The organism is Frateuria sp. Soil773, assembly GCF_001428405.1.
Lineage (GTDB): Bacteria > Pseudomonadota > Gammaproteobacteria > Xanthomonadales > Rhodanobacteraceae > LMSL01.
The window spans coordinates 1-44,948 of record NZ_LMSL01000004.1; the positions used below are offsets into that span (position 1 = coordinate 1).

The 44,948-nt window shown below is 70.5% G+C and carries 42 protein-coding genes; 19 read left to right on the forward strand and 23 right to left on the reverse strand.

Translation table 11 applies throughout. From position 1 onward, the window contains the following. Nucleotides 1-196 (forward strand): hypothetical protein (locus ASG87_RS20765; protein WP_235499554.1); only part of this gene is annotated, 196 nt, incomplete at its 5' end. A 40-nt stretch (nucleotides 197-236) separates the two neighbouring features. On the opposite strand, the gene tyrS is transcribed toward ASG87_RS20765, so the two are convergent. Continuing rightward, nucleotides 237-1,448: a tyrosine--tRNA ligase gene (gene tyrS / locus ASG87_RS02785; protein ID WP_056000516.1), complete on the reverse strand. Its 1,212-nt coding sequence runs from the start codon at nucleotides 1,446-1,448 to the stop codon at nucleotides 237-239. A 185-nt stretch (nucleotides 1,449-1,633) separates the two neighbouring features. Between tyrS and ASG87_RS02790 the strand changes: the two genes are divergently transcribed. Together ASG87_RS02790 and ASG87_RS02795 are read left to right on the forward strand one after the other, a co-directional pair. After that, nucleotides 1,634-3,076 carry a M23 family metallopeptidase gene (locus ASG87_RS02790; protein WP_056000519.1) on the forward strand — a complete coding sequence of 481 codons (1,443 nt, stop codon included), beginning with the start codon at nucleotides 1,634-1,636 and terminating at the stop codon, nucleotides 3,074-3,076. A 10-nt stretch (nucleotides 3,077-3,086) separates the two neighbouring features. Beyond that, nucleotides 3,087-4,217: an anhydro-N-acetylmuramic acid kinase gene (locus ASG87_RS02795; RefSeq protein WP_056000521.1), complete on the forward strand. Its 1,131-nt coding sequence runs from the start codon at nucleotides 3,087-3,089 to the stop codon at nucleotides 4,215-4,217. Between the two features lie 3 nt (nucleotides 4,218-4,220). On the opposite strand, the gene ASG87_RS02800 is transcribed toward ASG87_RS02795, so the two are convergent. The 3 genes from ASG87_RS02800 to ASG87_RS02810 form a co-directional block, all read right to left on the reverse strand. Next, nucleotides 4,221-4,502, reverse strand: coding sequence for a hypothetical protein (locus ASG87_RS02800; protein WP_056000524.1), 282 nt, complete (start codon nucleotides 4,500-4,502; stop codon nucleotides 4,221-4,223). 153 nt (nucleotides 4,503-4,655) lie between these two features. Next, entirely contained in the window at nucleotides 4,656-5,894 is a 1,239-nt protein-coding gene (locus tag ASG87_RS02805) for an MFS transporter (RefSeq protein WP_056000774.1), read from the reverse strand. 67 nt (nucleotides 5,895-5,961) lie between these two features. Further along, the gene (locus ASG87_RS02810) at nucleotides 5,962-6,732 is read right to left on the reverse strand and encodes an exodeoxyribonuclease III (RefSeq protein ID WP_056000527.1); all 771 of its coding nucleotides are present in this window, start codon (nucleotides 6,730-6,732) and stop codon (nucleotides 5,962-5,964) included. Nucleotides 6,733-6,780: 48 nt separating this feature from the next. Between ASG87_RS02810 and ASG87_RS02815 the strand changes: the two genes are divergently transcribed. The 3 genes from ASG87_RS02815 (at nucleotide 6,781) to ASG87_RS02825 (ending at nucleotide 8,712) form a co-directional block, all read left to right on the forward strand. Next, on the forward strand, nucleotides 6,781-7,275 hold the full coding sequence (locus ASG87_RS02815) for a GNAT family N-acetyltransferase (protein ID WP_056000531.1): 495 nt from the start codon (nucleotides 6,781-6,783) through the stop codon (nucleotides 7,273-7,275). An 11-nt stretch (nucleotides 7,276-7,286) separates the two neighbouring features. Next, complete coding sequence (gene pyrE, locus ASG87_RS02820) at nucleotides 7,287-7,928, forward strand: orotate phosphoribosyltransferase (protein WP_056000534.1); 642 nt, start codon at nucleotides 7,287-7,289, stop codon at nucleotides 7,926-7,928. Nucleotides 7,929-8,070: 142 nt separating this feature from the next. Further along, the gene (locus tag ASG87_RS02825; protein ID WP_056000537.1) at nucleotides 8,071-8,712 is read left to right on the forward strand and encodes a DUF4124 domain-containing protein; all 642 of its coding nucleotides are present in this window, start codon (nucleotides 8,071-8,073) and stop codon (nucleotides 8,710-8,712) included. A gap of 291 nt (nucleotides 8,713-9,003) precedes the next feature. Here the strand turns inward: ASG87_RS02825 and ASG87_RS02830 are convergent, their stop codons facing one another. The 3 genes from ASG87_RS02830 to coaBC all read right to left on the reverse strand — a co-directional run bounded on the left by ASG87_RS02830 (nucleotide 9,004) and on the right by coaBC (nucleotide 13,060). Next, nucleotides 9,004-11,328, reverse strand: a complete 2,325-nt coding sequence (locus tag ASG87_RS02830; RefSeq protein ID WP_056000540.1) for a phosphomannomutase/phosphoglucomutase — start codon at nucleotides 11,326-11,328, stop codon at nucleotides 9,004-9,006. 62 nt (nucleotides 11,329-11,390) lie between these two features. Next, nucleotides 11,391-11,858: a dUTP diphosphatase gene (gene dut, locus ASG87_RS02835; protein ID WP_056000542.1), complete on the reverse strand. Its 468-nt coding sequence runs from the start codon at nucleotides 11,856-11,858 to the stop codon at nucleotides 11,391-11,393. Continuing rightward, complete coding sequence (gene coaBC / locus ASG87_RS02840; protein ID WP_056000545.1) at nucleotides 11,855-13,060, reverse strand: bifunctional phosphopantothenoylcysteine decarboxylase/phosphopantothenate--cysteine ligase CoaBC; 1,206 nt, start codon at nucleotides 13,058-13,060, stop codon at nucleotides 11,855-11,857. Before coaBC ends, dut begins: the two co-directional genes overlap by 4 nt. Nucleotides 13,061-13,157: 97 nt before the next feature. Between coaBC and radC the strand changes: the two genes are divergently transcribed. The 3 genes from radC (at nucleotide 13,158) to ASG87_RS02855 (ending at nucleotide 16,770) form a co-directional block, all read left to right on the forward strand. Beyond that, nucleotides 13,158-13,829, forward strand: a complete 672-nt coding sequence (gene radC / locus ASG87_RS02845) for a DNA repair protein RadC (protein ID WP_056000777.1) — start codon at nucleotides 13,158-13,160, stop codon at nucleotides 13,827-13,829. Nucleotides 13,830-14,350: 521 nt separating this feature from the next. After that, a complete protein-coding gene (gene argS / locus ASG87_RS02850) occupies nucleotides 14,351-16,063 on the forward strand; it encodes an arginine--tRNA ligase (RefSeq protein ID WP_056000548.1) in 1,713 nt (570 codons plus the stop codon). Further along, nucleotides 16,063-16,770: an SPOR domain-containing protein gene (locus tag ASG87_RS02855; protein ID WP_056000550.1), complete on the forward strand. Its 708-nt coding sequence runs from the start codon at nucleotides 16,063-16,065 to the stop codon at nucleotides 16,768-16,770. Before argS ends, ASG87_RS02855 begins: the two co-directional genes overlap by 1 nt. A gap of 292 nt (nucleotides 16,771-17,062) precedes the next feature. Here ASG87_RS02855 and ASG87_RS02860 read toward each other — a convergent pair whose 3' ends face one another. The 4 genes from ASG87_RS02860 to speA form a co-directional block, all read right to left on the reverse strand. After that, the gene (locus ASG87_RS02860) at nucleotides 17,063-17,926 is read right to left on the reverse strand and encodes an NAD(P)-dependent oxidoreductase (protein WP_056000553.1); all 864 of its coding nucleotides are present in this window, start codon (nucleotides 17,924-17,926) and stop codon (nucleotides 17,063-17,065) included. Nucleotides 17,927-17,982: 56 nt separating this feature from the next. Further along, entirely contained in the window at nucleotides 17,983-19,158 is a 1,176-nt protein-coding gene (locus ASG87_RS02865; RefSeq protein WP_056000556.1) for a patatin-like phospholipase family protein, read from the reverse strand. Nucleotides 19,159-19,161: 3 nt separating this feature from the next. After that, nucleotides 19,162-19,947, reverse strand: coding sequence for a 3-hydroxybutyrate dehydrogenase (locus tag ASG87_RS02870; protein ID WP_056000559.1), 786 nt, complete (start codon nucleotides 19,945-19,947; stop codon nucleotides 19,162-19,164). 175 nt (nucleotides 19,948-20,122) lie between these two features. Then, nucleotides 20,123-22,012, reverse strand: coding sequence for an arginine decarboxylase (speA, locus tag ASG87_RS02875; RefSeq protein ID WP_056000562.1), 1,890 nt, complete (start codon nucleotides 22,010-22,012; stop codon nucleotides 20,123-20,125). Between the two features lie 275 nt (nucleotides 22,013-22,287). Here speA and speE point away from each other — a divergent pair, with 275 nt between their 5' ends. After that, complete coding sequence (gene speE / locus ASG87_RS02880; protein WP_056000565.1) at nucleotides 22,288-23,142, forward strand: polyamine aminopropyltransferase; 855 nt, start codon at nucleotides 22,288-22,290, stop codon at nucleotides 23,140-23,142. Between the two features lie 46 nt (nucleotides 23,143-23,188). Here the strand turns inward: speE and ASG87_RS02885 are convergent, their stop codons facing one another. Then, the gene (locus ASG87_RS02885) at nucleotides 23,189-23,383 is read right to left on the reverse strand and encodes a hypothetical protein (protein WP_056000568.1); all 195 of its coding nucleotides are present in this window, start codon (nucleotides 23,381-23,383) and stop codon (nucleotides 23,189-23,191) included. 159 nt (nucleotides 23,384-23,542) lie between these two features. Here ASG87_RS02885 and ASG87_RS02890 point away from each other — a divergent pair, with 159 nt between their 5' ends. The 5 genes from ASG87_RS02890 to ASG87_RS02910 all read left to right on the forward strand — a co-directional run bounded on the left by ASG87_RS02890 (nucleotide 23,543) and on the right by ASG87_RS02910 (nucleotide 28,288). Next, nucleotides 23,543-24,556 (forward strand): hypothetical protein, encoded by a 1,014-nt coding sequence (locus ASG87_RS02890; RefSeq protein WP_056000571.1) that lies wholly within the window; start codon nucleotides 23,543-23,545, stop codon nucleotides 24,554-24,556. A gap of 97 nt (nucleotides 24,557-24,653) precedes the next feature. Next, complete coding sequence (locus ASG87_RS02895; RefSeq protein ID WP_056000574.1) at nucleotides 24,654-25,286, forward strand: ParA family protein; 633 nt, start codon at nucleotides 24,654-24,656, stop codon at nucleotides 25,284-25,286. Between the two features lie 56 nt (nucleotides 25,287-25,342). Then, nucleotides 25,343-25,816: a histidine phosphatase family protein gene (locus tag ASG87_RS20405; RefSeq protein WP_056000577.1), complete on the forward strand. Its 474-nt coding sequence runs from the start codon at nucleotides 25,343-25,345 to the stop codon at nucleotides 25,814-25,816. Further along, nucleotides 25,813-26,382: a YceI family protein gene (locus ASG87_RS20410; RefSeq protein ID WP_056000578.1), complete on the forward strand. Its 570-nt coding sequence runs from the start codon at nucleotides 25,813-25,815 to the stop codon at nucleotides 26,380-26,382. The genes ASG87_RS20405 and ASG87_RS20410 overlap by 4 nt, the downstream gene beginning before the upstream one ends. A 22-nt stretch (nucleotides 26,383-26,404) precedes the next feature. Beyond that, complete coding sequence (locus ASG87_RS02910; protein WP_056000780.1) at nucleotides 26,405-28,288, forward strand: phospholipase D family protein; 1,884 nt, start codon at nucleotides 26,405-26,407, stop codon at nucleotides 28,286-28,288. Nucleotides 28,289-28,705: 417 nt separating this feature from the next. Here ASG87_RS02910 and ASG87_RS02915 read toward each other — a convergent pair whose 3' ends face one another. Both ASG87_RS02915 and ASG87_RS02920 read right to left on the reverse strand, forming a co-directional pair. Beyond that, nucleotides 28,706-29,248: an energy transducer TonB gene (locus ASG87_RS02915; RefSeq protein ID WP_056000580.1), complete on the reverse strand. Its 543-nt coding sequence runs from the start codon at nucleotides 29,246-29,248 to the stop codon at nucleotides 28,706-28,708. Nucleotides 29,249-29,299: 51 nt separating this feature from the next. Beyond that, nucleotides 29,300-30,583: an acetyl-CoA C-acetyltransferase gene (locus ASG87_RS02920; protein ID WP_056000582.1), complete on the reverse strand. Its 1,284-nt coding sequence runs from the start codon at nucleotides 30,581-30,583 to the stop codon at nucleotides 29,300-29,302. 117 nt (nucleotides 30,584-30,700) lie between these two features. On the opposite strand from ASG87_RS02920, the gene ASG87_RS02925 reads away from it, so the two are divergent. After that, entirely contained in the window at nucleotides 30,701-31,840 is a 1,140-nt protein-coding gene (locus tag ASG87_RS02925) for a hypothetical protein (RefSeq protein WP_056000586.1), read from the forward strand. A gap of 130 nt (nucleotides 31,841-31,970) precedes the next feature. Here ASG87_RS02925 and ASG87_RS02930 read toward each other — a convergent pair whose 3' ends face one another. From ASG87_RS02930 to ASG87_RS02950, 5 genes are all read right to left on the reverse strand, one after another. Further along, nucleotides 31,971-32,429 (reverse strand): GNAT family N-acetyltransferase, encoded by a 459-nt coding sequence (locus ASG87_RS02930; protein ID WP_056000783.1) that lies wholly within the window; start codon nucleotides 32,427-32,429, stop codon nucleotides 31,971-31,973. Between the two features lie 11 nt (nucleotides 32,430-32,440). Continuing rightward, nucleotides 32,441-33,838 carry a nitrogen regulation protein NR(I) gene (gene ntrC / locus ASG87_RS02935; RefSeq protein WP_056000589.1) on the reverse strand — a complete coding sequence of 466 codons (1,398 nt, stop codon included), beginning with the start codon at nucleotides 33,836-33,838 and terminating at the stop codon, nucleotides 32,441-32,443. Continuing rightward, complete coding sequence (locus ASG87_RS02940; RefSeq protein WP_056000592.1) at nucleotides 33,831-34,844, reverse strand: ATP-binding protein; 1,014 nt, start codon at nucleotides 34,842-34,844, stop codon at nucleotides 33,831-33,833. The genes ntrC and ASG87_RS02940 overlap by 8 nt, the downstream gene beginning before the upstream one ends. Nucleotides 34,845-35,048: 204 nt before the next feature. After that, nucleotides 35,049-35,882, reverse strand: coding sequence for an MBL fold metallo-hydrolase (locus tag ASG87_RS02945; RefSeq protein WP_056000595.1), 834 nt, complete (start codon nucleotides 35,880-35,882; stop codon nucleotides 35,049-35,051). Beyond that, on the reverse strand, nucleotides 35,879-36,703 hold the full coding sequence (locus ASG87_RS02950; protein ID WP_056000598.1) for an MBL fold metallo-hydrolase: 825 nt from the start codon (nucleotides 36,701-36,703) through the stop codon (nucleotides 35,879-35,881). The genes ASG87_RS02945 and ASG87_RS02950 overlap by 4 nt, the downstream gene beginning before the upstream one ends. 137 nt (nucleotides 36,704-36,840) lie before the next feature. Between ASG87_RS02950 and gcvA the strand changes: the two genes are divergently transcribed. Together gcvA and ASG87_RS02960 are read left to right on the forward strand one after the other, a co-directional pair. Continuing rightward, on the forward strand, nucleotides 36,841-37,785 hold the full coding sequence (gcvA, locus tag ASG87_RS02955; protein WP_056000601.1) for a transcriptional regulator GcvA: 945 nt from the start codon (nucleotides 36,841-36,843) through the stop codon (nucleotides 37,783-37,785). 382 nt (nucleotides 37,786-38,167) lie between these two features. Next, nucleotides 38,168-38,461, forward strand: coding sequence for a hypothetical protein (locus ASG87_RS02960; protein WP_056000603.1), 294 nt, complete (start codon nucleotides 38,168-38,170; stop codon nucleotides 38,459-38,461). Here ASG87_RS02960 and ASG87_RS02965 read toward each other — a convergent pair. The 4 genes from ASG87_RS02965 to ASG87_RS02980 are packed head-to-tail and all read right to left on the reverse strand — an operon-like array spanning nucleotide 38,454 to nucleotide 40,700. Continuing rightward, nucleotides 38,454-39,005: a GNAT family N-acetyltransferase gene (locus tag ASG87_RS02965; RefSeq protein ID WP_056000606.1), complete on the reverse strand. Its 552-nt coding sequence runs from the start codon at nucleotides 39,003-39,005 to the stop codon at nucleotides 38,454-38,456. The genes ASG87_RS02960 and ASG87_RS02965 overlap by 8 nt on opposite strands. After that, nucleotides 39,005-39,538, reverse strand: a complete 534-nt coding sequence (locus tag ASG87_RS02970; protein WP_056000608.1) for a tail fiber protein — start codon at nucleotides 39,536-39,538, stop codon at nucleotides 39,005-39,007. Before ASG87_RS02970 ends, ASG87_RS02965 begins: the two co-directional genes overlap by 1 nt. A gap of 51 nt (nucleotides 39,539-39,589) precedes the next feature. Continuing rightward, complete coding sequence (locus ASG87_RS02975) at nucleotides 39,590-40,120, reverse strand: tail fiber protein (protein WP_056000609.1); 531 nt, start codon at nucleotides 40,118-40,120, stop codon at nucleotides 39,590-39,592. Between the two features lie 46 nt (nucleotides 40,121-40,166). Further along, a complete protein-coding gene (locus tag ASG87_RS02980) occupies nucleotides 40,167-40,700 on the reverse strand; it encodes a tail fiber protein (RefSeq protein ID WP_056000612.1) in 534 nt (177 codons plus the stop codon). 465 nt (nucleotides 40,701-41,165) lie between these two features. On the opposite strand from ASG87_RS02980, the gene ASG87_RS02985 reads away from it, so the two are divergent. Continuing rightward, the coding region (locus ASG87_RS02985) for a putative Ig domain-containing protein (RefSeq protein WP_200948976.1) at nucleotides 41,166-44,948 on the forward strand (3,783 nt) is incomplete at its 3' end.

Here is a 44,948-nt window from a genome sequence, read left to right on the forward strand (position 1 = left end):
AAGACCTTTCGTCCCGGGTGAGCCGCCCATTCTACATCCATCTTTCGGTCCGTCAACACCTGCAAGCAATCTTTTTTTGCTGCCGATGTTGCCGTGCGAAGAAGCTGCAGCGGCGGGGCGGCGAATACTAGGTAGGGACCCGTACTTTGGCAAGCGTTTTCGCGAAAATTTTTCGCTGTTTCGCGCAAGCCATTGACCGCACAGGCATCGCCTTCGCCGAGCCTGAGCGCAACGACTCAGGCCGCCGTCAGGCGCACGCGTGCGAAGTTGCGCTTGCCCACCTGCAGCACGCCTTCGAAGCCGGCGTGGAACACGCGCTGCGCGTCCTCGATCACCTGCGCGTCGAGTTTCACCGCGCGCTCTTTCAGCTTGCGGTTCGCCTCCGAGTTGCTGGCGGTGAGCCCGGCCGCGGTGAGCAGCGCGGCCAGCCGCAGGCCATCGGCCGGCACCGGGATGTCTTCCAGCGGCAGCAGCGAGGTATCGCCTTCGCCGCGCACCACCGCATGCCAGCCCGCGATCGCCTGCTCGGCGGCGGCCGCATCGTGGAAGCGCGTGGCGAGTTCGCGCGCGAGGCGCAGCTTGGCGTCGCGCGGATTGAGCGCGCCGCCGGCGACCTCGCGCTTCATCGCGGCCAGCTCATCCAGCGACACCTCGAAGCTGAGCAGCTCGAACCAGCGCCACATCAGCTCGTCGCCGATCTTCATCGTCTTGGTGACGATGTCGATCGCCGGCTCGTTGATGCCGATGTAGTTGCCCAGCGACTTGGACATCTTGTTGACGCCGTCCAGGCCCTCGAGCAGCGGCATGGTGAGCACGATCTGCGGCGGCTGGCCGTGATGCTCCTGCAGCGCGCGCCCCATCAGCAGGTTGAACTTCTGGTCGGTGCCGCCGAGCTCGACGTCGCACTTCAACGCCACCGAGTCGTAGCCCTGCACCAGCGGATAGAGGAATTCGTGGATCGCGATCGGCTGCTGCGCGGCGTAGCGCTTGGCGAAGTCGTCGCGCTCGAGCATGCGCGCCACGGTGTGCTGCGCGGCGAGGCGGATCATGTCGGCGGCGCCCATCTTGCCGAACCACTCGGAGTTGAAGCGCAGTTCGGTCTTCTCGCGGTCGAGCACCTTGTAGACCTGCTCGGCATAGGTCTCGGCGTTGGCGAGCACGTCCTCGCGGGTGAGCGGCTTGCGCGTGACGTTCTTGCCGGTGGGGTCGCCGATCATCCCAGTGAAGTCGCCGATCAGGAAGATCACCTGGTGACCCAGGTCCTGGAACTGGCGCATCTTGTTCAGCAGCACCGTGTGGCCCAGGTGCAGGTCCGGCGCGGTCGGGTCGAAGCCGGCCTTGATGCGCAGCGGGCGCCCGCTCTTCAGGCGCTCGGCCAGTTCCTCCTGCTTGATGATCTCGTCGGCGCCGCGCGCGATGGTGGCCAGCGCCTGCTCAAGCTCGTTCATGCATTCCTCGATTGGTAATAGTTGTCTCGACAGCCAACGCGGTCGCGGCCATACGTGCTCGGCGTTAATTGTGCGTTAATCAGAAACCATGCGCAAACCATTGATGGAAAAGGCGTTGACGCCATTTACACAGGGCCGTTATGGTACGCGACGGTCGTACCGGGCAAGCGCGAGGACACAGGGCAATGAGTGAGGGGACGCAGACAGCGCGTGCGGCGCGCAAGCAGGCCATCCGCCGCAAGGCGCAGCGTCGCCACTCCCACTTCTACGAACGTTGCTCCCACTGGTCCTTCAGCCGCGGCGACAGCGCCGAACCGATCCACTGGCACCGCGAACGCTGGGTGCTCGCCGGCACCGCGCTGCTGATCACCGTGCTTTCCGGCTTCATCATCCCGGCCTGGGCCAGCGCCATGCGGCCGGCGCCGGTTCCCGCCGCGCACGCCCTGTTGCCGCTTGCGCTGCCCAAGGCGCCGGCGTCGGCGATGCAGGCGCCGACGGTGGAAGACTGGCGCATCGTGCAGGTGCAGCCGGGCCAGACACTGTCGGACATCTTCCAGAGCCAGGGCCTGAGCCTGACCGACTTGCAGCGGGTGATCGACGCGGCCGGCAGCGCGAAGAGCGCGTTCCACAACATCCGGCCGCACCAGGAATTCGACTTCCTGCTCGGCAGCGACGGCAGCCTGAAAGGCCTGCGCTTCGACAAGGACCAGTCCAGCCGCGCGATCCTGCGCTTCGACGGCGCCCAGCCGACGCTGGCCCTGCAGCCGCGCGAGATGGAGCAGCGTGAGCACGTCGCCCACGGCAGCATCAGCAGCTCGCTGTTCGCCGCCGGCGCCAAGGCGGGCATGAGCCCGGCGATGGTCGGCAAGCTGGCCGACCTGTTCAAGTACGACATCGATTTCGTGCAGGACCTGCGCGTCGGCGACAGCTTCACCGTGGTCTACGACGACATCTACCGCGACGGCAGCTACTTCGCCGAAGGCGACATCGTCGCCGCCGAATTCGTCAACCAGGGCACGCGCTACACCGCCTACCGCTTCAAGAAGGCCGACGGCAACTACGGCTGGTTCAGCGAGGACGGCCGCCCGATCCAGAAATCCTTCCTGCGCATCCCGGTCGACTTCACCCGCATCTCCTCGCAGTTCAGCGCCGGCCGCATGCATCCCATCCTCGGCAAGATGCGCGCGCACAAGGGCGTCGACTACGCCGCTCCCTCCGGCACGCCGATCCACGCCGCCGGCGACGGCGTGGTGAAATACCGCGGCTGGATGCGCGGCTACGGCAACTTCGTGGTGATCCAGCACAACGGCAGCATCAGCACCGCGTACGGCCACATGTCGCGCTTCGCCAACGAGCGCGTCGGCCAGCGCGTGAGCCAGGGCCAAGTGATCGGCTACGTCGGCATGACCGGCCTGGCCACCGGCCCGCACCTGCACTACGAATTCCGCGTCAACAACGTGCAGCGCGACCCGCAGTCGGTCACCCTGCCCAAGCCCGAGCCGCTGCCCGGCGCACAACTGGCGCGCTTCAAGAGCCAGGTGGTGCAGCCGCAGCTGGCGCGCCTGAAGGCGCTGGACGCGAACATCAAGCTGGCCCGTGCCGGCTCCAGCACGCGCAACGACGATTGAGCCACGCCGCGTGGAGGACGCCGCGGCGCTGTATCTCGGCCTGATTTCCGGCACCAGCGCCGACGGCATCGACGCCGCGCTGGTGTCGTTCGAGCATGGCCTGCCGCACCTGCATGCGGCACTCACCCATCCGTGGCCCGACGCCCTGCGCACCCGCATGCTTGCGATCGCCCAGGGCGAGGAAATGCTGGACCTGGACGCCTTCGGCCGACTGGACGTGGCGATCGGCCGCTGCTTCGCCGACGCCGCGCAGGCCCTGCTCGCGCGCAACGGCACGCCCGCGGCGGCGGTGCGTGCGATCGGCTCGCACGGCCAGACGCTGCGCCACCGCCCTGCCGGCGAATACCCCTTCACGCTGCAACTGGGCGATCCCACGGTGATCGCCGAACGCTGCGGCATCGACGTGGCGGCCGACTTCCGCCGTGCCGACGTCGCCGCCGGCGGCCAGGGCGCGCCCCTGCTGCCTGCCGTACACGCCATGCTGCTCGGCGGCCAGCCGCGCGACCGGGTGGTGCTCAATCTCGGCGGCATCGCTAACATCACGGTGCTGGGTGCCGGCGGCAGCGTATTCGGCTTCGACACCGGCCCCGCGAACGGATTGCTCGATGCGTGGTGCCAGCGCCATCGCGGCGAGCCGTACGACCGCGACGGCGCCTTCGCCGCGAGCGGCCGCTGCGACCCGGCCCTGCTCGAATCCCTGCTGGCGGACGGCTATTTCGCCCTGCCGCCGCCGAAAAGCACCGGGCGCGAACACTTCCACCTCGCCTGGCTGGAGCGGCAGCCGCGGCTGGCCGCGCTCGCTCCCGCCGACGTGCAGGCCACCCTGCTGGAACTGTCCGCGCGCAGCATCGCCGAGGCGACCGCGCGCCATGCGGCCGGCGCCGCCGACGTACTGGCCTGCGGCGGCGGCGTGCACAACCCGGTGCTGATGCGGCGGCTGGGCGAGCTGCTGCAGCCGCGCGCACTGGACAGCACCGCCCGGTTCGGCATCGACCCGGACTATCTCGAAGCCATCGCGTTCGCCTGGCTCGCGCGCCAGCGCATCCTGGGCCTGCCCGGCAACCTGCCGGCGGTGACCGGTGCGCGCGGCCCGCGCGTGCTCGGCGCGCTGCACCTGGCGCCGGCTGCCGCGACAGGCTGAGGGTTACTCCCGCGCGGGCGCCAACTGGGTCGGCTGGGTCACCGACAGCGCCTGCACGGCCTCCTGGAAGACCGCCTTCTCCCTGGCGTCCCATTGCCCCGCCAACACGAGGTTGCCGGGATCGAGCATGGTCTCGGTGAAGATCTGCCCGGCCGCGCTCATGCCCAGGCCGTTGCGCAAGGCGTTGAGCACGACATCATTGATCGACCACTGCCGCTCCTTGGCCAGCGATTTGATCCGCTCGGCCATGAGGCTGTCGATATGGCGTATGACGATATCCGGCACGTGCGTCGCTCCGTATAACGCAGGCCCCCGTGTGGCCGGATGGTTGCACAACCGCGCGGCGGCGCGCGACCGCCGCCGCCATTCCTGCGGAGAACTTGGCAGGTCGGCTGTGACCGGCTTGGCGCAAGGCGACGGAACGGATCGGCCCAGCGCCTATTCCGCGGGAGCGGTAGCGGCCGACAAGCGCTCGGCGGCACGGAAACGCGGCGACAGGTAGGCGAACAGCGCCATCGCCGGCAGGACCGCCAGCACGGTGATGACGAAGTAGCCGCCGTAGCCGGTGGCCGTGGCGATGCCGCCGGCGAAGAAGCCCAGCAGCTTGCCCGGCAGGTTGACCAGCGAGCTGAGCAGGGCGTACTGCGTCGCGGTGTGCTGGCGGTTGACCAGCGACGACAGGAACGCCACCGTTGGCGGCCCCAGCATGCCCAGGGTTAGGTTCTCGCCGGAGATCACCAGGGTCAGCACGGCCAGGTTGCCCGGCCATGCGATCAGCAACAGGTACAGCAGGTTGCTGCAGCCGCACAGCACGATGGTGACGCCGAGCGGTCGCCACGCGCCCCAGCGCGCCACCGCAGCGCCGCCGAGGAACACGCCGACGATGCCGATCCAGACGCCGTAGATCTTGGTGATCGCGCCGATCTCGGTCTTGGAGAAGCCCATGTCGCGGTAGAACGGGCTCATGATGCCGCCAATGGTGGCCTGCTCGGGCATCTTGAACAGCAGCAGGAACAGCAGGATCACCCCGGCCAGCCACCAGCCGTAGCGGCGGAAGAAATCCGCGAACGGGTCGATCACGCCTTCGCGCATCGCATCGCGCCAGCGCGCCGGCCGGTGCCGCAGCACGTCGGGTTCGCGTGCCATCAGCGTGGTGGCAACCGGCACGGCCATCGCCAGCGCCATCACCACGTAGACCATCCGCCACGGCAGGTGATCGGCGAGGATCAGCGCCACCGCGCCGGCCAGCAGCAGGCCGATGCGGTAGCCCAGCGCATAGGTGGCGACCAGCGCGCCCTGCGCCTCGATCGGCGCGATCTCGATGCGGTAGGCGTCCACCGCGATGTCCTGGGTGGCGCCGAAGAAGGCCACCACCAGGGTCGCCGCGACGAACGGCGCCAGTTGCGCCGGCGTCAGCAGCGCCATCGCCAGCAGGCCGGCGAGCACGCTCAACTGCGCGAACAGCAGCCAGCCGCGGCGCTGGCCCAGCCGCGCGAAGCCGGGAATCCGCCAGTGGTCGAGCAGCGGCGCCCACAGGAACTTGAACGCGTAGGTCATGCCGGCGCTGGCGATCATGGTGATCTCCGCCAGCTTGATGCCGTTTTCCTTCAGCCAGTACGCCAGGGTGCCGGCCACCAGCAGGAACGGCAGGCCGGAGGAGAAGCCGAACAGGAACATCGTCCACGCCGCCGGCTGCGCGAACGCCCGCCACACCGAAGGCTTCGCCGGGCGGGGCGCCACCGGCTCAGTCGGCATAGTCGACCGTGTAGGGCGCGTGGTCGGAGAAGCGTTCGTCGCGATAGATCGAACAGCCCTTCAGGCGCTCGCGCAGCGAGGGCGACACCACCTGGTAGTCGATGCGCCACCCCACGTTGTTGGCGCGCGCCTGGCCGCGGTTCGACCACCAGGTGTATTCCACCGCGTCGGGCTTGATCGCGCGGAAGCTGTCGACCCAGCCGCGCTGGTGGAACAGCAGGTCGAGCCAGGCGCGCTCCTCCGGCAGGCAGCCGGAGTTCTTCTGGTTGGACGACCAGTTCTTGATGTCGTTCTTGGTGTGGACGATGTTCCAGTCGCCGCAGATCACGTAGTCGCGGCCGCTCTTCAGCCAGGCGTCGAAGATCGGGGTGATCCACTCCATCGCCTTGAACTTGAACTGCTGGCGCTCGTCGCCGGAGGAGCCGGACGGGAAGTACAGCGACACCACCGAGAGGTTGCCGAAGCGCGCCTCGATGTAGCGCCCCTCGTTGTCGAACGCGTCCCAGCCCAGCTCGGTCAGCACCTGGTCGGGCTCGCGCCTGGCGTAGATCGCCACGCCGCTGTAGCCCTTCTTGCTGCTGGCGTCGCGGTAGAAACAGTGGTGGCCGTCGGGGCGGAACATCGCATCGGTCAACTGGCCTTCCTGCGCCTTGGTCTCCTGCAGGCAGACCACGTCGGCGTCCTGCCCGCGCAGCCATTCGAACACGCCCTTGGTCGCGGCCGAGCGGATGCCGTTGGCGTTGAGGCTGATGATGCGCATGCGGGCTCCGGCGATGGACGGGTGACGTGATGGGGCATCATAACAACCATGTCCACGCCGCCCATCCTCCGCGTCGGCCCCGTCACTCCCGCGCTGCGCGAGGCCGTGCTGCGGCTGCGCGTGCGGCCGGAGCAGGACGCCTTCGTCAGCCCGCCGTCCGCCACCCTGGCGGACGCCGAGCAATGCCCCGGCAGCGAGCCGATGGCGATCCTGCTGGACGATGCAGTGGTGGGGTATTACCGCATCGAACGCAGCGCACGCACGCTCACCGGCCGCGACGGCGACGCCGACGCATTGGGCCTGCGCTCGTTCCAGCTCGACGCCGCCTGGCAGGGTCGCGGCCTCGGCGACCGGGCCATGGCCGCCGTACTCGACGATCTCGCGCTGCGCCACGCCGGCGCGCGCCGGCTGCTGCTCACGGTGAACTGCGACAACGCCGCAGCGCTGGCGCTGTACCTGCGGCACGGCTTCGTCGACGACGGCGGGCTGTACCATGGCGGCCGTTCCGGGCCGCAGCACGTGCTGTGGCGCCCCCTGCCCTGACGAGAGTCTCCATGCACGACTACCAGCGCGACTTCATCGAACTCACCCTGCGGCGCGAAGTGCTGCGCTTCGGCGAGTTCACCCTGAAATCCGGGCGGCAGAGCCCGTACTTCTTCAACATGGGCCGGATCGACTCCGGCGCCGCGCTGGCCCAGCTCGGCCGCGCCTACGCGGCTGCCGTGGCGAATTCGGGGCTTGCCGTCGACATGCTGTTCGGCCCCGCCTACAAGGGCATCGCGCTGGCCGCGGCCACCGCCATCGCGCTGGCCGACCGGCACGACCGCGACCTGCCCTGGGCATACAACCGCAAGGAGGCGAAGGACCACGGCGAAGGCGGCGTGCTGGTCGGCGCGCCGCTCGAAGGCCGCGTGCTGATCGTGGACGACGTGATGACCGCCGGTACCGCCGTGCGCGAATCGCTGGCGCTGATCCGCGCGCACGGCGCGGAGCCGGCCGGCGTGCTGATCGCGCTGGACCGCCAGGAGCGCGGCCAGGGCGAACGCTCCGCCGCGCAGGAAGTGGCGGCCGACTACGACATCCCGGTGATCGCCATCACCACCCTGGACGACGTGCTGAGCTACGCCGGCGAGCGCCCGGAACTGGCCGCCGAGCACGCACGGCTGCTGGCCTACCGCGAACGCTACGGCGTCTGAGCCGGCCATGGCGCCTCCGCTCCCCGGAACCCGCGCACGCCGGCCTTCGCCGGCGGCGGCCGGCACCGCGTCGCGGGGCACGACGCCGCGCGCATTCCTGCGCCTTCTGGGCTGGCATACTGCCGCCCAGAAGGGGGGATCCATGCGCAAGTTATGTTTTGCCGCCGCGACGCTCGGGCTGATCGCGGCACAGCTCGGTTATGCCCAGAACGGCGGCGGCATCCGCTACAAGTGGCGCGACGCACAGGGCCTGCCGCACTACAGCGACAGCCTCACCGGCGACGCGATGAAATACGGCTACGACCTGGTCAACGACCAGGGCATGGTGATCCAGCACGTGCAGCGCCAGCTCAGCACGGAGGAGCGCGCGGCGGCCCGGCAGCAGGCGGCCCAGCAGGCGGCGCAGGAGCGCGCCGTCCAGGAGCGCGCCCGCAGCGAGGTGCAGATGCTCAACGCCTACCCCACCGAGGCGGCGTTCAGGCAGGCGCAGAAGCAGGAGCTGGACACGCTCGACCAGCAGATGAGCACGACCCGGATCAACCTGCACAGCCAGGAAAAGGCGCTGGCCGACCTGCTCGCGCGCGCCGCCGACCTCGAGCGCGCCAAGCAGGCGGTGCCGAAATACCTGGCCGACAGCATCGCGCAGCAGCGTGCCGTGGTCGCCAACCAGCGCGCCACGCTGGAACGCCAGCAGGCGGCGCGCGACCTCGCCGAGCAGCAGGCGGCGAAGCGGCTGCAACGCTACCGCGAGCTGCGCGACGCGCAGCAGCAGCCCGGCGCTTGAATCTCAGCTGCCGGCGCCATCCTGAGAGCCTGTTCCCTGCATGAAGCGTCATCCCAGCGGCTCTCAACGGCCGAAGGGCCGTTCAAGCTGGGATCCAGTGTCTTTGGAGCTTTGGAGCATCAAGTCACTGGATTCCTGCTTGACCAGCCCTTCGGCTGTTGAAAAGCGCCTCGCAGGAATGANCAGGCCGGTTGGACCGACGGGCAGAGCGTGAACGGGTACCAGGGCGCGCCGGCGCCGGATCGGCTCTCGCTCCCCGTTTAACCAGCCAGCCTCCTTAAACCGGCTGCCTCAGAACGGCAGCTTGAGCGCCGGATCGACCGCGAACAACTGCTCGCGGAACACCTGCTGGATCCGCTTGAGCGCCGCTGCGTTGTCCGCATCGAAGCGCAGCACCAGCACCGGCGTGGTGTTGGAGGCGCGTACCAGGCCCCAGCCGTCCGGCCAGTCGGCGCGCACGCCGTCGATGGTCACCAGGGTGGCGTCGCCGAACTGCGCCTGCTCCTTGAACCGCTCGATGAAGCGGTAGTGCTCGCCCTCGGCCAGCTCGATCTTCAGCTCCGGCGTGGACACGCCCTTCGGGCAGGTGGCGAAGATCTGCTCCGGCGTGCGCCCTTCCGGGTCGCCGGCGAGGATCTCCAGCAGGCGCGCGCCGGCGTAGATGCCGTCGTCGAAGCCGTACCAGCGTTCCTTGAAGAAGAAATGGCCGCTCATCTCGCCGGCCAGCTCGGCCTGCGTCTCGCGCATCTTCGCCTTGATCAGCGAATGGCCGGTGCGCCACATCAGCGGACTGCCGCCCGCCTCGAGGATCTGCCCCCGCAGGTGGCCGGTGCACTTCACGTCGTAGATCACGGTGGCGCCGGGCTGGCGCGACAGCACGTCGCGCGCGAACAGCATCAGGGTGCGGTCGGGGAACACGATCTCGCCCTCCCGCGTCACCACGCCCAGGCGGTCGCCGTCGCCGTCGAACGCCACGCCAAGATCCGCGCCGGTCTGCCTCACCGCCAGGATCAGGTCTTCCAGGTTGTGCGGGTCCGACGGGTCCGGGTGGTGGTTCGGGAAATGGCCGTCCACCTCGCAGTACAGCGGAATCACCTCGCAGCCGATGCCTTCGAGCACCTGCGGCGCCACCGCGCCGGGAATGCCGTTGCCGCAGTCGACCACCACCTTCAGGCTGCGCTCGGCCTGCACGTCCGAGACGATCCGCTCGATGTAGTCCGGCACCACATCGAGCTGGCGCAGGCCGCCCTCGCCGCCGCTCTCCAGCGTCCCGCCGGCGATGCGCCGGTACAGGTCCTTGATCGCTCCCTCGGACAGCGTCTCGCCGCCCACCACGATCTTGAAGCCGTTGTAGTCGGGCGGGTTGTGGCTGCCGGTCACCGCCACGCAACTGCCGGTGTTGAAGCGGTAGGCGGCGTAGTAGATCACCGGGGTCGGGGCGGCGCCGACGTCGATCACGTCGATGCCGGCCGCGCGCAGGCCCTCGGACAGCGCGCCGGCCAGCTCCGGGCCGGACAGGCGGCCGTCGCGGCCCACCACGATCTCGCGCAGGCCCTTCTCTCGCATCAACGTGCCGATCGACTGGCCCAGCAGCTTCGCCACTTCGCTGGTCAGCGACTTGCCGACCACGCCACGCACGTCGTAGGCGCGGAAGATGCTGGGGTCGATCTCGGCCGGGCTGACAGCCGGCGGCTTCGCCGCGGCGCGCACGGGCGCCTTCGCGGGGGCGGGCTTGCTTTCGATCACATCGGACAACTTCGTTTCCTCGGGTTCGGAAAGGTCTTCCACGCGCACGCGCGGATGCATGCGCAGCCACAACAGGTACAGCCCGCCGCCGAGGCCGAGCAGCGACAGCAGCGCCGCCAGCGGCCACGCCCGCGGCAGCACGATGAAGGCAACCGGCAGGCCGGCGCCCACGGTGAACGTGCTGCCCGGCACCGGCCTGGCGGCCGGCTCGGCTTCCGCCGATGCCACGCCGTGGGACAGCAGGCGCACTTCGTTGCGGTCGTCGCCCTGGCGCAGATCCAGTCTGCCACCGCCCGCCGGAATCGCCTCGAAACGCCGCTGCAGCGGCCCGAACGGCAATTCCACCCACAGCCACGCCACGGGCCTGGCCGCCTGGCCCAGCGGCAGGGCCAGGCTCAGCCGCCGCTCGCCGTTGCCGGCGCCGACGGTCTGCATCGGGGTCGCGCCGTCGGCCATCTGCGCCGCCATCAACTGGGCCGCCTTGGCGTAGCCGAATTCGCGGTAGTTGACGTGCAGCACCTCGTCCAGGCCGCCGCTGTAGAGCTCCACCGCCAGCGCCTGGGGCAGGCGCTGGCGCAGCGTGGCGAGCAGCGCCGCGCGGTCGCCCTGCAGGCTGGCCGGATCGAGCGCGGCCACGGCCTGCTCGACCGGCTTGCGCTGCACGGCAAGTTCCGCCGCCAGTGCCTGCACGGCCTGCTCCTGCGCCGCGTGGACGCGGTCGACCGCGCGACCTTCGCCGGCGATCAGCCAGGTCTGCCAGACGCAGAACAGGCCGAGCAGCAGCAGCAGGGTGCCGCCGGCCAGGGGCAGCAGGCTTTGCCACTCGACCTGTGCGCGCGAACCGCGCCTTCCAGCCATCTTCGTCTGCATGCCTGCCCCCAGCAGATGGAAACGGGCCGGCGGCGGCGCGGCAGCGCCTGCCATCCGGCCACCTAGTTGATACCGGTGGAGCCGAACCCGCCCTCGCCCCGCTGCGACGGCGCGAACTCCGCCACCCGCTTCAGCCGGGCCTGCGCCACCGGCACCAGCAGCAGTTGGGCGATGCGGTCGCCCACTGCGATGGTGTACGGCTGCTGGCCGCGGTTCCAGCAGGAGATCATCAGCGGCCCCTGGTAGTCGGCATCGATCACGCCGACCAGGTTGCCCATCACCAGGCCGTGCTTGTGCCCCAGGCCCGAGCGCGGCACGACCAGCGCGCACCAGCCCGGGTCGCCGATGTGGATCGCGATGCCGCTGGGCACCAGCGCGCTTTCGCCCGGCTGCAAGGTCAGCGGGGCGTCGATCGCCGCGCGCAGGTCCATGCCGGCGCTGCCGGCGGTGGCGGCCTCGGGCAGCGGGATCGTGTCGCCCAGGCGCGGGTCGAGGATCTTCAGCTCCACCTCGATCGCGGCCGCCGTCATGCGCGCGCCGCCCGGTAGCGTTCGGCGATCGTGGCGACCAGTTGGCGCGCCAGCGCCTCCTTCGGCGCGCGCGGCAGCTCCGCCGAGCCGTCGGCCCAGTACAGGCTCAGAGCGTTGTCGGCGGCCTCGAAGCCGAGGCCGTCGCCGACCCGGTTGGCGGCAATCATGTCCAGTCCCTTGCGCTGCAGTTTGGCGCGCGCGTAGTCGGCCACATCATGCGTCTCGGCGGCAAAGCCGACCAGGAAGGGCCGCACGCTTTGCGCCGACAGGCCGGCGAGGATGTCCGGGTTCTCCGTCAGTTGCAGGGTGAGCGGCGTGCCCGCCTGCTTCTTCAGCTTGCGCTCGGCGACCTGGGCCGGTCGGTAGTCGCCGACCGCCGCCGCGGCGATGTAGATGTGCGCCGTCGCGGCGGCCGCCTGCACCGCCGCCTGCATCTGCGCGGCGCTGCGCACGTCGATCCGCTGCGCCACGCCGGCCGGGGTGGCCAGGTTCACCGGCCCGGCGACCAGGGTGACCGCGGCGCCGGCCTCGGCGGCGGCGGCGGCGATCGCGAAGCCCATCCGCCCGGAACTGCGGTTGCCGATGAAGCGCACCGGGTCGATGTCCTCGTAGGTGGGCCCGGCGCTGACCACCACCTGCAGCCCCTGCAGCTCGCCATGGCCGAACGAGGCGGCGATCGCGTCGCGAAGCTCGTGCGGCTCGAGCATCCGCCCCGAGCCGACGTCGCCGCAGGCCTGCTCGCCGGCGGCCGGGCCGAGCAGGTGCACGCCGCGGCTGCGCAGGGTGTCCACGTTCGCCTGCACCGCCGGATGCGCCCACATCTGCTGGTTCATCGCCGGCGCGACGTACAGCGGCGCGGCGCTGGCCAGGCACAGCGTGGTCAGCAGGTCGCCGGCCTGGCCGTGCGCGAGCCGGGCGATCAGGTCGGCACTGGCCGGGGCGATCAGGATCCGCTCCGCCCAGCGCGCCAGCTCGATGTGGCCCATCGCCGCCTCGGCGCTTTCGTCCCACAGCGAGATGCGCACCGGCTGGCCGGACAGCGCCTGGAACGTGGCGGCGCCGACGAAATGGGTGGCGCTCTCGGTCATCACCACGCGGACCTCGGCGCCGAGGTCGCGCAGGCGGCGGACCAGTTCGCACGATTTGTAGGCGGCGATGCCGCCCGATACGCCGAGCAGGATGCGACGGTGGGCTAGTTGCATGTAAGTCAGGCCTGACGAGCTGGCAGACGGCTAGCTTACCGGATTCATGCGCCGCGCCCGCTGCCCGCCGGACCGGCCGGCGGCCATGCTGGGCGGCATGAGCATCCGTCACTGGCCCGAAGGCGAACGCCCCCGCGAGAAGCTACTGGCGCGCGGCAGCGCCACCCTGTCCGACGCCGAACTGCTGGCGGTCCTGCTCGGCAGCGGCGTGCCCGGCAAGGACGCGATCGCCCTGGGCCGCGAGCTGCTGCAGGGCGCGGGCAGCCTCGCCGCCCTGCTCGGCCAGCCGGACCGGAACATCCGCGCGACCGGGCTGGGCCCGGCCAAGCGCGCAAGGATTGCCGCCGCGCTGGAACTGGCCCGCCGCAGCCTCGCCGAGCAGCTCGCCGAGCGTCCCAGCCTGGGCAATCCGCGCGACAGCGGCGACTATCTCCGCGCGCGTCTGCGCCACCTGCCCTATGAAGTGTTCGCCTGCCTGTACCTGGACAACCGCCACCGGGTGCTGGCGTTCGAGGAACTGTTCCGCGGCACCATCGACGGCGCCAGCGTGCATCCACGCGAGGTGGTCCGGGCCTGCCTGCGGCACAACGCCTGCGCGGTGATCTTCGCGCACAACCACCCCAGCGGGGTGGCCGAGCCGAGCAGCGCCGACCGCACCATCACCCACGAACTGCGCGACGCGCTGCAACTGGTCGGCGTGCGGGTACTCGACCACCTGGTGATCGGGCACGACGAGCCGGTCTCGATGGCCGCGCGCGGCCTGCTCTGAGCCGCCCGCAAACCCTGGGCCGTCCACAAAAAAAGTGACGGCGCGGTGGGGAAGCCGCGCCGTCGGTCGCTACCGGGGAGGTGTGCCGACCGTATCGCCGACGGGGAGGGTGCCGGGGATACCCAGCCAGTGTGCATCTGCCGCATGACAGGCGGATGACCGGACCGCCGCTTCATCCATGGCCGCCAAACCGCGGAAACTTATGCACAAACGCGAGCCATCGGCACTTGCGGCCAGGAGCTGTCCCTTCGCCTCAGGCATCAAATACAACTTATTGAAAATGCTTTGTTATTTTGCCTTTACCCGAAGCTTTTCACCATTTCTCATCCCCTCCGCGCGCCGGCCGGCGACATTCCCCACAGACTTATCCACAAGCTTGCCCACCGCGGCGCAGCATGCGGTCGGCCGTCGCGGCTCGCGCGGCCGGCCCGGAAACGTCCGGAAAGCCGCCCTCGCCGCGTCCCGGACGACCGGTGGCGCTCTGTTAGAATGATCGGTTCCATCGCCGTCCCGACCCTCCCGTGAAGCAACCGCTGCGCGAACTGCTGCTTGAAGCCATCCGCGCCTTGCAGGCCGATGCCGTCCTGCCCGCCGGGCTGGACGTGCCCGACTTCGTGATCGAGCGCGCGCGCAGCCGCGACCATGGCGACTTCGCCAGCAACGTGGCGATGCTGCTGGCCCGGCACGTCCCGAGCCCTGCCGAAGGGCAGGCGCGGGCCAGACCGCGCGAGCTGGCCGAAAAGCTGGTCGCCGCGCTGCCGGCGAACGCGCTGGTGGAAAAGGTGGAGATCGCCGGCCCCGGCTTCATCAACTTCTTCCTCGCCCCCGCCGCGTACCACGCCGAGCTGCGCCGGATACTGGCCGAGGGCGACGCCTACGGCCGCAACGATGCCGGCGGTGGCAGGACGGTGGGCGTGGAATTCGTCTCGGCCAATCCCACCGGCCCGCTGCACGTGGGCCACGGCCGCGCCGCGGCGATCGGCGACTGCCTGAGCCGCCTGCTCGAGGCCACCGGCTGGGATGTGAAGCGCGAGTTCTACTACAACGACGCCGGCGCGCAGATCGCCAACCTGGCCGTCTCGGTGCAGGCGCGCGCGCGCGGGATCACCCCGGACGACAGCCACTGGCCGGAAAGCGGCTACCGCGGCGACTACATCGCCGACGTGGCGCGGGCCTTCCTCGACCGCGAATCGGTGGCGGCCGACGGCCAGACGGTCGCCGGTACCGGCGACGTGGACGACCTCGACGCGATCCGCCGCTTCGCCGTAGCCAGCCTGCGCCGCGAGCAGGACCTGGACTTGCAGGCGTTCGGCGTCCGCTTCGACACCTATTTCCTGGAATCGTCGCTGTACGCCGACGGCAAGGTGGAGGAAACCGTGCGCGAGCTGGTCGCGCATGGCCACACCTACGAGGAGGGCGGCGCGCTGTGGCTGCGCAGCACCGACTTCGGCGACGACAAGGACCGCGTGATGCGCAAGTCCGACGGCAGCTACACCTATTTCCTGCCGGACGTGGCCTACCACCTCAGCAAGTGGCAGCGCGGCTACCGGCGCGCGATCACCGAGCTGGGCTCGGACCACCACGGCTCGCTGGCCCGGGTGAGGGCCGGCCTGCAGGCGCTGGACGCCGGGATCCCCGAAGGCTGGCCCGAATACGTGCTGCACCAGATGGTGACGGTGATGCGCGGCGGCGAGGAGGTGAAGATATCCAAGCGCGCCGGCAGCTACGTCACCCTGCGCGACCTGATCGACGAGGTTGGCCGGGACGCCACGCGCTATTTCCTGATCTCGCGCAAGGCCGACTCGCAACTGGTGTTCGACATCGACCTGGCCCGCTCGCAGTCGAACGACAACCCGGTCTACTACATCCAGTACGCCCATGCGCGCGTCTGCAGCGTGCTGCGCCAGGCCGTCGAGAAAGGGTTCACGTTCGACCTGCACAATGGCTTGGCGCAGTTGACGCGGCTGGACAACGAACACGAGCGGATCCTGCTGACCGAGCTGTCGAAATACCCCGAGCAGGTCGAGGCCGCCGCGGCGAACCTCGAACCGCACGTGATCGCCAACTGGCTGCGCGAACTGGCAAATGCGTTCCATGCCTACTACAACTCGCACCAGTTCCTGGTCGGGGATGCCGCGCTGCGCGACACGCGGCTGGCGCTGGTGGTGGCGACGCGGCAGGTACTGAAGAATGGTCTGAATTTGCTGGGCCTCGGCGCCCCGGAGAGCATGTAATGGCAGCACGCAAGGGCAAGGGCCGGCAGGCCGTGCGCAACAACAGCGGCGGGATTCCGGGCTGGGTCTGGGCGATCGTCGGCATCGTCGTGGGCGTGTTGCTGATGGTGGTGCTGACGCGCAAGTCGCTGCTGCCGATGGCACCCACCGGGCCGCAGGCCAACCCGCAGGCCACCGCCCAGCGCGGCAGCGACGCGGGGCTGGAGCCGGCGGCCGGCGAGAGCGCGCCGAAGAAGCCGCAGTACGACTTCTACTCCGTGCTCTCGGAGAAGGAAGTGCGCATCCCGGACGAGCAGATCAGCGCGCAGGCGCGCGCCGAGCAGCAGCAGAAGCAGCTCGCCGCGCAGCAGGCGCAGGCGGCGGCCCAGCAGGCCGCGCAGCCGCCGGCCGGCGCTCCGGCCAACGCGCCGGCCGCGGTCAGCGAGAACATCACCGCCGCTCCCGCCGCCGCCGCGCAGCCGGCAGCCGCCGGCAGCGGCTACCTGCTGCAGGTCGGCGCCTTCCCCAGCGCCGCCGACGCGGAAACCCTCAAGGCCAAGCTGGCCATGCAGGGCTTCGTCGCCAACGTCGCCACGGTCAACGTCAACGGCCAGGCCTACAACCGCGTGCGCCTCGGCCCGTTCCGCTCCGCCACCGAACTGGAGGCGACCAAGCAGCGCCTCGCCTCGGCCGGTATCAAGGCGATCGCGTTGAAGGAAGGCCGCTAAGAGCCTGTCCTAGAGTCTTCCTGTCGGACCGGATCCCCTTCCCCTCATGCTCCCCGCTCGTCATTCCTGCGGAAGCAGGAGGCGCTTTTCAACAGCCGAAGGGCTGGTCATCCAGTGACTTTCTTTTCCAAAACCTAGAGGCACTGGATCCCAGCTTTTGCTGGGATGACGCCCCGTAGGGATACCTGGGAGACTTTGAGCAAGCTCAAAGGGAAAGCCGCTTACGCCGGACGCAAAAAGGCCGCGCCGATGCGCGGCCTTTTCGTTTGCGCGGCTTGCTTGCGCGGGCCGGTCAGCGCTTGCGCTTCAGCCGGATCAGCGCCGAGATGTCGTCGTCGCCGTAGCCCTGGCTCATCAGCTCGGCGTAGTCGGCGAGCGAACGCGCGATCACGCCGCGCGCGGTGCCCGCCTGTTCGGCGATGCCGTGCACGATGCCCAGGTCCTTGTGCAGCAGCGACAGCTTGAAGCCGACCGCGAACTCGTCGCGCAGCATGGTGGCGCCGCGCTTGTCCAGGAACCAGTTGCCGGCGGCGCCGGCGCCCAGGGTGGGGATCAGCCGCTCCGGATCGAGCCCGAGCGCCTCGCCCAGCGCCAAGCCCTCGCACACCGCCTGGGCGATGCCGGCGACCAGCACCTGGTTGACCGCCTTGGTGGCCTGGCCGGCGCCGACGCCGCCGAGATGGGTGACGCGCAGCGCATAGGCTTCCAGCACCGGGTGCGCCCGCTCCAGCACGCCGGCATCGCCGCCGACCATCACTGACAGCTTGCCGTTCTTCGCGCCTTCCACGCCGCCGGATACCGGCGCGTCGAGGAAATGCGCGCCGGCCGCGGCGAGCTTCGCCGCCGCACGCTTCGCGGTATCCGGCGCCACGGTGGAATGGTCGATCACGATGGCGCCCGGCCGCAGGTGCGGCGCCAGCGCGTCGACCGTGGCGATCACGTCGGCGTCGGCGGTGACGCACAGCGCGACCACCTCGCATTGCGCGGCAAGCTCGGCCAGCGTGGCCGGCGCGGCGACGCCCAGTTCGCGCGCCAGCGCGTCGGCCTTGGCCTGCGTGCGGTTGGCCACCGCATGCAGCAGGCCCTTCGACCTGAGATGGCCGGCCATCGGCGCGCCCATCGCGCCGAGTCCGATGAAGGCTGCCTTGAGGGTCATGCGGAGTCCTTGGGAATGCCGGGGGAGGCGATGGCGCATTATCGCGGCAGGCGGGCCTACGTGTCGGCTCGGTGCACGTCGTGGGTCACGAAGGGAGCGTCGGGGCCGGGCGCGGCCAGCCATTGCGGGTGCGCCAGCGTGTGGCGCATGTCGTCCAGCCCGCTCTGCCAATGGCCGTGCATGCTGGCGGCGCTGAACTCGTAGTCCTTGTAGTGGCCCTCGTAGGGCTTGTCGCGGTAGATCAGGTGGACCACGTTGGTCAGCGCGGTGGCGGCGCGCGCCTCGGCGCGCCGGTAGGCCGGGTCGCCGCGGCGTTCCTCGGGCACCAGCGCCATCAGGTCGTGCAGCAGGCGGCGCTGTTCCTGCGTGCGCCGCATGAACTCGGTGACCAGGCGGGTGCGGCTGGAATACTGGATCTCCTTGCTGCGCTCGGCTACCTGCGCCAGGTCGCGCGGCAGGTTGCCGTGCGCGCTCCACAGGTCGACTTGGAACACCAGCGCGTCGCGGCCGGGCCGCTCACTCAGCACCTTGTACAGCGGCGTGTTGGAGACCATGCCGCCGTCCCAGTAGAACTCGCCGTCGATCTCCACCGCGGGGAACCCCGGCGGCAGCGCGCCGGAGGCCATGAAGTGCTCGGGCCGCAGGGTGTCGCGGGTATTGTCGAAATAGGTGAAATCGCCGGTGCGCACGTTCACCGCACCCACCGACACGCGCATGCCGCGCGCGTCGTTGATGCGGTCGAAATCGGCCAGCCGCTCCAGGGTGGCGCGCAGCGGCGCGGTGTCGTACCAGCTCGCGGTGGCGGGGCTGGCGTGCCACGGCAGCAACGGCGCCAGCCGCGGCTGGAAGAAGCCGGCCTGGCCCTCGGTCAATGCGCGCCACGCGGCCAGGCCGCTGAAGCCGTTCTGCCACAGCAGCGGCCATGCGGCCGCGTCGAAGGCGAGCGACGCCGGCAGCAAGGGCGGCTTGCAGATCGTCTCCCAGAACTCGCGCAGCCGCTCGACGCGATGCTCCGGCGCGTTGCCGGCGATGATCGCCGCGTTGAGCGCGCCGATCGAGATGCCGGCCAGCCAGTCCGGCTGCAGCCCGGCCCCGGCCAGCGCCTCGTAGACGCCGGCCTGGTAGGCGCCGAGCGCGCCGCCGCCCTGCAGCACCAGGGCGACGGTGCGGTAGTCGCGCGCCACCGTGTCGGCCAGCGTCGCCTGCGGCGTCGGGCGCTTGGTCGCAGCCACGGCTTACTGCATGTACCAGCCGTGGCTGACCACGATCGACTGCCCGGTCAGCGCGGCGCTCGGGAAGGTGGCCAGGTAAAGCGCGGTCTGCGCGATGTCCTCGACGGTGGTGAAGGTCGCGTCCACGGTGTCCTTCAGCATCACGTTCCGGATCACCTCGTCCTCGCTGATGCCCAGCTCCTTGGCCTGCTCGGGGATCTGCTTCTCCACCAGCGGGGTACGCACGAAGCCCGGGCAGATCACGTGCGAGCGCACGTTGTGCGGCGCGCCCTCCTTCGCCAGCGTGCGGGCCAGGCCGAGCAGGCCGTGCTTGGCGGTGACGTAGGCGGATTTCAGCTTCGACGCCTCGTGCGAATGCACCGAGCCCATGTAGATCACGATGCCGCCGCGGTCGCCCTGGTACATGTGCTTGAGCGCGGCCTTGGTGGTGAGGAAGCCGCCGTCCAGGTGGATCGCCAGCATCTTCTTCCAGTCGGCGAAGGCGAACTGCTCGATCGGGTTGATGATCTGCACGCCGGCGTTGGAGATCAGGATGTCGAGCGCGCCGAAGGCCGCCACCGCCTTGTCGGTGCCGGCGTTCACCGCCGCCTCGTCGGTCACGTCCATCGCGATGCCGATCGCCTTGCCGCCGGCAGCGTTGATCTGTGCCGCGGTGGCGTCGGCCGCCTGCTGGTTGATGTCGGCGATCGCCACGCTGGCGCCGTGCTTCGCGTAGAGCTCGGCGATCGCCTTGCCCAGGCCGCTGGCCGCGCCGGTGATGAGTGCCACCTTGCCGTCGAGACTTGCCATAACCACTCCTTTCGATGGGGAACGGGGAAAGCGGAACGGAATCGGGTCGTGCGGCCTGCCCGCCCTTGCACCCGTCATCCCCGCGAAAGCGGGGATCCAGTGACTTCAAGCGCCTGACAGGCGCTGGACTCCTGCTTTCGCAGGAATGACGGATGGAGGTCTGCGCACATGCCGCTCAGTGCGTACCTTCGGACAGATAGGTATAGCCGGTCAGGCCCTCGTTCAACGTGGCGAACAACCTTTCCGCCGCCTCGCCTTCCACGCCCGCCGCCGCGATGCGCTCGCGGTAGCTGCGCCGCAGCGCCTCCAGGTCGTAGCCGACGTAGTCGAGCATCAGGTCGGTGGTGTCGCCCCGGCGCCTGTGCGCGAAGACGTAGGAATCGCCGTCCACCCGCACGTTCACCGCGTCGGTGTCGCCGAACAGGTTGTGGATGTCGCCCAGGGTTTCCTGGTAGGCGCCGACCATGAAGATGCCCAGGCGGTAGCTCTCGCCGTCCTTCAGCGCGTGCAGCGGCAGGCTCACGTCCACGCCGTCGGCATCCACGTAGTGGTCGATGCGGCCGTCCGAATCGCAGGTGAGGTCCACGATCACGCCGCGGCGGGTGGGCTGCTCGTCCAGCCGCGCGATCGGCGCGATCGGGAAGATCTGCTCGATCGCCCAGATGTCCGGCACCGACTCGAACACCGAGAAGTTGACGAAGTACTTGTCCACCAGCTTCTCGTCCAGCTCGTCCAGCGCCTGCCGGTGCGCGCGCTCGGCGGGCAGCAGGCGCGCGCGCACCGCGTTGGCGATGGCGTAGAACATCTCGTCCAGCCGCGCGCGATCGGCCAGCGCGAGCTGCCCCAGCGCATACAGCGACTGCCCCTCGGCCAGGTGGTGCTGGGCCTCGTGGAACAGCTCCAGCGGCGGGCGCGCGTCCAGCTCCGCGTGCACCTCGCGCAGGTGGCGCAGCACGCTCGGCTCGTCCGGCTGCGCGGCGGGCATCGCGCCGGCGGGCACCGCCTCCACCTCGGTCACGTTGACCACCATCACCGCGTGGTGCGCGGTCATCGCGCGGCCGGCCTCGGTGAGGATGTGCGGCGCAGCCAGGCCTTCGGCGGCGACCGCCTCGGCCAGCGACTGCACGATGGTCGAGGCGTACTGCTCGATCGAATAGTTGATCGAGTTGTGGCTGCGCGAGCGCGAGCCTTCGTAGTCCACGCCCAGGCCGCCGCCGACGTCGACGATCTCCAGCGGCACGCCCAGCCGGGTCAGCTCGACGAAATAGCGGGTGGCCTCGCGCATGCCGTTGGCGATGTCGCGCACGTTGGAGATCTGCGAGCCCATGTGGAAATGCTGCAGCTTCAGCGTGTGCTTGAGCCCGGCCCGCTCCAGCCGCCCGATCAGGTCGAGCACCTGCGCCGGCGACAGCCCGAACTTGCCCTTGTCGCCGCCGGTGTTCTGCCACTTGCCGGCGCCGATGGACGCCAGCCGCACGCGCACGCCGAGCAGCGGTTCCACCTCCAGCGCCTTCGCCTCGGCGAACACGTGGTCCAGCTCGGACAGCTTCTCGATCACGATGAACACGCGCAGGCCGAGCTTGCGCCCGATCAGCGCGAGGCGGACGTATTCGCGGTCCTTGTAGCCGTTGCAGATCACGATGGAGCCGGGCCGCGCCATCGCCAGCACCGCCATCAGCTCGGGCTTGGAACCCGCCTCCAGGCCGAAGCCTTCGGCGCCTGCGGCCACCAGCTCGCCGGCCACGCCGCGCTGCTGGTTCACCTTGATCGGGTAGACGGCGGTATAGCCGCCCGCGTAGTCCCATTCGCCGATCGCCTTGGCGAAGGCGCCCTGCAACCGCGCGAGGCGGTCGGCGAGGATGTCCGGGAAGCGCACCAGCAGCGGCAGCCGCAGGCCCTCGGCGCGGGCGCGCTCGACGATCTGCGGCAGCGACAGCGCCGGCCCGCCCGGGCCACGCGGGCGCATCACGACGTGGCCGGCCGCGTCGACGTCGACGTAGCCGTCGCCCCAGTGCGGCACCGCGTAGGTGTGGCGGGCCGCTTCGATAGTCCAATGGTTCGCCATCAGCGAAATCTCCTTGTACCAACGGATGATGTCGTCGCAGCGGCGAGCCTTGACGGATGCAGGAACGCAAGCCCTCCGGCCGGAAGCCTCGCACGCCGCGGGGCCGGTGGAGCCTGTCGGCGCGGCCACCGCGGCGTCGCGGTGGCCGGCCAGGCTGCCATTGTAATGGCCGTCCGCGACAATATGCGGTTAATGGCGGCCGCCGGTCAGGCCCGGTTGCCGCTACAATCGGCTTTCTTTGTCTTCCCACTACGCTTTAAGCAGGATCACCCGCCATGTCGCAGCAGCTCAGCTGGTTCACCGAGGCCCACCAGACCTCCGGCTCTTCCATCGGCTTTCGCGTGGAGAAGCTGCTGCATGCGGAAAAGACCCCGTTCCAGACCATCGAGATCCACCAGACCACCGACTGGGGCAACCTGATGGTGATCGACGGCTGCGTGATGCTGACCGGCCGCGACAACTTCCTCTACCACGAGATGATGACCCATCCGGCGCTGTTCACCCATGCGCGCGCCAAGCGCGTGGTGATCATCGGCGGCGGCGACTGCGGCACGCTGCGCGAGGTGCTCAAGCACGAGGAAGTGGAGAAGGCCACCCAGGTAGAGATCGACGAGCGGGTGACGCGGCTGGCCGAGCAGTACTTCCCCGAGCTGTGCGAATCGAACAACGATCCGCGCGCGGAACTGCTGTTCATCGACGGCATCAAGTACATGGCCGAATGCGAGCCGGAGTCGCTGGATCTGGTGATCGTCGATTCGACCGACCCGGTCGGTCCGGCCGAGGGCCTGTTCAACGCCGCGTTCTACGCAAGCTGCTTCAAGGCGCTGCGCCACGGCGGCATCCTGGTGCAGCAGTCGGAATCGCCGCTGGCGCACATCGAGCTGATCAAGTCGATGCGCTCGGCCATGCGCACCTCCGGCTTCAGCGCGGTGAAGACGCTGCCGTTCCCGCAGCCGTGCTACCCGACCGGCTGGTGGAGCTGCACGATGGCGCGCAAGGGCGGCGACCTGTCCGGTTTCCGCGAGCGCGGCGCCGCAGCCAAGGGCTTCCCCACCCGCTACTACAACGCCGAGGTCCACAAGGGCGCGCTGGCGCAGCCGGAGTTCATGCGCGAGGCGCTGGGCGAGTAAGCCCTGCGCGGGCGACGGGGAACGCACAACCGCGTTCCCCGGCCGGCTAGAACAGCTTGGCGCGCACCTTCGGCAGCAGCACCAGCGCCAGCGTGGCGAGCGGGCCGAATACCAGCGACAGCAGGAACCAGATGCCGCCGCTGCGGTTCTTGCCCTGCGCCAGCCCCGCGTTGATCAGTGCCAGCGTGCCCCAGCCGACGAACCAGGGCGCGCGGTCGGCGAACATCGAAAAGTGCTCCACTACGGCTCTCCTGTACGGTCGCACGAGTACCTGACGCGTCAGGCGAGCGGCCATGCTAACAAGCGCGGCCGCGCTTGCGGGCGGCGCCCGGCCGCTGGATCAGGCGGGCTTAATCCGGTATGGGTATGCTGGCCGCTTTATTTCTGTCGGGAGAACACCATGCGTGGATGGCGCCCTCTGATCCTCGGTCTGGCCTGCGTCCTGGCGGCCGGCACCGCCGCAGCCGTCCCGGCCGCCGGCAAGGCCGAGCGCGCACGCACCAAGGCCCTGATCGCCTTCCAGCGCGACCTGGTCAGCGTGATCGCCCCGCGCGCGGACGCGCTGCCGCTGCTCGGCGCCGCCCTGCTGGCCCGGCCGCTGCAGGACCAGCCCGAGTTCAACAGCTTCCATTACCTGATCCAGCGCGCGGTGACCGCGCCCGGCCACGGCCCCGCGATGAGCTGGGTGCGGCTGGCCGACTGCGACGACAAGGCCGGCGCCTGCCCAAACGCCGACGCGCTGGCCGTGCTGGTCACCGAGGCCCCGGACAACGCCGCGGTATGGCTGCTCAAGCTGGGCCAGGACGCGCGCGACAACAAGCGCGACGAGGCCCGCGCCGACCTGGCGCGCGCCGCCGCGGCCAAGCTCTACGACGACTACACCGGCAGCAGCCTGCAGGCGCTGGCCACCACGGTGAGCGTGCTGCCGCCGCCGGCGGAGACGATCGACCCGAAGTCCGCCGCCGGCGCGGCCGGCGTGCAGGCCACGCTGGTGTTCGGCATGGCCGGCACCCAGCCGCAGCCCGGGCTGCAGGCCACCGCCCGGCTGTGCGAGGACGCCAAGGAGGACGCCGCGCTGAAGGCCGACTGCCTGAAGCTCGGCAAGACCCTGGAATGGGGCTCCAGCCCGCTGGCCCGCTCGCTCGGCCTGCACCTGCGCGAAGTGCTAGCCGACGACCCGGCGCAGCAGGAAGACGCCAGGCACGCGCGCCGCAACCTGATCTGGCAGGTGCAGAACTTCGCCCAGCTATCGGCGCGCGCGGCCACCGACAAGGCGCTGGCGCAGCACCTGCTGGCGCTGGCGCGCACCGGCGGCACCGAGATGAGCCTGCTGCTGAAGGCGCTGCGCAACTACCAGTTGCCGACCGAGGCGCCGGCCGACTGGCAGCCGCATCCGGACAGCCACAGGCCGTAGCCCGCATCCGCACGGCCCGGACCCGGGCCGCGCGCCCACTCCCCATTCCCGGCATCTCCGGTTAGGCTGGCCGCACCTGACTGCAAGGGAGCGGCGCATGCTTACGGTGCTGGTGGCAAGCAGCAAGGGCGGTTGCGGCAAGAGCACGCTGGTGACCCAGTTGGCCTCGCACTGGGCGCAGGAAGGCCGGCACACCGCGATCGTCGATGCCGACCGGCAAGGCTCCAGCTACCGCTGGGCGACCCTGCGGCCGGACGGCGTGCCCGGCGTGCTCGGCCTGGAAGGCGGCCGCAAGGCACTGCAGAAACTGCCGCCGGACACCGACCGGGTACTGATCGACACGCCCGCCGGCTCGCACGAGCGCGAGCTGGAACCCTACCTGGAGCAGGCCAGCGTGCTGCTGGTGCCGGTGCTGCCCTCCTCGTTCGACCTGCACGCCACGCTGGATTTCCTCGGCCATCTCGGCGGCATCGCGCGGATCAGGCGCGGCAAGCTGCCGGTGGCGCTGGTCGCCAACCGGCTCAAGCCATGGACCCACGCCAGCCAGGACGCGGTCGCCCAGCTCGCCGAGCAGTCGCCGTTCCCGGTCGTCGCGCAGTTGCGCGACAGCCAGGCCTACGTGCTGCTGACCGCGCTGGGCAAGGGCATCTTCGACTACCACTCCGAACAGGTGCGCAACCAGCAGCAGGACTGGGCGCCCCTGTTGCGCTGGATCAAGCGCCAGCACTGAACCGCCTCGACCGCCCGCCGCGCCGGTCGCGGCCCACTTTCCGCCCGGAGCCTTCCATGCACGAACTGATCCTGTTGCGTCACGCCGAAGCGGTACCCGCGGCCAGCGGCGGCGACGACCGCGAGCGACCGCTGAGCCAGCACGGCGAACAGGAGGCGCGGGCGGCCGGCCAGTGGCTCGCCGCGCACGGCGCGCGGCCCGAGCGCGTGCTCTGCTCGCCCGCCCGCCGCACCCGGCAGACCGCCGACCTGGCGCTGGCCGCTGCCGGCAATGCGCTGGCCGCGCAACTGGCCGACGAAATCTACGACGCCACGCCCGGCGAACTGCTCGCCCTGCTCGACCAGCACGGCGACGCCGGCACGGTGATGCTGGTGGGCCACAACCCCGGCATCGAGCGGCTGGTGGCCCTGCTGGTCGAGGGCCGCTCGGACGAGTTCCGCGGCATGCCGCCGGGCGGCCTCGCCGTGCTGCACCTCGACGGCGCGCTGGAGCCGGGCAACGCCCGCCTGGATGCCTTCTGGTCGCCGTGAGGCGGATCCGCGTCGCGCTCCTCGGTCTGGCGGGCCTGCTGCTCGCCGCCGGTCCCGCCTGCGGCACCGACTACCGCATCGACAGCAGCCGCTCGCAGGCCGACTTCGGCGTGCGCCTGCTGTGGCTGCACACGGTCAACGGCCGCTTCGACCGGCTGGCCGGCGACATCCACGTGGACCCGCAGGGCATGGCCCAGGTCGACGCGCACATCGCGGTGGAGAGCCTGGCGATGAGTTCCGCCCGCGTGCGGCGCTGGGTGCTGGCGCCGGAATTCTTCGATAGCGCCCGCTATCCCTCCATCCGCTTCCTCTCCGCGCCGCTGCCGTTCGCCACGCTCGCCCGGGGCGGCGCGCTGGACGGCCGGCTCAGCCTGCGCGGGGTCACCCGTCCCGTCAGCTTCGAGCTGCTGCCGGCCCGCTGCGCCGACGGCGACGCGCAGCCATGCCTGATCCGGGTGCACGGCCAGTTGTCGCGCAGCGCCTTCGGCATGGACAGCCACCGCACCGCGCTGTCGGACCAGGTCGATCTGGACCTGCTGATCGTGCTCGATCCTGCCACGCGCTAGCCGCCCCCGTATCATGTCGGCCATGCCGCATCGCCGTACCTTCCTCCTGCCGCTCCTGCTCGCCTTCGTCGCGCTGCTGCAAGGCTGCAGCCTGTCGCGCTCGCAGATCCGCCGCGCCGACTACCTCGTCGCCGCCAGCGCCGATGCGAACAGCGATTGCCGGCAGGCCGACCGCTGCGCCATCGACTCGCCGCTGCTCGACGCCGCCGACCAGGCGCTCGCCGCATCCACCCCCGCCCGGCCGCAGCACGTCGTCGCCCTGCTCGGCGACAGCGAGCCGGCCCTGGCGGCGCGGCTCAGCCTGATCCGCGCGGCGAAGCACTCGATCGACGTGCAGACCTACATCTGGGACGAGGACGACGCCGGCAAGCTGATGCTGGACGAACTGGTGCAGGCGGCGCGGCGCGGCGTGAAGGTGCGCATCCTGGCCGACCAGCTCGGCTCGTTCGACGACCTCGCCCTGCTCGACCGGCTGGCCCGCGTGCATGCCAACTTCCAGGTACGGCTGTACAACCCGACCTTCCAGAAAGCCCACACCGCGCCGGTGGAATGGGCCGCCGGCATCCTGTGCTGCTTCCTCAACTTCAACCAGCGCATGCACAACAAGGTGCTGCTGGTGGACGATGCCGCCGGCATCACCGGCGGACGCAACTACCAGAACCGCTATTTCGACTGGGACGACGACTTCGACTACGTCGACCGCGACGTGCTGGTCGGCGGCCCGGCGGCCCGTGCGATGGCGAGCAGCTTCGCGTTGTTCTGGCAGCACAAGCGCGCGGTGCCGCTGACCCACCTGCGCGACGTCAACCGCCACATCCTCGACCACCCGGCCCCGCCCGGCTGGCCGCCGCCGCAGTACGACCATCCGCAGCGCGTCTACCGCGTGCAGCAGGAGGCCGAGGACACCGAATGGCTGCGCGCGCACGTGCTCGCGCACAGCATCCGCACCGGCCAGGTGGATTTCTTCAGCGACCTGCCGGCCAAGACCGAGCAGCCGCGCCAGCGCGACGCGCGCGCATTCACCCGCCGGGTGATGCAGATGGTCGGCAGCGCCAGGAGCGAGGTGGTGCTGCAGACGCCCTACCTGGTGATGAGCAAGCGGGCCCGGCGCATCTTCGAACGGCTGCACGCGCAACGGCCGCCGCCGCGCATCGTCGTGTCGACCAACTCGCTCGCCTCCACCGACGCGTTCGCGGTGTACGCGATGTCGTACAAGCACCGCAAGCGCTACCTGAAGAAGTACGGCTTCGAGATCTACGAGCTGAAGCCGCACGCGCTCGGCCCGGCCGAGGCCAACGCCTGGGCCAGCATGGAATGGCACGGCGCCGCCGCGCCGGCCGCGCGCACGGGCGAGGATACGCACGTCGTGGACGTGGAAACCCGCGGCCTGCTCGGCAGCCGCGGCAGCCGCAACCGGCCGGCGCCGCTGGTCAGCGAGGGCCGCCGGTTCGGCCTGCACGCGAAGTCGATCGTGGTCGACGACGCCTTCGCGATGGTCGGCTCGCACAACTTCGATCCGCGCTCGGACCACTACAACACCGAGGCCGGGGTGATCGTCTACGACCGGCGCTTCGCCGACCAGTTGCGCAGCGCGATCATGCGCGACACCGCGCCGCAGAACGCCTGGGTGATCGCGCCGCGCAGGCCGGTGGTGCCGGTGCTCACCGACATCAACCAGGCGATCGGCGACATTTCCGAGAGCCTGCCGCTGTTCGACTTCTGGCCCTACCGCTACGCCACCAGCTACGAGCTGAAGGACGGCTGCACGCCGATGCGCCCGAGCGACCCGGCGTTCTTCAGTTGCTACAAGCCGGTGGGCGACTTCCCCGACGTGGCGCTGTCGTTCAAGCTGATCTATACGCGCCTCATCACCGCCTTCGGCGTCGGCGCCACCGGCATCCTGTAGGGCTCGGGCCCTGTTCGCGATCCTTCCAGTTCAAAATCCTTCCATCGGCCCAGTCGCCTCGTCGTCATTCCTGCGAGGCGCTTTTCAACAGCCGCAGGGCTGGTCAAGCAGGAAGCGCTTTTCAACAGCCGAAGGGCTGGTCATCCAGTGACTCGATGCTCCAAAGATCAAAGACGCTGGATCCCAGCTTTCGCTGGGATGACGTTTCGTTTGGATCGCGTTTCATGCCATTCGTCATTCCTTCGGCTTTCAACGGCCGCGGGGCTGGTCAAGCAAGGGTGCTTTAACGGGCGAAGGGCCGATCATCCAATGGCTGTTTCCTCGAAAACTCAACGACGCCGGGCTCCGCCCTGCGGCTGTTGAAAGCCGCCAGCGATGACGTTTCACGGGGGATACCCGGAGATCGCGGACAAGCCCTCAGGGCGCGTGGGCGAGGCGCTCGCCGCTGTCGAAGCGCATCGGCAGGTCGCCGCTGAAGCCGTCCGGACGGTCGGCCGGCACCGCGAAGCGCCAGCGGCCGACCGTGGCCAGGGCATGCGCGTCGAGCACCGGATCGCCGCTGGAGCTGCCCACCGCCGCATGGCGCACGCGGCCCGCGCCGTCCACCGCGATGCGCAGCACCACGCGGCCGTCGAGGTGGCCGCGCAGGTCGGCATATGGCGTCTGCGGATCGGCCGGCGTGCTGAGCGGCGTCAGCACCGGCGGCGGCGCGGCTTCGTCCGCCACCGCCTGGGCTACGCCGGAATCCGGCACCGGCCGGCGCACGGCGACCGGCACCGCCGCACGGCGCGCGGCACGCTGCGCCACGGCCGGCGCGTGCCGGGGCGCGTGGCGCGGCTGGGCCGCCATGCGCGGCAGTCCGGCCCAGCCGGCGGTCTGCCCGCTGAGCCAGCCGGTGCCCGCCGTGCCCACGATCAGCGCGAGCAGGCTCAGGCCGGCGGTGGTGCGCAAGCGCAGCATCGCTCAGCCGGCCCGCGCGAAGATGGACGTCCGGACGGCCATTTGCCTGACTCAGCGCTCCAGGATCATCGTGACGCCCATGCCGCCGGCGGTGCAGATCGAGATCAGCCCGCGGCCGGAACCCTTGCGCTCGAGCTCCTTCGCCAGGGTGGCTACGATGCGCGCGCCGGTGGCGGCGAACGGATGGCCCACGGCGAGGCTGGAGCCGAGCACGTTGAGCTTCGCCGGATCGATCGCGCCCAGCGGGGCGTCGCGGCCGAGCCGGTTCTTGCAGTAGTCGGCCGACTCCCACGCGCGCAGCGTGCACAGCACCTGCGCCGCGAAGGCTTCGTGGATCTCGTAGAAATCGAAGTCCTGCAGGGTCAGCCCGTGGCGGTCGAGCATGCGCGGCACCGCGATGGTCGGCGCCATCAGCAGCCCTTCGCCGTGCACGAAATCCACCGCGGCGACCTCCGCGTCGCGCACCCAGGCCTGGATCGCCAGCCCGCGCTGCGCCGCCCAGCCTTCGCTGGCCAGCAGCACCGCGGCGGCGCCGTCGGACAGGCCGGTGGAGTTGCCCGCGGTGAGCGTGCCCTGGCCTGAGCTCTTGTCGAACGCCGGCTTCAGCGCGGCGAGCTTTTCCATCGTGGTGTCGGGGCGCAGGAAGCCGTCGCGCTTGAGGCCGCGGAACGGCACCACCAGGTCGTCGAAGAAGCCCGACTCGTACGCGGCGGCGAGCTTGCGGTGGCTTTCCAGCGCGAGCCGGTCCTGCGCCTCGCGGGTGATGTGCCATTCCTTCGCCATCTTCTCGCAGTGGTCGCCCATCGACATGCCGGTGCGCGGCTCGGCCACGCCCGGGAACGAGGGCTTGAGCTCCTTCAGCGAGAAGTCGCGGGTGGCGGCGGCCAGCTTGTCCTGCCAGCCCTTGGCGCGGTTGATCGCCAGCAGCCGCTTGCGCAGCCGCGGGCTGTACACGATCGGCACGTCGCTGGTGGTGTCCGAGCCGCCGGCGATGCCCGCCTCGATCTGCCCGGCGGCGATCTTGTTGGCGATGATGATGGTGTTGTCCAGCGAGGTGCCGCAGGCGCGCGCGGTGGTGATGCCGGGCGTGGTCGGCGCCAGCCCGGAGCTGAGCAGCGCCTCGCGCGCGAGGTTCCAGTCCGAGGCGTGCTTGATGACAGCGCCCATCGCCACTTCGCCCAGTTCCACGCCGTGCAGCCCGTAGCGCTCGACCAGCGCGCCGAGCACCTTGACCGACATGCCGAAGTTGCCGACGTCGGCGTAGGCAGTGTTGTTGCGGCAGAACGGAATGCGCACACCACCGATCACACCGACGCGCTTCTGCGTGTTTTCCATGTCCTGGACGGTTCCACGATTCGAGTTCAGCAAGGCTAGCGCGCCCCGCCAGGCGGCGAAAGCCCGAAAGCGCGAATGCTAGAATCCCGGTTCTTTGCCGTTCGGGTTTGTCGTCACGTGGAAGCCTCCCCGCTGGTTGCCCTGCCGATCGTGCTCGCGCTGGAGCTGTCGCCCGGCGAAACGCCCCGGCAGCTCACCCTCGGCCGCGACGAGGCGGCCGAACTGGCGGCGCTGGTCGCCGCCGACCTGCACGCGCTGGTGCCGCCGGTGGCCGAGGCGCGCCTGGCGCTGGCCGGCGCGCTGTTCGACGCGGTCGAGCTGCTGCGGCCGGGCTTCCCGGCGTGGGCCACGCTGGACGAACTGGCGCGCCGGGTGCCGCGCGGCCACCTGGAGAACGTGGTCGCCTTCGGCACCCACGAAGGGCGCATGCCGGCGCTGCCGCTGCAGCCCGACCCGGCCTATGCCGAGGGGCCGATGCGGCTGCTGCCGTTGAGCCTGCTCGCCGCGGACACGCTCGCCGCCGGCCTGGCCGAGCGGCTGGAAGTCGAGCTGGTGGGCCGCGGCGAGGCCGGCGAACGCACCGCCGACTGGCTGATGCGCACGTTCGGCGTACGGCTGGAGCATGCGCGCTACCTCAGCCGCAACGACCTGCTCGCGCTGACCTGCGTGCAATACGAGCACGTGAACCTGGCGCCGCTGTGGACGCTGCTGGAAGCGGCCCTGCTCACGCCGTACCGCGAGGAAGACGTGCTCAGCGCACGCGGCCTTCCGCTGCGCTACGCCGAAGGCAAGGTGCATGCGCAGTCGCCCGCGCAGTGGCTGCACGGCCAGGCCGGCGACAACGCCCGGCGCGCGCACGACTTCGCCGGCATCGTGTTCGAGCTGCGCCAGTACGCCGCCCTGCTCGACGCGCACGGCCTGCCGCTGGCGCTGCGCGACGCATCCCCCGGCGACGGTGCGACCCTGCCCGGCGTCCTGCTGGAAACGCTGGACGAAGCGGCGGCCGGGCACGGAGCGGTGCAGTTGTATGCGCACGAGGCGCCGGGCCTCGGCATCGTGGCGGTCACCGTGGCGCAGTCGCGCGGTGGCCGGACACATCCGCTGGCCCACGCCTATCCGCTGCGGCCGCAGGCCCTGGGCGGGCTGGTCGCGTGGCTGGCCGAACGCTACGGCGCACCCGCGGAGCTGCATGCGCTCGGCCGCATCGTGCTGGACGCGGACGGCCGCCTGGGCGCGCCGGCGCCGGTGCTGCACTGAGCAGCACCGCATCGAGCCACGCCGTATCAACCCAGGCTGTATCGACCCGGGCTGCACCGGCCAGGCGGCCCCGATCGGCCATCCTGACCAACTGTTCTGAAGACCGTGCCGACCCGCAACGCCCGGCCGGTCACTCGCCGCCCAGCGCCTGCTCGTACATGAAGTAGTGGCAGCGCTGCATGCCCAGGTCGGCATAGGTCGACTGCGCGCGCCGGTTCTCGGTTTCCACGTAGAGGCGCAGGCCGACCGCGCCGGCTTCGCGCGCGCGCCGCGAGACCTCGGCGTACAGCGCGCGGAACACGCCGCCGCGGCGGGCCTGCGCCACCACGTAGACGCTCTGGATCCACCAGAAGTCGCCGGCGCGCCAGTCGCTCCACTCGTAGGTGACCAGCAGGCAGGCCACCGGCGCGCCCGCCTGTTCGGCGACCAGGTAGAAACCGCGCCGCGGCTCGTCGAAGACCGCGGCCACGCCGCGCGCGAGCACGCCGCGGTCCAGCGCCTTGGCTTCGGTTTCCCACGCCATCGCGGCGTTCCACTCGACCAGGTGCGGGAGGTCGTCGCGCCTTGCCGCGCGGACGGTGACGGCCATGCCGGGCTCCTTCATGGGGTGCGCCGCCGGCGCGAGGCGCCGAGCTTGCGGGTCAGGGTGTTGCGGCCGACGCCGAGCGCGGCGGCCGCGTGCTGCCGGTGGCCGCCGTGCGCCGCCAGCGCCGCTTCGAGCAGGCTGCGGTCCAGCGCCTCGCGCGCCCGCGCGTGGATGTCCGCCTCGCCCCGCGCCAGCGCCTCGTCCGCCCACTCGCGCAGCGCGTCGGTCCAGTCGCCGGACGCCTGGCCCGCCTGGCCGGCGCCGAGGTCGGCGGGATGGATCTCGGCGCCCGGCGCGATCACCGCGAGGCGCCGGCACAGGTTTTCCAGCTCGCGCACGTTGCCGGGAAAATCGCGCTGCTCCAGCGCCTTCAGCGCGGCGCGGGCGAAGCGCTTGGGCGGCAGCTTCAGCTCGACCGCCGCCGATGCGAGAAAGTGCCGGGCCAGCAGCGGGATGTCGCTGCGCCGGCTGCGCAGCGCGGGCAGCTCGATGCGCACCACGTCGAGCCGGTGCTTGAGGTCGGCGCGAAACTGGCCGGCGGCGACGCGCGCATCCAGGTCCTGGTGGGTGGCCGCGACGATGCGCACGTCGCCGCGGATCAGCTCGCGCCCGCCGACGCGGTAGAACTCGCCGCCGGCGAGCACGCGCAGCAGCCGCGTCTGCAATGCCAGCGGCATGTCGCCGATCTCGTCCAGGAACAGGGTGCCGCCCTCGGCCTGCTCGAAGCGGCCGGCCACCCGCCGGGTCGCGCCGGTGAAGGCGCCGGCCTCGTGGCCGAACAGCTCGCTCTCCAGCAGTTCGCTGGGGATCGCCGCGGTGTTCAACGCGACGAACGGCTTGCCGCGGCGCGCGCTTTCGTCGTGCAGCGCGCGCGCCACCAGTTCCTTGCCGGTGCCGGTCTCGCCGGTGACCAGCACGTTGAGGTCGCTCGCCGCGACGCGCCCGATCAGCCGGAACACCTCGCGCATCGCCGCGCTCTCGCCAAGCAGCGCATGTGCCGGCGCCGCCGGTGCGGCCGCAGCCGGCGCCGGTACGGCATGGCCGGCCAGCGCGCGCTGCACCGCCGCCACCGCCTGATCGAGATCGAACGGCTTGGCCAGGTAATCGACGGCGCCGGCGCGATAGGCCGCGGCCGCGGTGGCCACGTCGGTATACGCGCTCATCACGATCGCCGGGCCGAGCCCCTGCGCCTTCCACTGGTCGAGCAGGGCCAGGCCGCCCTCGCCGGGCATGCGCACGTCGGTCAGCAGCAGCGCCGGGCGCGCCTCGCGCAAGGCCGCGCGCACGCCTGCCGCCTCGCCGAACTCGCGCACCGCCAGCCCGGCGTCGCGCAATGCCTCGGCCAGCACGAAGCGCACGCCGCGGTCGTCGTCGGCGATCCAGATTTCCGGCGGTACGGTCCGGTCAGTCATGCGCGCGCTCCAGGGGCAGGTACAGCGAGAACACCGTCTCGCCCGGACGGCTGGCGCTGCAGCGCAGGTCGCCACCGTGCTCCTGCGCGATCTCGCGCGACAGCGCCAGCCCGAGCCCGCTGCCGTCGGCGCGGCCGGACACCAGCGGCTGGAACAGGCTGTCGCGCAGGGCGTCCGGCACGCCGGCACCGTCGTCGATCACGTCCAGCCGCAAGGCGCTGCGCAGCACCCGGTCGCCGAAGCGCAACCCATGCTCGGCGCGGGTGCGCAGGGTCAGCGAGCGGGCGCCGGCCTCGCGCGCGTTGCGCGCCAGGTTCAGCAGCACCTGCAACAGGCGGTCCGCGTCGGCGTGCAGGTCCGGCAGGCTGGGGTCGTAGTCGTGGCGCAATTGCAGCGGCGCCGGTTCGGCCTGCAGCAGTTCGCCCAGCCGCTCCAGCAGGCGATGGACGTTCAGCGGTTCCAGGCGCGGCGCGCCCTCGTGGTGCAGCAGCCGGTTGGCCAGTTCCGCCAGCCGGTCGGCCTCGGCGATCACCATCGCGGCCAGGGCGCGCAGGTCCGCATCGTCCAGCCGGCGCTGCAGCAACTGGGCGGCGCCGCGCAGGCCGGCCAGCGGGTTCTTCACCTCATGCGCGAAGCCGCGCAGGGTTGCCGACAGCGGCGACGCGGCCGCCGCCGGCTCGCCCAGCACGTGCACCTCCAGCAGCAGCCGGCCGTCGTCGAGCGGCTGCATCGCTACGTCGGCGTCCGGCGCACCGTCGCGCAGCGCCTGCAACGGCACCGCGCGCAGTTGCAGCGGCCGCTGCTCGGCCAGGGCGCGCGCCGCCTGCGCCACCGCTTCCGGCTCGCGCAGCAGCGTCGCCAGCGGCTGCCCGAGCACGCTGCGCGGCCCCAGCCGCCACTGCTCGGCCAGCGCCGGATTGATCCATTGCAGGCGCAACTGCGCATCGACCAGGGCCAGCCCGGTCGCCATCTGCTCCGCCACGTCGCGCCAGGCTTCCTCGCTCATTGCACCATCATGGCCAACGCACACTATTGGTGCAACCGATATGGCCCGGATCGCCCGGCTATCCCGCCTTGCGCTCATCGACCGCCCGTTTTCCAGCCTCCGGCCCGGATATTCGCCCAGGCGCGGTTGCGATGACGCCCACCGGCCCGCTCCCATGCCGGGGCATGACCCAGGGCAGCGCCGCCGCCACGCCGTACCGTGCGCTCACCCCGCGTCCCAGTCCATCCACTCGCCCGGCGCCATCGGCTGGATCGTCACGGACTTCGCGCGGGCGGCCGCACGCAGGCGTTCGATGGAATGCCCGGCTTCCACGTAGTCGTCCATGCCGGAGATGCCGTAGTGGATGGGTACCAGGCGCCGCGCGCCGAGGATGTCCGCGGCTGCCACCGCCTGTTCCGGCGTGAGCACGCCGGGTTGGCCGCTGACCGGCTTGCGCCAGCCGAAGTGCGCGCCGTTGACCGGCAGGAAGGCGGCGTCGAACGGCCCGAACTGGCGGCCGATGCGCCACCAGTACCCGTGCCACAGCGTGTCGCCGCCGTGGAAGATGCGCCGGCCTCCGGCCGACACCACCCACGACACCTGCGGATCGCCGTAGCCGTCCATCGCGGGCACCGCCGTCGCGGTGAAATCGCCGAGGAGCTGCGGCTCCCACAGCGCGGCCGGCCGTGCGCGCGCATGCGGCGGCACGGGCAGCGGGTTCGTCCCGGCCGGATGGATCAGGACACCGCCGCGGCGGAGGGCGTCGGCCGCTGCCCGCGCATCGAAATGGTCGGGATGGATGTGGGTGACCAGGACGTACGCGTCGCCGACCGCGTCGTCGACGGGAACCAGCCGGTCCTTGAGCGCGCTCCCCCATGCCGCCGGATCGACCAGCGGATCGATGAACAGCGTCGCCCCCGGCAATTGCAGGCGCAGGCCCGCCCATGCGAGGCGCTGGATGCGCAACCCGGCCCCGGCGGCGGCGAAGGCGACCCTGCCCGGAAGCAAGGTCCCGGCGGCGAGTCCGGCGCATGCAGCAAGGAAGCCGCGGCGGTTCATGCGCACTCCCCGCGCGCCGCGAGCGCCGCATCAAGCGCGAAGATGGACTGCGCGACGACGGCCTCCAGGTTGCGCCGGTGCCACTCGCGTTCGAATGCGGACGGCTCCACCCCCGGCGCAAGACAGTCTTCGATCCGGATCGACGCGATGCGCTCGTCCGCCGCTTCCGGTGCAAACCCGGTGCGCAACCGCACCACGGTGTCCGCCAGCGAGTCGAGGTAGTGGATGGCATTGTCGAGCACGCCGGCGGCGAACCGCCCCATGTGGCCGCCGATCACCGTGCCGCGGCCGAACTGCTTCATCCGGCCGATGGCCGAGCGCATCAGCGCGGGGTCCGCCTTCGAGAGATAGACGATGTTGCCGACGATGTTGTCGCCGGCGCAGACCAGATCGGCGGTGGGCACGTCCACGCTGACGTGGTCCATGGTCTTGCCGGGGTTGTGCACGAAGCGCAGCTCGTGCCGCCCCCAGCGCACCGTCATCGCGCCGTCGAACAGTACCCGCGGCTCGCGGTAGAACGCATCGACCCGCCGGTTCTGCGAAAGGAAGGCATGGCGATGGTGCCGGTGCGCGATCGTCAGCGCATCCGCGAACAGCGGCATGCCGGCGACGTGGTCGCTCATGAAATGGGTCGCCGCGACGATGCGCACCGTCCTGCCCATCTCCCCGCACAGCACCTGGCGGAGCCGGCGCGCGTCGTCCGCGCCGCCGAGCGAGTCGACCAGCAGCGCGTCGTCGCCGTCGAGGAAGACGGTGGCGACCGACTCGTAGTCGTCGCCGACGAACATCAGCACGTCGGAATCCAGCTCTTCGAATCTCACGATGATCGCCCGCCGTTCAATGGCGTCATCGTCGCCAGGCGCATCGGAGCGCGGCAAACGAGTTTTTTTCCGCCCACATTAGAAAAAGTAACTTGATAGGATGCAGGCCACACCCCAGGCCCGAAGCGATAGCGATTGTGAAACCGCGCCGTCCCGCCCCGCTCAACGCGCTTCGGGCCTTCGAGGCGGCCGCGCGATGCCGCAGCTTCCAGGCTGCCGCCGCGCAGTTGTTCGTCACTCCAGCGGCGGTCAGCCACCAGGTGAAGCGCCTGGAGGCCTACCTGGAAACGGAGCTGTTCCGGCGCGGCCATCGCTGCGTCGAACTGACCGCCGAGGGCGAGGCGCTTGCCACGTCGCTGGGCGAGCTTTTCGGACAGCTCGACCTGGCCCTGGACCGGGCCACCGCGCCCGCGGCCGCGCATCTGCGCGTCAGCACCGTGGAATCCTTCGCCGCGAAATGGCTTGCGCCCCGGCTGCACCGGTTCCACCGCGACCATCCCGATCTCAAGGTCCGCATCGAAACCGGCGACGAGCACGCCGATGTCGCCCACGGCGGCGTCGACGTCGCCATCCGCTACGGGCCCGGCGGCTATACGGGCGTACGCGCCGAGCGGCTCATGGAGGCCCAGTCGTTTCCGGTCTGCGCGCCTTCGCTGGCGGTTCCGCCGCTGACGGCACCTTCCGACCTGCGCCACCACACGCTGCTCCACGATGAAAGCGCCGCCGGACGCCCCGGCGTGCCGGACTGGCCCGCATGGCTGGAAGCTGCCGGCGCAAGCCAGATGGACGCCGCCCGTGGCCCGGTCTTCGCAAGCATCTACCTCGCCCAGGAGGCCGCGGCCGCCGGGCACGGCGTTGCCCTGGGCGTCGCCCCGCTGGTTGCGGAGGACCTCCGCCGCGGCCGCCTGGTCAGGCCGTTCGGCCACGCCCTGCCCAACGCCTACGCGTTCTGGATCGTCCGCCGGCGGGGCGCCGGCAACCCGGCCGTCGATGCCTTCTGCCGCTGGCTGCGCAAGGAAGCCTCCGCGGAGCAGGTTCTCCGCGGGCAACGTCGCAGCGGCGAGAGCGGAGGGCTCGAATAGGCAACCTGGACATCAGACGATCTGGACATCGCGCCTCAGGGCGACTCGACTGGACCGACCCGTCGATGGACATGCCGGGCCCGGAGCGCCGACGCATGCTCACGGTGCCCCTGGGCAGGACCGCGGATCGTCGGCGATGGCGTGCACCGTCATTCCGCATTCGCGCAATCGCTTGCGGCCCGGCCGGGCGCGCGGCAACGAAATCACCTGCGCGAACCGCCCTTGCAGCCAGCGGCAGCGCAAGCCCTTTCGATGCCGGAAACCCGGCCGGCGGCACACGTCTTCGGCAGGCCAATCCGCCGGCATGGCACGCAGACCGCAGGCAGCATTGAACCGCAGCGCCTGCCTAGGCATGCTGTGCGCAGGACACGGGGGAATCGCAATGCAGTTGCTGAGGCTGGACCAGTTCGCCGGGCGGCTCAACGAGACGTTCGACGTGGATATGGAGCATGGGCGCGTGCCGTTCGTGCTGGTGGAAGCGCGACCCCTGCCATACCAGCCCATGCCCGGCCTGGCGCGCGAGCCGTTCTCGCTGCTGTTCCGCAACGAGGCGGCCATCGTGTTTCCGCAGCGCATCTACAACATGCGCAACACGTTGATGGGCGAATTCGGGATCTTCCTGGTGCCGGTCGCGCGCGACCGCGACGGCTTCCTCTACCAGGCCGTATTCAACTGAGCGATGCGCCGGGCCAGCGCATCAGCCGGTGCGCGCCCTCGATCGCCAGCGGCGCGAAGCCGAGACGTTCGTACAGTCGCCGGGCACGCTCGTTGTGCATTTCGACGTGCAACCGTACGCCACAGCCTTCCGCGGCGGCGCGCTGCTGCACGGCGTCGATCAACGCGCCGCCCACGCCCTGTCCCTGCTGGTCGTCCAGCAGGCTGATGTCGACGATCAGGTAGTCCGGCGCGCGGCGCTGCAGGTAGAGCCGCCCCACGGCTTCGCCGGCCCGCTCCAAAAGCAGGAAGTCGGCATCGGCGAAATGAACGAGGTAGTGCCGGTGCTGCAGCGCGAACTGGCTGTCGAGGAACTGTTCCTTGACGGCATCCGGCCAGGGCACGGCGGCCAGTTCGGCGGCCCGCACCTGGCCGTACAGCCGGCGCAGGAACGCCAGGTCGCCGGCCACGGCCGGCCGCAGGGCGAACTCCCGGCCGGCCAGTGCGGGCGGCGCGTGCAACCGGTCCGCACGACCGGCCGGGAAAGCGGCTGGCGATGCCTGCATCAATTGAACGAGGGGTATACCCCTTGCAGGGCGATGCAGAAATTCACCGCCAGGTAGGGCTGGCGGTTCTCGTGCGGCTGGTTGCCACCGGCCGGAGCGATGCTGTTGAGGGCGAACGGCGCATTGGCCGCGGCATTCGCCGCGAACGGCGAGATCTTGGTCGGCGTGCTCAGGGCGTTGCCGGTCGCCGGCGTCCCGGTGCGCTTGGTGGTATCGCTCTGCGAAAGCAGCGTCAGCGCATGGGTGTGTGACGGGATCTGGGTGGTGAGCAGGGTCACGCCATTCTCGCCGAACGTCCCGCCGATGGTGCGCGACGTCAGGCCCGGGCCCTGGCCCTGGCTGCACGGTGCGCGCCCGACCAGGTTGGGCAGCTGGAACGTGGTCGTGCCGTCGCCGCCGTACTGCGTGCCGAGCAGCGAGAACAAGGCGGTGTTCTGCGTGATCCGCAGGGTCGCCCCGTTGCAGAAGGCCCACGCGTAGGGCGCGAAGTTGAAGCCGAACAGCTGGATCTCGCCGGTATATGGTGTAGTCATTGTTTTCCCCTTGGCGTCGCCCGCGGCATCGAGGCGCGGGCAGGCGCGACGTCAGTTCTGCGACGGAAAGATGCCGGCCCAGGCGATGCAGAACGATACGGTCTGCGTGGGCATCAGGTTGTCGTGCGGCTGGGTGCCGCCGCTGGGCGACACGGAAGCAGCCGCCGGTAGCTGGGGCGTCGCGCCGGTCATGTCCGTGACGTACATCGTGTCGTCCGCCAATGCGCCCGGCTGCACGGTGTTGCCCGGGGCCGTGGCACTGGCGGGCGAGGAGGTGGCCATCAGCAAGTGGCTGTGCGTGGGTATCTGGGTAGGCAACAAGGTCACCTGCTCGGTGCCGGCGGCTTCGCCGATGACGCGTAGGGAGAGGCCCTGGCCCTGGCCCTGGTGCATCGGCAACTGGCCGCGCAGGTCGGGCACGCCGAAGGTGGTCACGCCGTCGCCACCGTAGGTGGTACCCAGCAGGGTGTAGAGGACCTCGTACTCCGAGATCGGCTTGAGGCTGCCGTCGCAGGCGAACCAGCCGCTGGGAATGCGCGAAAAGCCGAAAAGCCGGATTTCTCCGACGTAACAAGTGCTCATGATTCTGGCTCCGATCCGGAAAGGCGCCGCGAGGCGGCGGAACGTCTCAGTTGCGCGAAGGGAAGATGCCGCCCAGGGCGATCGCGAAGCTGATCGTCCGGTAAGGCTGCATGTTCGCGTGGGGCTGATCGCCGCCGCTGGCGCCGAGGTTCTGTTGCGCCAGCGCCACCTGCGCACCCGTCGACGGGCCGTACAGTGCTTCGCCGCTGCTGGCGCCCAGCAGGTTCCCGACTGGCGAACGCGCGCCGCCGGTGGTACTGGTGCCGATCAGCCCGTGCGTATGCGCGGGAAGCTGAGGGGTAAGCACGGTGACATTCTCCGCGCCGCCCAATGCCCCCTGCGTATACGGTGCCGGCTGCCAGGCCGGGTCGGCCGAAGCGCCGCTGCCGACCGGTACCCGGCCGCGCAGGTCGGGAAGCGCGAAGGTGGTCCGGCCGTCGCCTCCGTACTGGACACCCAGCAGGCTGAACAGCGCCTGGTTCTGGTTGACCGCCATCAACTGGCCGTTGCACAGCGCAAAACCGCGCTGCGCAAAGCCGAACCCGGTCAGCATGATCTGACCGATGTAGTACTCGCTCATCCGGATGTCCCCCTGTGACGCGTCCTTGGCCTCACTAGCCGCGGAACGCGGGCGCTGCACTGTCGCTCAACGATGGCCGCCTTGACAAGTACCCCGGACCCGCCTCTGGCCGGCACGCCCGGGACAGGCGCACGGTCGACCCAAGCGGCACTTTCAACCGCGCCTGATTGCTGATTCAATAGCCGCCGCATCAGGGGCGCTGGCGACTCAAGGCCAGCCGTCACGGGTTTCGGAACGACCTATCGACCATGCCAGTGGAGCAGCCCGAGCGAACGGGCGCTCCGAACAGGGGAACCATCCACCGATCGACATGCAGCCAGGTCATGGTTCGCAAGCGTTCGCGTGGATTCAAGGGGAAACAACATGCAGCAGACGGTGCAGTGCACAGGGAAGGCGCGCGCGCGGCGCGACGTCTGGGCTTCTTGCTTGCGTTGGCTGGCAGCCGCCTGTCTCGCCATCGGTACGATGGGGCCGGCATGGGCGGCGTGTCCGTCGATCGTCAATCTGACCGTGGCGGCCGGCGGTACCGTCGCCATCCCCTGTGCACAGCAATGGGGCTTCCTTGAGGTCGACCCGGCCACCACGTATCCGACGGACTATGGCCACGTCAACGTCATCCCGGGCTGGACGTACGCCCCCCAGTACGTCAACACCAGCGGAGCCGGCCAGACGGACAGCTTCTACCTGACCGACGGCGAGACCGGTGCCGGCATCGGCGACCCGAACGCCCGGGTCCACCTGATCATCACCATCCTCCCGACCGGCCTGACGGTCAACCCGGCGACGCTGCCCGCCGCCACCGTGGGCACGTTCTATACCCAGACCTTCACCGCCTCGGGCGGCACGACGCCGTACCACTATGCGGCAACCACCACGCTGCCCGCCGGCCTGTCGCTCGACAACAGCACCGGCGTGCTCAACGGCATTCCCACGGCAACCGGCAGCACCTCGATCACCGTGAAGGCCACCGACGCGAACAACGTCAGCGGCACCGTGAGCCCGACCCTGGTCGTGAACGCCGGCGTGCCCGGCAAGCCGACGATCACCGGCGCGACGGCGACGACCAGCGGCGGCCTGCCCGCCGCCAGCATCGCTTTCAGCACCCCGCCGGACAACGGCTCGGCGATCACCGGCTACACGGTCACCGCCAGTCCCAGCAATGCCACCTACACCGGCACCGGCTCGCCGATCCTGGCGACCAACCTGACGGCGGGCACCACCTACACCTTCACGGTGAAGGCGACCAACGGCGTGGGCCCCGGCCCGGCCTCGGACCCCTCGGCCGGCGTCATCGCCAAGCGCGACCAGACCATCGCCTTCGCCAACCCGGGCACGCAGAATTTCGGCACCACGCCGACCCTGACCGCCACGGCCACCTCGGGACTGATGCCGACCTTCAGCTCGAGCACCACCAGCGTGTGCACCGTCACCAGCGGCGGCACGCTCACCTTCGGGTCCACCGGCATCTGCAGCATCACGGCCAGCCAGAGCGGCGACGGCAGCTATTTCGCGGCACCGGACGTCAGCCAGCAGTTCTCCGTCGCTGCGGTGGCCCCCGGCGCGCCGACCATCGGCACGGCCACGGCCGGCAATGCACAGGCCGAGGTCAGCTTCACCGCGCCGGCCTCCAACGGCGGCGCCGCGATCACCGGCTACACGGTCACCTCCGACAATGGCATCACGGCCACCGGCACCGGTTCGCCGATCACGGTGACGGGCCTGCAGAACGGCACGGCCTATACCTTCACCGTCACCGCGACCAACGCGGCCTCGATCACCGGCTCGCCCTCGGCAGCTTCCAACCAGGTCACCCCGACCGCGCCGCAGACCATCGGCGGGTTCAGCGCCACGCCCGGCGCGCCGGTGTTCACGCAGGGCGGCACCTTCGCCGTTGCGGCCACGGCCAGTTCGGGCCTGCCGGTGAGTTTCGGGATCACATCGGCTTCCAGTTCGGTCTGTTCGATCGCCGGCAGCACGGTCACCATGCTGTCCCCCGGCACCTGCTCCGTGACGGCGGACCAGGCGGGCAACGCCGCCTACCAGCCGGCACCGCAGCAGACGCTCGCCGTCGTCATCAGCGCACCGCCCCCGCCGGTGGCCGGCCCGGTCAACGCCACGGTCGGCTACAGCAGCAGCGCCAACACGATCACCCCGGTCATCACCGGCGGCACGGCCGACACGATCGCGGTGACGCCGGCCACGCACGGCACCGCCACCGTCAACGGCCTCAACATCGTCTACACGCCCACCGTCGGCTATTCCGGCAACGACAGCTTCGCCTACACCGCCAGCAATGCGGGAGGCACATCCGCGCCCGCGATGGTCACCGTGCAGGTGAGCAATCCCAGCATCACCATCAGCACCTCGGCGCCGCTCACGGCAAACGTCGGCAGCACCTACAGCCAGACCTTCACCTGGAGCGGCGGCAACGCGCCGTACGCCCACTACAGCGTCGACAACCTGCCCGCCGGCCTCGGCATCACCGGCAGCACCGCCGACAGCGTCACCATCTCCGGCACGCCGACGGCGGCCGGCACGTTCAACCTGATCGCCAGCGCGCGCGACAGCAGCACGGGCAATGGGCCGTTCACCACCGGCCAGCTCTTTACCCTGACCGTCAACGCTCCCGCCCTGGCGCTGTCCCCGGCCGGCGGTACGCTGGCGGGGAGCTATGGCAACGCCTACTCGCAGGCGTTCGGCGCCAGCGGCGGTACCGCTCCCTACGGCTATTCGCTGATCGGAACGCTGCCGGCCGGATTGAGCTTCGATGCCGCCACGGGCTCGATCTCGGGCACGCCGACCCAAACCGGCAGCTTCCCGATCTCGGTCACCGCCATCGACAGCAGCACCGGTACCGGCGCGCCGTTCTCGGTGTCGAACAGCTACACCCTGCAGATCAGCGCGGCCACCATCACGCTGACACCCACAACGCTGCCCAACGGCACCGTCGGCACCGCCTACCCGGCCGCCAGCTTCGGCGCCAGCGGCGGCATCGGACCGTACAGCTATGCCGCCGGCACCCTGCCGGCGGGCATGGTGTTGTCCGCGGGCCAGCTCGCCGGCACGCCCACGGAGGCGGGCAGCTTCTCCGTCACCGTCACCGCGACCGACGCGCACGGCCAGACCGGCAGCCACGTCTACAACTTCAACATCGGCGCCCCCGTACTCACGCTGGCCCCGGCCTCGCTGCCGAACGCCACCGCCGAGACGGCCTACTCGCAGACCCTCGGCGCCAGCGGCGGCACCGCGCCGTACAGCTACGCGTTCACCGGCAACCTGCCGACCGGGATCACCTTCGACAGCAGCACCGGCACGCTCTCCGGCACCGCGACGGTCAGCGGCGACTTCAGCTTCACCGTCAAGGCGACCGACAGCAGCACCGGCGCGGGCGCACCGTTCTCCGTCATGCAGAACTACACCCTGCACATCGACGCACCGACCGTCACCGTGACCCCGGCCACCCTGCCGGCCGCCATCGCAGGCACCGCGTATCCCACCACGGCGCTCAGCGCCAGCGGCGGCGCGGGTCCGTACTCCTACGCGTTGACCGGCACCCTGCCGGCCGGCCTCGGCTTCGATGCGGGCACGGCCACCTTCGCCGGCACGCCGACCGAAACCGGCAGCTTCACCTTCGCCGTCACCGCCACCGACGCGCACGGCTTCACCGGCACGGCCAACTACACCCTCGCCGTGTCCACCGGCACCCTCAGCCTGGCGCCGGGCAGCCTGCCCGACGCCACCGCCGAGACCGCGTACAGCCAGGTGCTGGCCGCCAGCGGCGGCGTGGCGCCCTACGCCTACACCGTCGCCAACGGCAGCCTGCCGGCCGGCCTCAGCCTCGACAGCGGCACCGGCACGCTCTCCGGCACGCCGACCGTCAGCGGCGACTTCAGCGTGGACATCAAGGCCACCGACAGCAGCACCGGCACCGGCGCCCCGGCCTCCGTCACGAAGACCTACGCCCTGCACGTCGCCGCACCGGTCCTCACGCTCACCCCGGCCAGTCTCGCGGACGGCACCGTGGGCGTGGCCTACTCTGCGGCGACGCTCAGTGCCAGCGGCGGTATCGGTCCGTACACCTACGTGCTGACCGGCACCCTGCCCGCCGGCATGAGCTTCAATGCCGGTACGGCCACCCTGTCAGGCACGCCCAGCGCGGCTGGCAGCTTCCCGCTGACGGCCACTGCCACCGATGCGCACGGCTTCACCGCCACCGCCCACTACACGCTGAAGATCGCGGCGGCAACG

Excerpts from the sequence above, each read along its gene's own strand:
- tyrS (WP_056000516.1), bottom strand. The coding sequence starts at position 1,448 with ATGAACGAGCTTGAGCAGGCGCTGGCCACCATCGCGCGCGGCGCCGAC.
- ASG87_RS02790 (WP_056000519.1), top strand. The coding sequence starts at position 1,634 with ATGAGTGAGGGGACGCAGACAGCGCGTGCGGCGCGCAAGCAGGCCATC.
- ASG87_RS02805 (WP_056000774.1), bottom strand. The coding sequence starts at position 5,894 with ATGTTCCTGTTCGGCTTCTCCTCCGGCCTGCCGTTCCTGCTGGTGGCC.
- ASG87_RS02810 (WP_056000527.1), bottom strand. The coding sequence starts at position 6,732 with ATGCGCATCATCAGCCTCAACGCCAACGGCATCCGCTCGGCCGCGACC.
- ASG87_RS02815 (WP_056000531.1), top strand. The coding sequence starts at position 6,781 with ATGTCCACGCCGCCCATCCTCCGCGTCGGCCCCGTCACTCCCGCGCTG.
- pyrE (WP_056000534.1), top strand. The coding sequence starts at position 7,287 with ATGCACGACTACCAGCGCGACTTCATCGAACTCACCCTGCGGCGCGAA.
- ASG87_RS02825 (WP_056000537.1), top strand. The coding sequence starts at position 8,071 with ATGCGCAAGTTATGTTTTGCCGCCGCGACGCTCGGGCTGATCGCGGCA.
- ASG87_RS02830 (WP_056000540.1), bottom strand. The coding sequence starts at position 11,328 with ATGCAGACGAAGATGGCTGGAAGGCGCGGTTCGCGCGCACAGGTCGAG.
- dut (WP_056000542.1), bottom strand. The coding sequence starts at position 11,858 with ATGACGGCGGCCGCGATCGAGGTGGAGCTGAAGATCCTCGACCCGCGC.
- coaBC (WP_056000545.1), bottom strand. The coding sequence starts at position 13,060 with ATGCAACTAGCCCACCGTCGCATCCTGCTCGGCGTATCGGGCGGCATC.
- radC (WP_056000777.1), top strand. The coding sequence starts at position 13,158 with ATGAGCATCCGTCACTGGCCCGAAGGCGAACGCCCCCGCGAGAAGCTA.
- ASG87_RS02855 (WP_056000550.1), top strand. The coding sequence starts at position 16,063 with ATGGCAGCACGCAAGGGCAAGGGCCGGCAGGCCGTGCGCAACAACAGC.
- ASG87_RS02860 (WP_056000553.1), bottom strand. The coding sequence starts at position 17,926 with ATGACCCTCAAGGCAGCCTTCATCGGACTCGGCGCGATGGGCGCGCCG.
- ASG87_RS02870 (WP_056000559.1), bottom strand. The coding sequence starts at position 19,947 with ATGGCAAGTCTCGACGGCAAGGTGGCACTCATCACCGGCGCGGCCAGC.
- speA (WP_056000562.1), bottom strand. The coding sequence starts at position 22,012 with ATGGCGAACCATTGGACTATCGAAGCGGCCCGCCACACCTACGCGGTG.
- speE (WP_056000565.1), top strand. The coding sequence starts at position 22,288 with ATGTCGCAGCAGCTCAGCTGGTTCACCGAGGCCCACCAGACCTCCGGC.
- ASG87_RS02890 (WP_056000571.1), top strand. The coding sequence starts at position 23,543 with ATGCGTGGATGGCGCCCTCTGATCCTCGGTCTGGCCTGCGTCCTGGCG.
- ASG87_RS02895 (WP_056000574.1), top strand. The coding sequence starts at position 24,654 with ATGCTTACGGTGCTGGTGGCAAGCAGCAAGGGCGGTTGCGGCAAGAGC.
- ASG87_RS20405 (WP_056000577.1), top strand. The coding sequence starts at position 25,343 with ATGCACGAACTGATCCTGTTGCGTCACGCCGAAGCGGTACCCGCGGCC.
- ASG87_RS02910 (WP_056000780.1), top strand. The coding sequence starts at position 26,405 with ATGCCGCATCGCCGTACCTTCCTCCTGCCGCTCCTGCTCGCCTTCGTC.
- ASG87_RS02915 (WP_056000580.1), bottom strand. The coding sequence starts at position 29,248 with ATGCTGCGCTTGCGCACCACCGCCGGCCTGAGCCTGCTCGCGCTGATC.
- ASG87_RS02920 (WP_056000582.1), bottom strand. The coding sequence starts at position 30,583 with ATGGAAAACACGCAGAAGCGCGTCGGTGTGATCGGTGGTGTGCGCATT.
- ASG87_RS02930 (WP_056000783.1), bottom strand. The coding sequence starts at position 32,429 with ATGGCCGTCACCGTCCGCGCGGCAAGGCGCGACGACCTCCCGCACCTG.
- ntrC (WP_056000589.1), bottom strand. The coding sequence starts at position 33,838 with ATGACTGACCGGACCGTACCGCCGGAAATCTGGATCGCCGACGACGAC.
- ASG87_RS02940 (WP_056000592.1), bottom strand. The coding sequence starts at position 34,844 with ATGAGCGAGGAAGCCTGGCGCGACGTGGCGGAGCAGATGGCGACCGGG.
- ASG87_RS02945 (WP_056000595.1), bottom strand. The coding sequence starts at position 35,882 with ATGAACCGCCGCGGCTTCCTTGCTGCATGCGCCGGACTCGCCGCCGGG.
- ASG87_RS02960 (WP_056000603.1), top strand. The coding sequence starts at position 38,168 with ATGCAGTTGCTGAGGCTGGACCAGTTCGCCGGGCGGCTCAACGAGACG.
- ASG87_RS02965 (WP_056000606.1), bottom strand. The coding sequence starts at position 39,005 with ATGCAGGCATCGCCAGCCGCTTTCCCGGCCGGTCGTGCGGACCGGTTG.
- ASG87_RS02970 (WP_056000608.1), bottom strand. The coding sequence starts at position 39,538 with ATGACTACACCATATACCGGCGAGATCCAGCTGTTCGGCTTCAACTTC.
- ASG87_RS02975 (WP_056000609.1), bottom strand. The coding sequence starts at position 40,120 with ATGAGCACTTGTTACGTCGGAGAAATCCGGCTTTTCGGCTTTTCGCGC.
- ASG87_RS02980 (WP_056000612.1), bottom strand. The coding sequence starts at position 40,700 with ATGAGCGAGTACTACATCGGTCAGATCATGCTGACCGGGTTCGGCTTT.